Below are 56437 nucleotides of genomic sequence, written 5' to 3'. Positions count from 1 at the left end.
CCATCTCGGGATCGAGCGCGGAGGTCGGCTCGTCGAACAGCATCACCTTCGGATTCATCGTCAGCGCGCGGGCGATCGCGACGCGCTGCTGCTGTCCGCCTGAAATCTGGCCCGGATACTTGCTCGCCTTGTCGGGAATCCGCACGCGTTCGAGATATTTCATCGCCGCAGCTTCGGCATCCTTCTTCGGAATGTTACGCACCCAGATCGGCGCCAGCGTGCAATTTTCCAGTACGGTCAGGTGCGGAAACAGATTGAAGCTCTGGAACACCATGCCGACTTCACGGCGCACATCATCGACGCGGCGCAGGTTCGGCCCAAGCTCGATCCCGTCGACAACGATGCGGCCTTCCTGAAATTCCTCCAGCGCGTTGATGCAGCGGATCAGCGTGGACTTGCCCGAGCCGGACGGTCCGCAGATCACAATGCGCTCGCCACGCCCGACCGTCATGCCGATATCGCGCAGCACGTGAAAGTCGCCGAACCACTTGTTGAGGCCCGAGATGTTGACGATTGCGTCTGCGGTCATGGTTTCATCTCAGACATTCTTGTGAACATTCAGGCGCCGTTCCACGAACAGCGAATAGCGCGACATTCCGAAGCAGAACACGAAGTAAATGATGCCGGTGAAGGCGAATCCGGTGAACAGCGTCGTTGGTGACGCCCAGTTCGGATCGGCGAAGGACGCACGCAACTGCCCGAGTAGATCGAAGATCGCGACGATCAGCACCAGCGTCGTGTCCTTGAACAGCGCGATGAAACTGTTAACCAGCGCCGGAATGACGTTGCGCAGCGCTTGCGGCATCACGATCAGGCCCGTGGTCTTCCAGTAAGACAGGCCGAGCGCGCTTGCCGCTTCAGCCTGCCCGCGCGGAACCGCCTGCAGGCCGCCGCGAATGACTTCCGCGTTATAGGCGCCCGCGAACAACGCGATGCCGATCAGCACGCGCACCAGACCATCGACGGTGAAGTTTCCGGGCAGGAACAGCGGCAGCATGTAGGTCGCGAAGAACAGCACCGTAATCAGCGGGACACCGCGCCAGAATTCGATGAAGGCAATCGAAAACACCCGGATCAGCGGAATGGTCGAGCGCCGCCCGAGCGCCAGGATCATTCCGACCGGCATCGAGGCGACAATGCCGGTGACCGAGACGACGAGTGTCACCAGCAGACCGCCCCATGAGCGGGTGTCAACGATCGGCAGGCCACCCTTGTCGAGGCCCATCACGACAATGACGACGGCAATCCCGGCAAAGGTCGCGATGCTTTTGAACAGCGCACGCCAGCCGTTGCGAAATCCCCCGGTCAGGAAGAACATCAGCAACGAGACCATGATCGCGGTCGCGGCGAGATCGGCCCACAGCGGCGAATGGAATCGCTCGGTATAATCACGCAGCCATTGAACCGGCCACATCAGGATCGCGAGGCCATCGCCGATCCACCCGACGGCCCTGCCGATGAATGAAAGGCCCTGTCCCAAGACCCCCGCAATGGCCGTGGCCGCCAGCCGCGCGCCTGCGTCCTGGAAGCTGGAAGCCAGTCCCGATCCGAGATCCGCCAGCCAGTGAATGGCAAAGCCTTTCAGCCCGCCGCCCCGCAGCAGGAAGAAGCCGATCACAGGATAGGCCGCGAAGAACAGTCCGGAGTTCAGCGCCTTCGCGGGCGCGCGCGGGATCAGCAGCGGCAACAGCAGAAGTGCGCCAAGCGCAAAGGTCAGATTGACCCGCCAGCGCTGGTCCTCCGGATAGAAGCCATAGATAAACTGGTCGAACTTCGCGTGTACGAACGGCCAGCACGCACCGACCACGCGCCCGACATTGGCCTCAAGACAGGCATTGCGATCACTGCCCGTCCACACCGCATCGACGAACAGGAACCTGATGACCGGCACCAGAATGAGCCACAGCAGCGCCGCACCAATCAGCGTGATCATGATGTTCAGTGGCGAATTGAACAACCGCTCGCGCGCAAATCCGATCACGCCCGTGGTCCTGACCGGAGCGCGGCGCGCCTCAACAATGGTCTGCCGGACGAATGCGGTCTGTTCCGTCATGCGGCAAGGCTCCGGTTCAGACGCCAGCCGTAGAAGCTCATGATCGCGCTCGTCACCAGCGAGATCAAAAGATAGACGCCCATGGTGAGCGCGATGATTTCCACTGCCTGCCCGGTCTGGCTCAGCGTGGTGCCTGCGAACACGGAAAACAGATCGGGGTAGCCGATCGCAACCGCCAGCGATGAGTTCTTGGTGAGGTTGAGATACTGGTTGGTCAGCGGCGGCAGGATCACGCGCATCGCTTGCGGGATCACGACCAGCCGCAATGTCGCGCCGCGCGACAGCCCGAGCGACGCTCCCGCTTCCATTTGCCCCTTTGGCACGGACTGGATGCCCGCGCGCACGATCTCCGCGATGAAGGCTGCCGTATAGGTCGAGAGCGCGATGGTGAGCGCGGCAAATTCCGGCAGAACCTTTGCGCCACCTGCAAAGTTGAAGCCCTTCAACTGCGGCATGTCCAATGCGAACGGCGCGCCGAAGACCAGAACAGCCAGCGCCGGTAAACCAATCAGCATCGCCAGCACGAACGGCCAGATCGTCAGCTTCTCGCCGGCGGCAAACAGTTGCCTGCGGGCATAGACGTGCATCGCCAGCGACGCCAGGATACCGAGCACAATGGCGACAATGAATACGCCAAACCCCTGCTGCGGGACCGGGTCAGGCACGATCAGTCCACGATTGCTCAGGAAGATCGTTCCGAACAGGGATATGCTCTGACGCGGGCTTGGCAGCGTCGCCAGCACGGCAAGATACCAGAACAGAATCTGGAACAGCAGCGGGAGATTGCGGATCACCTCGACATAGCCGCCGGAAATCCGCGCCAACAGCCAGTTCGGCGACAGCCGCCCAAGCGCCACCAGCACGCCGATGATGGTCGCGATGATGATGCCGACGATGGAGACCAGCAGGGTGTTGAGCAGCCCGACAACAAACACCCGCGCATAGGTGTCGGTCTCGGAATATGGAATCAGCGCCTGGCTGACGGCGAAGCCCGCAGTGTTCGACAGGAAGCCGAAGCCGGACGCGATCCGCTGCGCCTGAAGGTTGGCCCGCGCGTTCTCGACGATCTCATACCCGATCCAGATAACGGCAGCGACGAACAGGATCTGGACGATCACACCGCCCCACCCCGCCTGCCCGCCGAGTGCGCGGCGGAGCCGTGCAACCAGTTGAAGCGGAGGCTTGCGGGGTTCAGCTGCCATTGCCGGTTCCGGCAATGCCGTCAACGGATCGGCGGCGCGTATTGAAGACCGCCCTGATTCCAGAGCTTGTTCAGGCCACGGGCGATACCGAGTTTCGATCCGGCGCCGACATTGCGATCGAACGACTCACCGTAGTTGCCGGTCGCCTTGATGATGCGCGTGACCCAGTCCTTGGTCAGGCCGAGCTGTTCGCCAAGATTGCCGTCGGTCCCGAAAATCCGCTTCAGTTCGGGCTTGCTGGACTTCGCCATCTCATCGACGTTCTTTTGCGTCACCGCGTATTCCTCGGCGTTGATCATCGCGAACAGCGTCCACTTCACGATGTCGAACCACTGGTCGTCACCGTGACGCACGACCGGTCCGAGCGGCTCCTTGGAAATCACTTCCGGCAGCACGGCGTGGTCGCCCGGCGCTGCGAGCTTGAGGCGTTCGGCGTAAAGCTGCGAGACGTCCGAGGTAAATACATCGCAGCGTCCCGATTCGTAGGCCTTCACCGTCTCGTCTGCGGTGCCGAACGCGATCAGCTCGTACTTCATGTTGTTACCCTTGAAGTAGTCCGAGACGTTCTGCTCGTTCGTGGTGCCGGTCTGGACGCAGATCGATGCGCTGTTCAGCTCCAGCGCCGAGTTGACCTTCAGGGACTTGCGGACCATGAAGCCCTGCCCGTCGTAATAGGAAATGCCGGTGTAGTTCAGGCCCAGCGAGGTATCGCGCGACAGGGTCCAGGTCGAGTTGCGCGAGAGCACATCGATCTCGCCCGACTGCAGGGCCGTGAAACGATCCTTTGCCGACAGCGGCACGAACTTCACCTTGGTCGGGTCATTGAAGATCGCCGCCGACAGCGCGCGGCAGAGGTCGACGTCGAGGCCCGCCCAGTTGCCCTTGTCGTCAGGGGCCGAGAAGCCCGGCAGGCCCTGGCTGACACCGCAAGACAAGCTGCCGCGGTCCTTGATGCTCTGAAGCGTTCCGCGGTCCTTCGGCTTGTCCTGCGACTGCGCATGGGCAGCCTGCATGGCGAATGCTGCGAGAACAGGAATAAGAGCGAGCGATACCCGTTTCATAGAACGACCTTTCCCGAGTGTCCGGCGCTGGCGACGAACAACGTCGCTAGAAGCAAAATGATCCTGCTGAAGCGCGCGATACCTAGCTAAATATCTGGTCTGCATAACAGAACGCCGAACGCGACGGGTCAAGGGGTTGACGTCCGCCATTGCGGTCAGCTTATTGACCCATAGGCAGCACATTGCCTTTTGTCGAGCAGCCCCCGTCGCGGCTGCGGCAAGATGTCTTGTACAAGTGACCGTCATATGAACTCCCCAAAAGACAATCGCCCTTCCAAACCGCTTGATCCGCAGACCGAATTGGTCACGTCCGGACGCGACACCGTTGCGCAAAAAGGCTTCATCAACCCGCCGATCGTGCGCGGTTCGACGGTGCTTTATCCGACGGCGGAAGATCTCCATGCCCATCGCGGAGAATTTCAGTACGGACGGCACGGCACGCCGACCACAAAGGCGCTCCAGCAGGCCCTGATGGCGCTCGAGGGACCGAACTGCGCCGGCGTGGGACTGGCACCGTCCGGCGTGGCCGCGATTTCCACAGCTCTTCTGGCGATTCTCAAGGCAGGCGATCACTTACTCGTCATCGACAGCGTCTATCGCCCCACCCGGAATTTCTGCGACAGCCTGCTCAAGCGTTACGGAATCGAGACCACCTATTTCGATCCGCTGATTGGCGCGGGCATCGAGAAGCTGTTCCGGCCGAACACCAAAGCCGTCCTCGTGGAGGCGCCTGGATCGCAGTCATTCGAGATGCCAGACATTCCGGCCATCGCGGCCATCGCCCACGCCAAGGGCGCGCTTGTCGTCGATGACAACACCTGGGCGACGCCGCTGTTTCACCGCTCGCTCGATCAGGGCGTCGACATCAGCATTCAGGCCGGCACGAAATACATCGGCGGTCACTCCGACATCATGTTCGGCACCATTTCCGCCAACGCGAAAACCTGGCCGCTCATCACGGAGGCGATTCGGCTGCTTGGCGTCTGCGCCGGGCCGGACGATGTCTTTCTGGCTCTCCGCGGACTCCGAACGCTGGCTGTACGACTCGCGCATCACCAACAAGCGGGTCTCGAGATGGCGCGCTGGTTTGCCTCGCGCCCGGAAGTGCAGCGGGTCATTCACCCGGCGCTGGAGACCGATCCGGGTCATGCGATCTGGAAACGCGACTTCACCGGCGCAACCGGTCTGTTCAGCATCGTGCTGAAGCCGGCGCCGAAGCAGGCGGTCGACGCCTTCCTCGACACCCTCACACTGTTCGGCATGGGTTATTCGTGGGGCGGCTTCGAGAGCCTTGTGATTCCGTTCGACTGTTCGTCCTACCGCACGGCGACGACATGGAATCCGGGCGGGCCGACGCTGCGTTTCCACATCGGGCTGGAAAATCTCGATGACCTGAAGGCCGATCTTGAGCGAGGTTTCGCAGCGCTGAAGGCGGCGGCGTAGTAACCGACAAGAAATCGATCACTTAGCCCAAGTTCGTCATGGCCGGCCTTGTGCCGGGCATCCACGTCTTCTGAAAAGCAAGGGTCAAGCAAGACGTGGCTGGCCGGGACGAAGCCCGGCCATGACACCAGAGAAATCTTCGGGTGACGGCGCTCCTCGCAATGACGAGTTGCTGACTTTTCAGCTCTTCTCGACCTTGGAGCCTGAACCGCGGTTCTTCACGATCAGCATGATGTTGCGGATGTAGATAAGGGTCGCCAGTCCCTGCCCCAGGATGATCACCGGCTCGCGCTTGGCGATGCCGTAGACCAGCGTCATCAGTCCACCGCCCATCGAAAAGAACCAGAACGCCATCGGCACAACGCTCTGGCCCGCACGCTCACTCGATATCCACTGCACGAGGAAGCGTGCCGTGAACAGCAACTGCGCGATCAGGCCGAACGCGAGCCAGAAATCGAACTTCGCGACGAAGACGTCGTAAAGATAGTCGCCGAGTTGCTGACCGAACTGAATCAGCATCACGTCACCTCCGTCGCAACCGGCGTGGATTTCTTGCGGCGGATCAGCCACCACACGCCTGCAAGATCCATGATGCCGATCCAGAGCCGGTCGAAGAATCCGTAGTTCGATACACCGGAATGGCGCGGCCGATCGATCACATCGACATAGACGATGTCGTATCCCTCCCGCCGCACCAGCGCCGGAAGAAAGCGATGCAGACCATCGAAATATGGCAAAGCAAGGAACACATCACGGCGCAGCGCCTTCAATCCGCAGCCGGTATCGCGGGTGCCGTCATGAAGGATCGCGTTGCGCACGCCGTTGGCCGCGCGCGACTGAAACCGCTTGAAGCCGGTGTCCTTGCGGCCGACGCGCTGTCCCGCGGCGAGGCCGACCTTGTCGCCGCCCTTCTCGATCGCCTCGATCAAGGCCGGGAGAAACGCCGGGTTGTTCTGACCGTCGCCGTCGAGCGTCGCGACGATCTTTCCGCGCGCGGCGCGAACGCCGGTTCGTACCGCAGCGGATTGCCCGCTGGAGGCCGCGTGCCGAATCTGGCGCACGTTGCTTCGCGCCTTCATCTCGGCGGCGAGCCGCTCGCCGGTCGCGTCGGTCGATCCGTCGTTGACGTAGATGATCTCGTAGGCCCAGCGGCCATCCAGCGCGGAAGCGATCTCGGCGATCAGCGGCGCGACGTTGTCCTGTTCATTGCGGACCGGAACCACAATCGATACGTCGGGGGCCGGCAGGCCGGATTTTGGTGATTGATCGCTCATATATGCCGATTGGGGTCCAAACGCCCGCAAAAGCAGTCAAAACCGCGGCGGGCGACCGCTTATTATGGTGCCTAAGCCCCGCGAGCAACCTTTTTCAGGGCAGGCCATGACGGTCCTGCGAGGGTTTCAATGGCCCCGCCGCTTACGATCTTGAACCCGAGGCGGCGGGCCGCGAACCAGTACTGGACGATCATCGCGCCGATGATCCCGGTCAGCGCCCCCGCGACCACGTCGCTCGGGTGATGGGCCAGCAGCACCACCCTGCTGACGCAGATCAGCACCGCATACACGAACATGAAAAGCGTCATCCGCCGCCACACGGCGGAGACCGCGAAGGCCAGCGCAAACGCCGTGGTCGCGTGACCGGACGGCAGACTCTCGAACGCCGGATTGCCGGCAAAATGCTGGTAGAAAAACGCGTTGGCATCGCCGCCGACAAAGGGCCGGCTCCGGCCGATGATGTATTTCAGAAGCTCGCCGCACAGCACCGCGAACAGCACCGCGAAAAACAGATACTGAATGCGCACGCCGAACGCGATCAGGATCGATCGCAAGACGCCGCTGAGCAACGGCTGGACCAGCAGAACGACGAAGAGCAGTCCCGCCAGCGTCCACAGCACATAGGTCGACTTGCCGAAATCGGTGAAGATCCGCAGCCACCACAGGCTGGCCGTGCCCCGTGCCGGCATCTGCTTGATGGCCGCGACATCGACTGCGAACATCAGAATGCCGATGGCGATCGCCGTCAGTGCGGCAACGCCAATCCATCGCCTTGCGAGGGCGCGGCGCGCCTCGGCACGCCGCGAGTGCGACGGCGCACGCACCAGCCGCGCCACCGACTGCCACGCAACTTGCCCGACCCGCGTCACATAATTTGCCGGTCGCGCGCCGGGTCCAGTCGCCATTTACTCCGTACCTTCGGAGCGGAAGATGGCGACCGAAATCGCGCGGCCTTGCGAGAAATTATAACCATCGATGCGCGTGCCGGCGTTGTAACGCAACCCGATTGCTTCGGCCCGCTGCGCGAATGCGCGCTCCTCGCGCCATTCCACGAGCGCAAACCGGCAGCTTCCCTGCAACAGGAAGTCCGCCGCGCCCGAGCCGTTGGTCAGGACGGTCGACGTGCCCACCATGAAGACGAGGCTCGGCTCCTGGAAACCAGCGGCCGCGGCCGCCGGTCCGACGCATTCGACGCTGCGCAGCGCACGCGCGATCTGGACGCTCGGGAACAACGGCGCAAGCGACGGCACTACAACGCCGTAAATACAAGCCGCCATGAACCACGACGCGCCGATCGCATTCAGCAGAGAACGCTCGGCGTGAGTGTCGTCATACATCCACCAGGCGAAGAGCCCGAAGATCAGCGCACCGGCCGCGAACGGCCAGGCCAGAAACTCCGGCTGCCGCAGCAGCGCGATCGCGCCGATGATGGATGCGACGGTGATGATCAGCGGCAACACGAACCACCATGCCGCCCCGCGCACGATCCATGCGGAACGCGACAGCACTTTGCGCTCCAGCGCGCCGACGATCAGGATGGCGATGGCCGGATAAAGCGGCAGCACATAGTGCGGCAGCTTGGTGATGACGAGTTCGAAGACGATCCAGGCCGGCAACAGCCATGCCAGCAGGAACTGTGCACCGGGCTCACGGCGCGCGCGCCAGACCGCAGGCACCGCAAGACCCGCCAGCGTTGCTCCCGGCCAGAACGTCACCCAGAACAGGATGAAGTAGAGTCCCGGAGGCGCGCCGTGCGACTCCTGTGGACTGGCGACCTTGCTCAGCATGTCTGCGCCAAGCGAGTTCGCGAAAAAGCTATCGCCCGCCTTGAGGAAGATCGCGACGAACCAGGGCAGCACCAGCACCAGCGTCCACATCAATCCCCAGACTGGACGCAGACGCCACAGCCACGCTGACGAACGATCGAGAACCGCGAGGGTCACGACGGTCGTCGCGACGAACATCAGGATCAGCGGGCCCTTCAGCAGAATGCCGCCTGCAATCGCCGTCCAGAACGCAAACGCGAGCGTCCACGACGGATGAGGATTGTCGTCGCCGCGCTGCCACGACAGATAGGCGCGCGCCATCGCGCCCATGACCGCCGTGGTGGTCAGCAGCAGCATCGCGTCGGTCTTCGCCAGACGCGCTTCGACACCCAGCAGGATCGAACTGCACATGATCAGCCCGGCGAGCAGCGCGCCGCGGCGCGTGACGAATGCCAGCGCCGTCCAGTAGGTCAGCAGCACCGCGCCGATGGCGCCGATCAGTGAGGGAATGCGATACAGCCAGATGCGGACCTGCGCGCGCGGCAGGCCGAGCTTGGATGCAGTCTCGACGACTGCGGCCTGCGCCCAGTAGATGCCGACGGGCTTCTTGTAGCGCACCTCGTCCTGGAAACGGATGTCGACGAAATCGCCGCTCTCGACCATTTGCTTGGTCGCCTGCGCGAAGCGGGCTTCGTCGCGGTCGACCGGCGGAATGTTGAAGAAACCGGGCAGGAAAAACAGCAGGCCGGCCAGCACAAGCAACGCGACGGCGCGGGCATGGCTTCCGACCGCAAAATCGACCACGCGCACGAGTCCGCTGCCGGGATTCTTCTGCTCAACCGGTTCGCGCGGCGCGCCAAATCTGGGTCTTGGGTAGGTCTCAGCCATCGGTTCCGCATACGCTGAAACCGATAGCCGGACAACAGGTTGAGCCCGCCCTACTGAATTCTCACGACGACTGTGTCCGCCGCGCCAGTCGCATCCATCACTGTCAGCCGGACAAAGCCCGGCCCCGGCGGGTCGACCAGTTTCTGGCGCCGGCTGTCGATGTTTCCGACCGCCACGCCGTTAACCATCATGGTCATGGGCAGCACCCCGCCCGCGACCTTCACCGGCATGGCCGACTGACCGGCTTCTCCGCCTCCAAAGGCGTCGATCCGTGAGCCGTTCAGCGGGAACTGGATACGCAGAGCCTGTTCGCTGCCGGTCCGAACGAAGTCGCCTGACGGACGGAAACGCCGCAACGGCAGCGGCAACCTGGCGTTGCTCGCTATCAGGGTCCCCTTTGGGGCCTTCGGGAGCGCCATCGGCAGCCTGCCGGTACGCGCAAAAGCATCGAACAGGATCGGAGCCGCGGCCGTCCGGCCGGTCAGGCCCGGAACCGGCGCGCCATCAGGCCGCCCAACCCAGACCCCGATGGTCATCCGGCCGTCGAAACCGACCGACCAGGCATCGCGGTAGCCGTAGCTGGTGCCCGTTTTGAACGCGAGCCGGTTATGCGGCGCGTTGTCCGGTGGCGGCGTGCCCATCAGCACATTGCCGACCAGCCATGCGGCCGATGGATCGAGCAGACGCCGCGTCTCGGGCTCGGCTGCGTCGTCCGGCCGCACGATTTCCCGCAGCGCCATCGTCTCGCCAAGCCGGGGAAATCCCGAATAGAGCCGGACGAGATCGTTCAGTGTGACGCCGACGCCGCCGAGGCCCATGGCGAGGCCCGGCGTTTCGTCCTTCGGCAGGATCAGGTTCGCACCCGCCTGCTTGATCCGCGCCGTCAGCCGGTTGGAGCCGATGCGGTCGAGCAGCGCGATGGCGGGGACGTTGAGCGACATCTGCAACGCCTTGCGCACAGTGACGGTGCCCTGAAACGTCATGTCGAAGTTTTCCGGCGCGTAAGAGCCGTAGCGGATCGGACGGTCCTCGATCAGGCTTTCGGGATGCACAAAACCATCCTCGAACGCGAGACCGTAGATGAACGGCTTGAGCGTCGAGCCCGGCGAGCGCACAGCGCGAGTCATGTCCACCTGCCCCGCGCGCCTTGTGTCGAAGTAATCGGACGATCCGACATGCGCCAGCACATCGCCGCTCTCGTTGTCGACCGCGAGAATGCCGACCGAGACGTCAGGCCCGAGTGCAATCGCGCGATCTCGCGCCAGCGACTCCAGCGCTTTCTGGATCGTTGAATCCAGCGTGAGCTGGATCAGCGGCGTGTCCTTCATGATCGCCAGCGACTGGTCGGTCGAATGCGGAGCCAGCAGCGGCATCGGCTTGCGCAGGCGTGGCACGGCTTCGCGCTTCGCCTGAGCCGCATCGTCGGCAGACACACGTCCATCCGCAACCATGAGCGATAGGACATGATCGCGCGCGGCGCGCGCGGCTTCCGGATGACGGTCGAGCCGCCGCGTTTCCGGCGACTGTGGCAATGCGACCAGCAGCGCGGACTCCGCCAGCGACAACCGCTTCGGCTCCTTGCCGAAGTAAGCGAACGACGCGGCGCGCACGCCCTCGAGGTTTCCGCCGAACGGCGCGAGGGTGAGATAGAGATCGAGGATCTCGTTCTTGCCGAGTTTGTGCTCAAGCTGGATCGCGCGGACCATCTGCCGCATCTTGGCCGAGACCGAGCGCTCCTGCCGTGGCTCCATCAGCCGCGCCACTTGCATGGTGATGGTCGAACCGCCGGACACGATATGCCCGCGCGTCACGAGTTGAAACGCGGCACGTCCGATCGCCAGCGGATCGACGCCGATGTGCGAGCGGAAGCGCTTGTCCTCGTAGCTCAGCAGCAGATTGAGATAGCCGGGATCGACGTCCTTTGCGTGAGAGGGCAAGCGCCAGCGGCCATCCGCCATCGCGAAGGCGCGCAGCAGCTTGCCGTTGCGGTCGAGGATGGTGGTGGAGGCCTTCTTTGCATCAGCGAAAGGCAGCGGCGGGAGTGAGGCGATCCAGATGGAGGCGGCGGTGACCAGGAAAGCAAACACAGCCATGGTCGATAGTGCGAAGCTGCGAAGTATGTCTCTCCGCGGTGCCGACCTTGCAGCGAGCGAAATCGGCACCCTCTCCCCGGTGGGGAGAGGGTTGGGGTGAGGGGCTCTCGATCCATCGATAGATTCTACGCCCTCACCCGGATCGCTTCGCGATCCAACCTCTCCCCACGGGAGAGGTGAAGCAAGAGCATGCATCCGCTGCGCCGGGACGACCGGAAAAGTTTCGCCGGTGACCTGAGAGTTATGGTCGCCCTTCCCGTTCATTTCGCTTTCGTCACCTCGACAGCGCCCGTACCCGTGCGGCCGTAGCGCGAGGGATTGTACATGTCCTCCACATAGGCCTGCGGCAGCACGTACTTGCCGGGCGAGACCGCGCGCACGATGTAGGCGACCGTGAACACGGCTTCGTCCTTGGCTTCGCGTTCGATCGCCGCGCTAAAGCGGTCATCGCGGAACTCGGTGTTCTCCGGCTCCTCGCCGTCCTCGATCCAGTCGAGCGTTCCCGAGTCGCCGGACGACACCAGCTTCGGATTGTCGATCTCGAGGCCCGCCGGGAGATAATCGACCACCATGATGCGGCCGAACTCCGGCTTGGCTTCGGTGACCTTCAGCACGACGGCGAAGCGGTCGTTCTGCTTGGCCTTGCTGACATCGGCGGGCTTGCCGTCGAGCGTGAAGAAATTGCGCTCGATCTTGAAGCCGTTCGAGGCCGCAGGTTCCGGCGTGATCGGCGCGCCGGTGACCGAGACCACCGCCTGCACCGGCGTCTCGCCGCTATTGGTGATAGTGATCGGCTTTGCCGCGACGTCTGCACTGCGATAATTGCGATAGACCGCGTTCTTCGCGGTCTCACCGTTGACCGTTACCGCAAGGCTGTTCGCCTCCTTCGCGAGCGCCCGCGAGGCCAGCACCAGCCACGCGTTTTCCTGCGTCGAGGTGTAGGGCGTGAGACCGCGTGCGGCCTCGACGCGTTCGACCGCGAGGCTGATCGTCGCCTTCGGCGCATTGCCTTCGCTGGACAGTGAGACCAGGGCCGCCGCATCGCGCAGCGACGAGCCGTAGTCCATGCGGCCGAATTCAAGCGCGGGTTTCGGTGCAAGGCTATTCACCGCCGCCGCGTACACGCGCTCGGCGCGTGCGCGGTCACCGACCAGCGCCAGCGCCGCGGCCAACTGTGCCTTGGCGATGGGAGTGGCGATGTTGTTCAGCTTGGTGTCGGCCAGATAGCGCAGGTCGCCGATCGGCGCGGTGCCATTCTTCGCCAGCACATAGAGGCCATAGGCGAGATCGCGGCCGCCGTCCTTCTCTGGCTCGTCGGCATTGACCACCGAGTTGCGGATGCGGTCCAGCGCAGTCTTGAACAGCACGTCCGGCACGGCAAAGCCCTTCTCGCGTGCCCGCGTCAGGAAATCGGTGACATAGGCGTCGAGCCAGGCATCGTCGCCGCCCGCCGACCACAGGCCGAACGAACCGTTGGAGCCTTGCCGCGCAAGCAGACGATCGATGGCGTCCTTGATGCGTTGATCGACACCCGTATCCAGCGCCAGGTGGTTCTCCGCCGCGAGATCGTTGACATACAGCAGCGGCATCGCACGGCTGGTGATCTGCTCGGAGCATCCGAACGGATAACGGTCCAGCGCTTTCAGGATCGTGGCGGCATCGAGCGCGGTAGACAGGCCGACCGACAGTTGCACCCCGCCGGTGCCCTGCACGAGATCGGAGAACATGTCCGACGTCAGTGTCAGGCTCTCGCCCTTCGCCAGCGTGCGAACCGAGCGGCGCGCGAGGATCTGCGTCGCCGGCTTGACGTTGAGGTCGTAGTGCCGCGCGAGCGTCAGCCCGTTCGGTCCCGTGATGTTCACGTCGAGCGCGGCAGCGCCTGCTCCACCTGTCGCATCGATGGCGAGCGCAACGGTGCTGCGCTGCTTGGCAGCCAGCCGCATCGTGGTCGCCGGGTTGCCGGTGAGTTTCACCGGACCCGAGGGCTTAACGGAGATGATGTAATCGCCCGCAGCGCCTTCTACGTTGTCGAGATCGAGGTTCATGGTGCCGCGATCGCCGCTGAGCAGGAAGCGCGGCAACGTCGCCGTCAGCACCACAGGATCGCGAACCGTCACGTCGGTGTTGGCGCGCCCCACTTTCGTGGCGGTCCAGGCCACGGCCATGACGCGCGCGGTGCCGGCAAACTCCGGAATGTCGAAGGAGATGTTTGCCGTACCATCGGCGCCGACTGTGACGATGCCGGAATAAAGCGCGAGCGGCTTCTGGGTCGGAGGGCTACCCTGCAACTCAGCAGCAGCGCCGTCACCGCCGGTGCGGATCTGGCCGCGTGTGCCCTGCATGCCGTCGATCAGTTGCCCATAGAGATCGCGGATTTCGGACGTCATGCGGCGCTGGCCGAGATAGTAATCGTCCGGCGCGGGCGGCTTGTAGTTGGTCAGATTGAGAATGCCGACATCGACGGCCGCCACCACGATCTTGGCGTCTTCGCCGCGGCTGAGGCCTTCAATCTTGACGGGCAGCTTGAGCGCCGTTCCCGGACGCACCAGCGCCGGCGGCGTCAGCGAGACCTTGAGCGTGCGCTCTGCCTTGTCGATCCCGAACCACTTGAGACCGATGGCGCGGCCCGGCATGCGCTGGGCAGCGGCATCGAGCGGACGGCGCAGCGTGGCGACCACATAGGCGCCCGTGCCCCAGTCCTTGCCGACTGTGAGGTTGATCTTGTTCTGGCCTTCCTTGATGTCAGCGGACTGCGTGGTCAGCAGACGGTCGCCCAGCACATTGATGGTGAGTTTGCCTGCGGTGCGCGCATTCACGGACACGACCATGGTGTCGCCGGACTTGTATTCCGGCTTGTCGATGGAGGTTTCCAAGAGGTCCGGCGTGTCGGCGCTGCCGTCGGAATACCAGCCGACATCGAACTGCACCGAGGTGATCGGGCCATCGTTGTCGCCGGTCTTCACGTCGAGGCGATAACGGCCCGGCTGCGGCGAGACCGTGATGCGCGCGGGCTTGTCGGCCGTCAGCGCGACGGCGCCGTCAGCCACGCGCTTGGTGGATTTTACCGGCTCGTAATCCCAGGACGAGCCCTGCCGGTACCATTGATACCGGGATTCAAGCTTGAGCAGTTCGTAGCGCAGGTCGCTGCGCGCGAGTGACTTGCCGTCAGGGGCTGCGAACACAACGTCGAAGCTGGCTGGGTCGCCCTCGGCCACGCTCTTGTCGGCGAACAGCGGCTTGACGCCGATCATGGCCTCATTGGGCGCGACCGGAATCGTCAGCTTGCGCTCGACCGCGCGGCCGCCGGTTTCCACCATGCGGACGAAGATCTGCGCTTCCTGCGGACGCGTCGAGGACGGCGGTTTCGGCAGGCTGACCTTGAAGGTCGCCTTGCCGTTGGCATCGGCCTCCGGCAGGTTTTCCAGCGGCGTGCGCTCGTTGCTCGCCGTTTCCTCGTCGGCGACGCCGAACTTGTAGCCGGCATAGCCCGGACGGTCCGTCGCGGTCGTCACCAGCATGTCGCCTTCGAGAGCGAGGCCGGATGCCGGTGCGCCGTAGAGGAAGCGGCCATCGACCTCAAGTTCTGCAGGAAGTTCAGCCGTGATCTGCTTCGCCTTGGAAATTAAGGTGAATTCGATCCGGTCGGCGACATAATCCTCGACCATGAAGGTGGTTTCGCCCACCGACGGCGCCTTCGGATCGGTGAAGGCGCGGACCCGCCAGGTGCCGGTCGGCACCGCCGAATTGAGCGGCAGCGTCAGGCTGCGGCCACCCGCGCCCTGATCCGGCACGACGGACCGGCGGAATTCCACGCCGTCGGGGCGCTCGACCACCAGCGTCATCGGCGTGCCGGTGACACCGTTGCCCTTGCCGTCGCGCAGCAGCGCCGTGAGGTATACCGTCTCGCCGGAGCGGTAGACACCGCGTTCGGTGTAGACAAATGCGTCCGGGCCTGCAGGCACTGTGCGACCCGAGACGCCGCGATCGGTCAGGTCGAACGCATTGGACTTGAGGCTGAGGAAGGCATAGTCGCCCTTGTCGCCGGACACCGAGAGCAGCGCGGGCGACAGGCCGCCCTCACCGCGCGCCAGCCCGGCTTCAAACAACACGTGACCCGCGCTGTCGGTCTTGCGTGTCGCGAGCACTTCGTTGCTGCGCGACACCAGACGAACCTCGGCATTCGCCGTCGGCTCGGTTGACGCGAGCGAGTTGACGAACACATGGACGCCGTCGTTGCCCGAATAGGCCGTCAGGCCGAGGTCGGAGACGATGAACCACTGGGTCGCCAGCGAACTTGAATCATCGTCACCCGAAGACGATCCCGGCCCCTTGGCGGCCGCGGTCATCACATAGACGCCGGGCTGCATGTCGCCGACGGCCTGATCGATCGGGAATGCAGTGACGACATCGGCGTTGAGCGTGGCAGCGGTTGCGACCTCACCGGTCCAGACCTTGACGCCCTTCTCGTTGCCGAGGTCGGACAGTTCATAGCTCGACAGGCTGCGCTGGAAGTCGCTGCCCAGCACCGAGTTGATCAGGTTGCGGTCGCCGATCCGGAAGATGTTTACCGAGACGGCCGGCGTGTTGACGCTGACCAGGGGGATGCCCTTCTGGCCGGTGCGCGGAAGCACATAGGCGCGGCCGGTGAAGCGCACGAACGGCTTGCGGTCGCGGACATAGATGTTGAACTCGGCGGACTTCGGCAGGGTCTCCTTCACGGTCGACGGCAGACCGGCGCGCAGGTTGATGGTGTAGCGCTCGCCGTGCTTGAGTCCCTCGACGCAAAGCTGCTTTTCTTCAGATGTCAGCGCCGGGCTATCCGTGCCGCCGAGCGCCACGAAGGGATTGAAGTCGGCCCGCTTGGCGAGGTCTTCGGAGAACTGGAAACAGGCGCGTGGGGAAGCGGAATCCGAGTCCACGCTGTAATCCAGCAGCCGGAAGCCCTTCTCGTCGCGCAACTTTTCGTACTGGCCGCGCACGTCCGCGACCTCTTTCTGATCGAGCGACAGGCGCAGCGCATCGAGCGCCGGACGCCAGAGCTTGCGCTCCGCCAGCGCGCTGCCGAGCACCGCCAGCGCATCGGCTTCCTCGCCCGCATTCGCCGCGCGCTGATAGGCAATATAAGCGGCGGTGGACGCGCGCTCATGGAAGAAGGTCCGCTCACGGTTATCCGCCGGACGTATCTGGAAAACCGTTTTGGCCAGCCGCAGCCAGTTGCCGCTGTCCTCGGGGGCGACGGCTGCCGTCTGCCCCAGCAGGACCAGCGCACCGCGCAGGTCGCTGCGCTTGAAAGCGGCATCGGTATCCGACTTCAGCGTCGCCGCGGTCTTGTTGATGATCCCGGCCTCGGTCTTGATCTGGGCCTCGAGCCGGATCGCCGAGTCCGCCAGATCGTCCCGCTTGAACGCCTTGTCGGCGGCGTTGGCTGAAACCAGACCGAGCGCCAGTGTGGCGCAAACCGAGATGGCGCGGACCAGACCGATCATGACGAAAACTCCCTGCCGGCGACACGGAGAATGACGGTCGCCCTGAAAAATAAGACAATGCGCGAATCGTGACGGACTCATGGTCGTACCGATATCGGGTCAAAAGATTCCGCGCGACCGCCGCCTACATGCGGCGCGAGATAGCGCACCAAACCATTGACCCGGCAAATACAGGACCTTAGGTCGGGAGAACCGAAAGGCAATCCAGGCCCTTGGGCATACCCTGCCGATTTGTCAGCCGAGCCTATGGAAAGGTTCAGAAAATTTCACTGCCGGTGGCGGTTTTTTCACACGCGGGGTGATATGAAGGCCCCAACGGTCCCGTAGCTCAACTGGATAGAGTAGCGGATTTCTACTCCGCGGGTTACAGGTTCGAATCCTGTCGGGATCGCCAACTCGTGCCAGATCCATCCGGAGAAAATCGAGCGCAGCTCAGCGCCGCCGCCCGATTGCAATGCCGAGCACGAAGGCCGCGAGCAGCGACCCGAGTGGGGCTTCGCGCGCAATATTGCTCAGGATGCTGAGTGGCATGCCGGGCTTCTTGGCGCCCTCCACAAGATCACTGAGAGATTTTACCGCGGCCGACAGCTTGCCAATGCCGAAACGATCCTCGTCTTCGACAAGGTCCAGCCCTTCATAGATGAATGGCTGCGGGGGAATTTGGTCTGTCATGGCCGGCTCCTGGATACGCCATTGTTTAAGAGATCAATGGGGAATCCGTTCCCGGCGATCGCGGGAAGTGCCGTGCAGGCGCAGACTGTTGAACCAGCAGTTGTGGTCTGCCGGAAGCATCCAAGACTAAAGGATGACGGGGATTTGGAGCGAAACGCCTTATGTAATGCTGCAACGCATCATAAGGAATTTGCCCGATGACGGACGCCGCGAAAATCCCGCCAAGTGCAAAGCCGCAGCCTCCCCGGCCACAACCCTCACCCGCTTCGCGCGAGGATGGCCTGGAAAGTCCGCGGAGCGTTCATTGCTAAAAACCCGCCGGGATGAACCGGCGGGCCTTTATGCATTCAGGCAGTCGTCGTTCAGACCGCATCCTTGGCGGCCTTGACCGGCCGTGCCCGGACGATCTTGCGGGCCGGCTTGGCCTTGAAGGTCATCGGCTCGCCGGTGAAGGGGTTGGTACCCTTGCGCGCCTTGGTGGCCGGCTTCTTGATCACAACGAACTTCGCGAAACCCGGCAGCAGGAATACGCCGTTTTTCTTGAGTTCCTTGTAGCCGATGGAGGCCAGCGTCTCGAGGACGCCCTTGACGTCCTTCTTTGCGATTTCATTTTCCGAAGCGATCTTCTCGATCAGCTGCGACTTGGTCAGTTGCGTTGCCATGTTGGCTCCCAGTGATTCGTGCCAGCAGACTTTACGTCGTTTGCGGCCGATAAAGCTGGAATTAGCGCGAAACCACGCCAGCAATGCACTGGATTCGCGGAGAATCCCCAGCTTTTCTGCTCCGCAGGCCGATGATTGGAGCTTTTGGTCAGATCGCCAACTATGCGCGGATCGAGAATCCAAGCGCCTTGCAGGCGACTTTGCGGTCAGTTAAACGGCGCTTCACTGGCTCTGGCGACCGCGGTTTCCGGCACTGCCTGATCATAGTGAAGAAAAACAAACGGCAATTTCCGCCGCACAACTCGCGCGAATGCGATGAATCCGGCGATATCGACATATCTGGACGCACTGCGCATTATCGCTGCGGGAGTTGTCCTGTTTGGACACGCACTGGCGTGGCGCTCCCTCGCTCATGACGCGGTCATTCTGTTCTTCGTGCTGTCCGGCTATCTGATCGCATACACCGCAACCGAGAGGGATCTCACGGGGGCTCAATACGCGATCAACCGGATCGCACGGATCGCGACAGTCGCCATTCCGGCTGTTGTTATCACTGTCCTCATTGACAGCTACGTGCGCCCTCTCTGGCCTCAAGGCACGCCGGCATTTGCGCCACTCGACGAGATGGCAAAGTCTCTGGCTGTGTGCCTGACAATGACGAGCTACATCTGGGACAACAGTTACCCGTGTTTTTCAAACGGTCCTTATTGGTCGCTCACCTATGAGGTCTGGTACTACGTGTTCTTTGCCGCCGTGTTCTATCCGAGGGACAGGCGAACAAAGATCATAGCCGGCAGCGCGGTGCTTTTTATCATGGGCCCCAAGATCGCCGCGCTCATGCCGTGCTGGCTCGCCGGAGTCGCGGCCTACCACATTCAAAAGCGCTGGCGGCCGCAACCCACTCTCGGACTCCTGTTTGCGGGAGTCCCACTCGTGATCTACGTGGTGATGCTGCGTTTTCCGCTTTACGAATTCACCGCAATCCAGGTTCTCGGCCCCCTGAGCGTCGCGACGGGCTATATGTTCTATTTTTCGAACGCCTTTCTTCTGGACTGGCTGATATCCCTGCTGATCGCGATCCACGTCATCGGCATGATCGGAGTTTGCGGCAGCATCACCCGCCCGCAAGCGACCGTCTCCGCGATCATAAAAGCCGCCGCAGGAACGACATTCAGCGTCTATATCTACACGACACCGCTCATCAAGCTTGTCGCGGCTTTGTTGCCTGCCTGGGCTTATGTGTCCGGTTACAACAATATCCAGGTTCAGATTTCCCTCATCGCTGCCGGAATTGCCGTGGCGCTCTCAATCGTCACCGAAAAGCAAAAAGACAAGGCGCGCACATTCCTGACCTGGCTGACGGGCCGAGGCCGCTATGGGGCCGTTGCGCGACCGTCCACGCAAGATTTTTGATGCTGAGTTGGATTTTCTGTGGCCATATCAAACGATTACGGATCTGTTTTCGATGCCTTCGGCCACAATCTCAGGGGTCCTCGTGTGATCAACGGATCGAGAAAGCGGGTAGCGCTTCTCTCCACGTGGAATGAGCGCTGCGGGATCGCGCATTACAGCAGCTTTTTGAAGCTGGCTCTCGATCCCTATCTGGACATTACGGTCGTCCCTCTTCCGCGCGAAACGCTGCGTGATGAAAAGGATCAAAGGAAGGGCGATGAATATATTGCCGGCATCGCTCCCGGACTGCGGAATTTCGACATCGTCTGTATTCAGCTTGAACCCAGTCTTTTCGGTCTAACTCCGTCCCAGATCCGGCGCCGCTTCCAGGCCGTGCTGGACAACTCAAAAGAGCTGATCGTTACGTTTCATTCGATCCTCCCGCACGAGTATCGGGGGCTCTTCAAGGACACAGCGCGAAATCTGTCCGTGCGCGGGCTCGCAAGACTTGTCCGTAACGTGCACTCGATTTTCACCTGGCGGCTGATGCTTGGTGGCATTATCGCGTCTGCCCGAAAGCATAAAGTGAGCGCCATTGCCCACAGCAAGGCGGATGAACGGGTCCTCAAGCGAATCCTTCCGGGCGTCGAGATCCGGGATAATCCGCTGTCATACATGTCGGAGAGTTTTATTGACGCGATAGATGACAAGGCTCACGTGTCGAGCCTGCCATCGGTTCTCCCGGATGTTTCCGAGAACGTGCGCTTCATCGGAGTGTTCGGCTTTCTGGGTCCGCAAAAGGGCTTCGACACTGCGATCCTCACGCTGAATCATCTGCCCGAGAACTATCACCTCCTGATGTTCTCCGGCGTCCATGAAGCAACTCTGAGGATCGGCGACGGCCTTCAGCCGTATCTCGCCCGGTTGATCAAGCTTGTCGAGAAACACAAGCTGACGAAGAGAGTTCATTTCATCAGCAATGTCAGCGACGACGATCTCCTTCTTGCGATGAAGGTGTGCGATGCGGCCGTCATGCCCTATCTCAACACCGGCCAATCCGCGTCCGGTCCAGCAAATCAGGCCGTCGAACTGAGCAGGATCTGTTACTTCACGCGATCGCTACAGTTTCTCGAGATGGAAAAGTATCTTCCGAACACGTTTCAGTACTTCGACATCGGGAATTACATCGAACTCGCTCAAAAGATTTTGTTGGGGCCAAAGGGTACGGACCGCATGGTCGGGCGCCTGCGCATTGTGGATTTTCCAAAGCTGGATCGAAAGCACAGCATCAACGACACCATTCAAAACTACCTCGACGCAGCCGGTGTGAAGGCCGAGCATCGGGGTGAGATTGTTCAGCTCCCCGCCTCCGTTAAATCAGCGCGCAATGCCTGATATGTCCTCGGACATTCGGCATTGACCGGTTGATGCGGTTGCATCTCTCAGCCGCGCCTGGCCCGAAATCAGGCTCAAGCTGCGTCTCCTGTCGTCTCAAATCTCGTGTTAGTCTCGCTCCATCACCACCTGGAGGTGCGTGACATGTGCAAACCTGCAAAGACCTCGACAGATCTCCTTGCCCTCCTCAAGGAAGAAATGAATCACTACGCTGATTGTCCCGAGGGCATCAGCGTCTCTGTGATCCCGGCTGGTGCTTCCTGGAAGTTTCGGACAACCGCTGACGACGCCACCCAGTCCTCCGTGGGTTACGGCGAGTGCGTCGCGCGCATCGTCCAGATAGGCGACCATCTCGGCAAGCAGTTCGATTTGAAGGACTGATCGGCAGCCTCCCGCGTCGGCGCCGTTGAGGAAGGCTTCAGCCATGATGCCGCACGCGCTTGTGCGGGGCCGGCCAGCCGCCATTTGTAAGGATCGCAGATACCCGAGGAGCAAGCCAATGGCTGTCGTTGTCGGCGACTGCGTGCATTTCCTTGTTGAATTCGGCGGCAAAATGCAAAAATGCCGAGTGTCTGATATCGCCCTTACGAACAAGGAGGGCGTTCGAAAGAAAGACACCAACCACGACCAGCTTCTGGCGATATTTGAAAAACACAGGGCTGAAATTGAACGTATTGCGGTTGTGAAGCTGGAGAGCGGCCATGATTCTCTGCTCGGTATTATCCTGACCACTGAGGACCTGAACCGGTGAAACACCTTACCGGAACCTAACAGCCGGCTGTCGGTTAAGACTGGAGGTAGCGGAGGGTCACCCTCATGGCTGTCGTTAGCGGCGACTACGTCGACTTCGTTGTGCGGTACGAGGGAAATACCGAGAGGTGCCGGATAACTGAGGCTGCCCTCTTGAACCGCGAGCGTGTGATCGACGAGCACCTCAACCACGGTCAACTCATTGCAATTTTTGTGAAGCACCGGGCCGAGATCGAATATCTCGCTATCGCGAAGATGCAGCGCGAAAAGCATTCCGACCACGGCTTCGTCTTGACCACGGACGACCTGAACCCCTGAGAACCATCGCGATTCGAAGCGCCGGTGGTGGCCGTCATCACTCCGGCGGGAGGTCATCGCTGGTCGTAACCCGCCACAGAGAGCAAAAAAGCCCGGCGCAAGGCCGGGCTTAAGTTTGAAACTGGAGAAAGTAAGAAAGTACGGGTCGTCCGTTGTCTTCAGTTCGTCATGGATCAGGAACGATGGTCAGTACTTTGCGACAACCGGGCCGCCGAACTTGTAGCTGATGCGAGCCCTGACATCATTGGTGCGATAGTCCGCGCTGCCAAACCCGTCGCCATGTCCCACCGGAAATGCACCAGCAGGAACGACCACGCTGGCGCGGCCGAGATCGGTGTAACGATATTCGACGCCCAGGATCCAGTTCGGCATCATCATGTATTCGACGCCTGCACCGACGGTCCAGCCGACCCGGGTGTCCGAACTGGTACGCGTGTCCGCACCGACGCCATTACGTACGATACTCAGGGTGGTGTCCGTCTGGCCAAACGCGACGCCGCCGACCGCGTAAAGCAGCCACGCATTCGAGGTCCAACCCAGGCGTCCACGGATCGCGCCCTGCGTCCGCAAACGGGCATTGCCGTCAATGTGGTCCGTTGGAATTGCGGTCTGAAGGATCAGCGCCCCCGTATCGTGGTCGGCATAGCTGATGTCGCCTTCAATGCCGAGCAGCCAGTTTGGCGAGAATTGCCAGTTGTAGCCGATCTGGCCGCCGCCGATGACGCTCGTGTCGCGAAGGCCGCGCGAGCCAATCAGGGCCAGGGTTGGATAGCTTGCATCATAGCTGGAATCCAGCCACTGCCCGCCGACGTTGCCGCCGATGTAGAAGCCGGTCCAGTTGTAGACGTCCACGATTGGTGGCGCCTTGACATACGGCCGGGGGGCCATGTCCGCGGCGGAGGCAGCGCCCGCTGAAAGTGCTGTAACGGCTGCCGCCGCGATCAGAAAATTGCGCATGGTAGACTCCAAAAAAATTATGTGGCTCAAAATGCTGGCGAACCGCGCCGTGCGTGAATACCATCACGGCTGACGACCAAAGTCTGTCACCCGAAGGCCACAGCCAGCATTTATCCTCACCCCAGTACCGTTTTGGACAACCATGCTGTCCTATTCGTACCTCGCGTCAAATTCCGGACATGGGCTCAAAATCTGATACAAGCCTGCCCAGCGAAACGCTGAACACAGAAAGACATCGACTGTATGGGTTTCAAGGAACCAAGCTTCGCGGACCGTGCAGCGGCCGCGCAGAACGCCAGAAAGAACATCCTCGAGAAATTCAAGGCCAAGCCAGGCCCTAACGATCCTGAGGTGCTGAAGAAAGCTGCCGAGCGGCAGGCACAGGCCGCCGCGCGCGCGGAAGCGCAGAAACTGCGGGAAGCCGCCCGTGTTGAAAAGCTGGCGCGCGAAGCTGAGCTTGCGGCTCAGGCTGAAGCAGAGGCGCGCCGTCTCCAGGCGGAAAAGGAAGCGGCCGAAGCTGAACTCAAGGCACAGCAGAAGGCCGCGCGCGATGCGCGCTACGCCGCACGCAAGGCAAGGAAGTAACACGGCGAACAGCGCCTCGCGGCGCGTCCGGAATACTGCAGGCCCGCCGTGAGAGCGAGCCTGCAGAAAACAAAGACGAGATGAAGATTACTTCTTCATCTCGTCTTTTTTCATGCCGTCCTTGGCCATGCTGTCTTTCTTCATGCCATCCTTGGACATGGTGTCTTTCTTCATGCTGTCCTTCGACATCGCATCTTCCTTCTTCATGCCGTCCTTGGACATCTTGTCCTGAGCGAAGGCTGCCGGCGCGAATGCCAGGCCAAGCGAAAGAATTGCAGCGGTGGCGCCGAGCGTGAAACGTGTGGTGCGTGCCATTTAAGTCCGTCCTCTCGATTCATTTTCTGATGCGACGCAGGTCGCTTCAGGGTCTTCGATGAGAAGCCGGCTTCGTTACCTGCGGACGGAAGATAAATTTCAGACCTGAAACGTTCACGGAACTTTTCCGCCGTCACGGTGGCACGCGCCGAAAGTATAGGCTCGTTTGCACATCAGTGCGGTGCAGCAACGGTAGCATTGCGCGGGCGACTGGGTCAGAATGACGCACGCCTCTAATCAGCGCAAAGCGCTGACTGAAAAGCAAAAAGACGCCAGGGAGAGACTTCATGCTTACGCGACGCCACCTTCTCGCGACCACGCTTGCCGCCCCCGCCATCCTCCGCTTCGGCCCTGCGCAAGCCGCAACCACCCTCAAGATCTCGCATCAGTTTCCCGGCGGCACCATCGACAAGGGCGACTTCCGCGACCGGCTGACTCGTGTCTTCGCCGCCGAGATATCCAAACGCAGCGGCGGCGAAATCGTCGCGGAGGTCTATCCCGGCTCGTCGCTCATCAAGACCAACGCCCAGTTCTCGGCGATGCGCAAAGGCGCGCTCGACATGAGCCTCTATCCCCTGCCCTACGCCGGCGGCGAACTGCCTGAGACCAACATCGGCCTGATGCCCGGTCTGGTGTCGAGCTACGATCAGGGACTGGCATGGAAGACCAAGCCCGTGGGCAAGGCGCTCACCGATTTCCTCGCCGACAAGGGCATCATGCTCATCACATGGGTGTGGCAAGCGGGCGGCGTCGCCAGCCGGACGCGGCCGCTTGTTGCTCCGGAAGATGCCAAGGGCCTGAAGGTGCGCGGCGGATCGCGCGAAATGGACATGGTGCTCCAGACCGCCGGCGCGGCGGTGCTCTCGGTGCCGTCGAACGAAATCTACGCGGCGATGCAGACCGGCGCCTGCGACGCCGGAATCACATCATCGACCAGTCTGATCTCGTTCCGGCTTGAGGAAGTGGCCAAGCATCTGACATCCGGCGCGGGCCAGTCGTACTGGTTCATGCTCGAACCTCTGATGATGTCGAAAGCGATCTTCGACAAGCTGCCGAAAAACCAGCAGGACATCATCCTGACAGTCGGGGCCGAGATGGAAGCGTTCGGCCGCAAGGGCGCCGAGGCTGACGATATCGAGGTGGCGAAGGTCTACGAGAAGGCTGGCGCCAAGGTCAGCACAATGGACGCCGCGATCGTCGGCAAATGGCGCGACATCGCCCGGGACACCGCGTGGAAGGACTATTCGGGCAAGACCGCGACCTCCGCCAACCTGATGAAGCTCGCGGCCGACGCATGATGCACGGCTCGGTTGAAGACCAGCGCGAGCTGGTCACCCCGGCCTCGAGCAACCCGCTCCTGGCCGGGCTTGAGCGTGCTTTGGCGCTGTGCAATCGCGTCATCGTCGTGCTGGCGTCCGTCGCGCTCATTCTGGCGTGCCTGATCCTGAGCTACAGCGTCCTGACGCGCAGCATCTTCCACAGCGCGACCTATTGGCAGGACGAAGCCGCCGTTTTCCTGCTGGTCGGCGCGACGTTCATGACCGCCGCTTTCGTGCAAAGCCAGCGCGGGCATATCGGCATCGAAGCCTTTGTCGGCATCCTGTCGCCGACCGCCAACTGGATACGTCTGATCCTCGTCGATATCGCAAGCCTCGCGTTCTGCGCGTTCTTCGCGTGGAAATCCTGGACGCTGGCTCATGAAGCGTGGGTGGATGGTCAGGTCTCCAACTCGATGTGGAGCCCGCCGCTCGCGATTCCGTATGTCCTGATGGCGGCAGGCATGACGCTGCTGTGCGTCCAGATCCTGCTCCAGATCATCGCGTCTTTCGGCAAGGCACCGCGGTCATGACTGTTCTTGGTATTGGCATCAGCTACGGGATTGCCACCCTCGCCGCGATGTTCTCCGGCATGCCGATCGCATTTGCGCTGGGCGCCGTCGCCGTCGTGTTCATGGCGATCTACATGCCGTCCGCATCGCTCGATACGGTGACGCAGAACGTCTACGAGGAGATGGCCTCCATTACCCTGCTCTCGATCCCGCTGTTCATCCTCAAGGGCGCGGCGATTGGCAAGTCTCGTGCAGGACAGGATCTATACTCCGCTCTGCACGCGTGGCTGCACAAGGTGCCAGGCGGCCTGGGCGTGGCCAATGTCTTCGCCTGCGCGCTGTTTGCTGCCATGGCCGGATCGTCACCCGCGACCTGTTCGGCCATCGGTTCGGCCGGCATTCCCGAAATGCGCAAGCGCGGCTATTCCGGCGGCTTCGCAGCCGGCATCATCGCAGCGGGCGGCACGCTCGGCATTCTGCTGCCGCCATCGATCACCATGATCCTGTTCGCAGTCGCCGCGGAAAAATCGCTCGGCCGTCTGTTCCTTGCCGGAATCGGCCCCGGACTGCTGCTGGTCTCGCTTTTCGGCTTCTACGCCGTGTACCGCTTCCGCAAGGAATACGCCGCCGCCAAGGTTGCGTATGAAGCGACCGGCGCGAATTCGCCGATCCTCGCCCACGACGATTTCACCATGGCGGAGCGCTTCAACGCGTTGCCGCGCGTGCTGCCGTTCATCATCCTGCTGACCGGGGTGATGATCGCGCTCTATGGCGGCTATGCCACGCCATCTGAAACGGCCGGGCTCGGCGGGCTGCTGGCGCTGCTGCTGATCGCGGTCATCTACAATGTCTGGAAACCGTCGGACCTGTCGCCGATCCTGACCTCGACGATCCGCGAGTCCACCATGCTGATGATGATCATCGGCATGTCGCTGCTCTACTCGTATGTCATGAGCTATCTGACGATTTCGCAATCAGCCGCCAGCGCCATCGTGGCGATGCAACTGCCGAAGTGGGAACTGCTCGCAGCCATCCTCGGCATGGTGATCGTGCTCGGCTTCTTCCTGCCGCCGGTGTCGATCATCCTGATGACCGCGCCGATCATTCTGCCGCCGCTGCGCGCCGCCGGATTCGACATCATCTGGTTCGGTGTCGTCATGACCATCGTCATGGAGATGGGGCTGATTCATCCCCCGGTGGGGCTGAACATTTTCGTCATCCGGAATGTCGCGCCCGACATCCCGCTGAGCGAAGTCATCTGGGGCACGCTGCCGTTCGTGCTGCTGATGTTCTTCGCCGTGGTACTGCTGTGCGTCTTCCCCGGCATCTCGACATGGCTGCCGGATCTGGTGATGGGGCCGGAGTCGGTTCGTTAGGCGCGGGCGCGGCCGCCTGCTGTCGCGCGCTTTGAAGGCTGGGAGATTTTCCGGTTCACGGCACCCGTCTTCGCTCGGGCAGACTTGGCTTTGGCAGGCTTGGCTTTGACGGCCTTGACCGGCGTGGCCGGTTTTTTCGCAAACCGCGCCAGAACCGCGCGGACATCCGCCTGCATCTGCGCAATGGCATCCGCATCGCCAGCCAGATGCTTGAGCAGGCATTGCTGGAACAGGCCGTCGAAAACGGCGTACAGCACCGCCGGCGTCATCTGCTGGGGTTCACCGGTCAGTTCCGCAAACCGGCTCATGATCCGCCAGATCATGGCCTCCAGACTCTTGTCGATTTCCAGAACGTCGGCCCGGAATTCTTCCTCGAACAGTGACTGCGAGCGCAGATCGTACCAGAGCCGGTGCATCTGCGCGTCATTGCGCACGGTCTCGCTCAATGCGGCCAGAAATCCCTCAAGCAGTTCGTCGTAGGTTGCCGCGCCCGCGACAACCTCGTCATAACGCGTGACGCATACCGCCTTGTAATGGCGGACGCAGCACATCATGAGGTCGACCTTGTCCTTGAAATAGTAGTGCAGCACGCCATGCGAGAAGATCGAGTTTTGCGCGATCTCGCGCAGACTGGTCTTCGCATATCCGAGCTCTGACAGCGTCTGCAATGCAGCCTGCGCCAGTTCCGCGCGTCGTTCGGCAAACTTGTCGACGCGCTGCCCGTTGATGCGGTCAACTTTTTCGATCGTGGCCGGAGCCATTGTTTCTCAGCCTTTCAAATCCCCGCCTCAGGGATAACACCGGATCGCATCAGATCAAGGTCTGTTGTTCATCCGTCAAAAATCTTCGCGAGCCCGGAACTGCGGACGGTGCAGCACAAGAAAGATGCACTGGACATCTGACCAGCATTTTCTTGACGACTGTATAAATTTTCTTGACAACTGTCAAAGACGAGCCTCTGATCGCATTGTTCCCCACCAAGAGGGACGCGAGGACAACATCAGGGAGGATAAAATGCGGCTTGCAGGCATCTGCAAACGGTCCGTCGGTCCTGTCGCCAGCCAGGCCTTCGGCACCCTCCTGCTCCCGAAAACATTGCCGGATATCACCGCGACAATGCGGAACGCCTGACCACGACGGTAGCAATCGCTGCCGTCACGACAGCGCTTTTCTCACTTCAGAACGACTGAACGGCAGCGACCCCGCTGACGAATGGCGGCGGCTTGCCTGCTCAACAAACAACCCGGAGGAAACCACATGAGCGTATTCAATCTGACCGGACGCAAGGCGCTGGTGACCGGCGGCGCGCGCGGTCTCGGCGCCGGCATGGCCGAAGCCCTGACCAAGGCTGGAGCCTCTGTCGTGATCGGCGACGTGCTGATCGACCTCGGCCAGCAGACAGCAAAGGCACTCTCCACTGCCGGCGCCAAGGCCGACTTTGTCGCCCTCGATGTCACCGGCGATGCAAGCTGGGCCGCGGCCGTGGCGGCGACGATCTCCAAGCTCGGCGGATTCGATATCCTCGTGAACAACGCAGGCATCGAAATCACCTCGCTGCTGGTGGACGCCAAGGCCGACGATCTGCAACGCATGTGCAACGTCAACATTGTCGGTACCGCGCTCGGCATGAAGCACGCATTCCGCGCCATGCGCCCGGGTGGCGCGGCAGGCAAAGGCGGCGCGATCGTCAACATCGCATCGGTCGCGGCCACCATCGCGTTCCCCGGCATCGCCGGTTACTCCGCCACCAAATCCGCGGTCGATCGCATGACTCGTGTCGGCGCGATGGAATCCGGCAAGCTGGGTTACGGCGTGCGGGTGAATTGCATTTATCCCGGCCTGGTGCCGACCGACATGGGCATGCAACTCGCAGGCGACGTCGTCGCGGCGGGACTTTACCCCAGCGGCGAAGCAGCCATCGGCGACGTCGTCGGTCAGACGCCGCTCGGCCGTCTCGGCGAAATTCCTGACATGGCGGACGCAACCGTCTTCCTGTGCTCCGACGCCGCCCGCTTCATCACCGGCGCGGGACTGCCGGTCGATGGCGGAATGGGCATGTGACGGCACGCGCTGTTGAACTTCACAAAGGACAAATTGAGGAAACATCCATCATGACAACGAAAAGACCTGTCGTCGTATATGGCGTCTCCGGATACACCGGGCGCCTAGTGTGTGAGTATTTGCGGGAATACAATATTCCCTTTATCGCCGCCGGGCGCGACAAGGCGAGAGTTCAGGCAGTCGTCGAGAAGATTCCCGGAATCGAGACTGCGGACTATGAGGTCGTCGAGGTCGCGCACACTGTCGAAGCGCTGACCAGCCTCTTTGAAGGCGCCAAATTCGTCAGCAACATCGTTGGCCCCTTTATCAAATACGCTCCTGAAGTCGTCGAAGCCTGCCTGGCCGCCGGCTGCCATTACAGCGATACGACAGGCGAACAGGACTGGGTCATGCTGGCGCAGGACCGTTGGGGCGCGAAGTTCGCCGAGAAAGGCCTGCTGCTCGCGCCGAATATCGCGCAGATGTACACGACCGGCGAGATCGCGGCGAACATCTGTCTCGAAACGCCCGGTCTCGACACCCTCGACATCCAGGTCTTCTGGAAGGGTTTTCCAACCTACGCCTCGACGCAGACCATCTTCACCATCCTCAAGGCGCAGTGGTATTACCTGGAGCAAAACAAGTATGTCGAATGGGATGTCACTGCCCGCGCGGACGTGGTGGTGCCCGGCCAGCACGAGACGGCGATCGCGGTACCTTGGGGAGGCACCGCGCATCCGGTCTGGTTCAAGAACGATCCGCGTGTCTCGAACTGCCGTGTGCTCGGCGGCGTTCTTGCCCGTCCGGTGATGGAAGGCGTCGTGCAAACGACGCAAATGGTGAAGGAAAAGATCAAGCCTTTGCCGCCCGCCGAGCAGGAGAAGGCGCTGGCCGAAATCGCTGGGAGCCTGCAAGCCAGCATGCCGCCGCGCGAAAATCCGCGCATCAACACCTCGATCGATTCCGTTTACGCATCCGGTCCGCTAGGCCGCGCGCATTGCGTGATCCACGGAAACTGCAACTACAAGCAAACCGGCATGTTGCAGGCCTATGCCGCGTTCTCGTTGCTGCAGATGCCGCCGAAGAGGGTTGGATTTGCTTCGGGCTGCCAGGCCTTCGGTCATCGCGAATTGCTTGGCCAGTTGCGCAGCTTCGGCCTTGTGATGAATCCGATCCTGACCGTTCATCAATAAAACGAGCACACCGGGGCGGCTTTGCCGCCTCGGTTTCTAACCGCGAGCCTTGGCGTTGAGCGCCGACGCAACGCGGCTCACTGGCTTTTTGCCCAGCACCTGCGCGATGTCGTTGGTCGCGGCCACGAGCTGCTTCATGTCCACGCCGGTCGCAACGCCCATGCCTTCCAGCATGTAGACCACATCCTCGGTCGCGACATTACCCGTCGCACCGGGCGCATAGGGGCAACCGCCGAGACCGCCGGCTGCGGAATCGATCACACGTGCGCCTTCTTCAAGGCCCGCGTAGAGATTGGCGAGCGCCTGCCCATAGGTGTCGTGGAAGTGCATGCCGAGATTCTTCATCGGCACTTCTGTCGCGACCGCGCGCAGCAACTGCCGCGCCTTTGACGGCGTGCCGACGCCGATGGTGTCGCCGAGCGAAACCTCGTAGCAGCCGAGATCCCACAGCTTCTTCGTCACGTCGACAACCGCCGAAGGGCTGACTTCGCCGTCATAGGGACAGCCGAGCACGCAGGAGACATAGCCACGCACCTTGATGCCGTCCGCCTTGGCACGCTCGATCACCGGGACAAAGCGCTGGATCGATTCCGCAACGGTGCAGTTGATGTTGGCTTTGGAAAATCCTTCCGAGGCCGATGCGAACACGGCGATCACCTTGGCACCTGCCGCCTTCGCAGCCTCGTAACCCTTCTCATTGGGAACGAGGACATGGAATTCGTGGCCGGGATGGTGGTCGACGGCGCGCAGCACCTGATCCGAATTGACCATCTGCGGAATGGCTTTGGGCGACACGAAGCTGCCGACCTCGATGGTGTGAAGCCCCGCCTTGACCAGATTTTCAATGAACGCGATCCGTGCCTCGGCCGAGACCGGCGTCTTTTCGTTTTGCAGCCCGTCGCGCGGGCCGACTTCGACAATACGGACCTGATCGCTCATGAAACCTGTCTATGCCTTCGGTTCGATCTCGGCGAGCTCGACGCCTTCGGCGACGATGTCACCAACCTTGCACTTGAGCGCCTTGACGGTGCCCGCGAACGGCGCGCGCAGGGTCTGCTCCATCTTCATCACTTCCAGCGTCAGGATCGCGGCGCCCTTCTCGACCTCTGCGCCTTCTTCGACCAGCAACGCCACGACCGTGCCGGGCAGCGGCGCCACGACACGGTCGGCACCCGCCTGCTCCTCATCCTCAGTGCCGAACGGATCGACCCAGTGAACTTCAAAGCGTCCATTACGGGTGCGGACATAGACCTCGTGGCCGTCGAGCAGGCCAGTCACATGATGTTTCACGCCGTCGAGCACAAGATGGATGCCGCCGCGCGGCGATGCAGAACTTGCGAAGGCGACGACCCGTCCGTCGATGGCCAGCGTCGATGGGCCCTGACCATAACGCATCGACACCTTGCGCTCGGTGCCATCCGCCTGCCGGAACATAAACCGGCGTCGGCGCGCAGCGACAGCGGCCCAGCCCGCTCCCGCCCGCCATGGCGAGGTCACGTCATTCCCTGCGGCAGCCGTTTCGCTTTGCAGGATCGCGGCGACGGCAGCGCCAAGTTCGAGATCAGTCAGTTCGGCTTCCGCCGGGGTCAACTTCGCCAGTTCGCGCTCGATGAAGCTGGTGTCGATGGCGTTGGCGCGCACATCCGGATGCGTGATCAGCGCAGACAGAAACGGGATGTTCGTGACGATGCCGCGGACGTCGGTTTCCTGCAGGCCGCGATTGAGTCGCGAAATCGCCAGATCTCGCGTCGGCGCCCAGGCGATGACCTTGGCCAGCATCGCGTCGTAATTCGGTGAGACCGTCTTGCCTTCGGCATAGCCCGCATCGATGCGAAGGCCGTCGACTTCCTCCGGCGTATTCCAGGTGCGGATGCGGCCCACCGACGGCATGAAGTTCTTGTTCGGGTTCTCTGCGTAGACGCGCGCCTCAATGGCATGACCGTTCAGCCTGATCTGGTCCTGCGCCAGCGGCAGCTTTTCACCGAAAGCGACGCGCAACTGCAGTTCGACCAGATCGACGCCGGTGATCAGTTCGGTCACCGGATGCTCCACCTGAAGGCGCGTATTCATTTCAATGAAGAACGTCTCCTTTCCATCGGAGACGAACTCGATGGTGCCCGCGCCGACATAGTTCACCGCACCCGCGGCCTTGCGCGCGGCTGCACAAACCGCGTCACGCTGCGCTGCATTCAGCGTCGGCGACGGAGCTTCCTCGATCACCTTCTGATGGCGGCGCTGCAGGGTGCATTCGCGCTCGAACAGCGAGATCAGATTGCCGTGGCTGTCGCCAATGATCTGCACTTCGATATGGCGCGGATTCTGGACGAACTTCTCGATCAGCATCCGGTCGTCGCCGAAGGCCGCCAGCGCTTCGCGTTTGGCGCTGACGATCGCCGACGCCAGTTCATCCGCGCTGCGGACGATGCGCATGCCGCGTCCGCCGCCGCCTGCTGATGCCTTCGCCAGAACCGGATAACCGATCTTCGCAGCGGCATCGGACAGCGTTTTCTCGTCCTGCGCTTCGCCGTGATAGCCGGGCACCAGCGGCACGCCCGCCTTTTCCATCAGCGCCTTGGAGCCGGACTTCGACCCCATCGCTTCCATCATTTCGGCGGTCGGGCCGACGAACACGATGCCCTCGGCGGCACAGCGGCGCGCGAAGTCGGCGTTCTCAGAGAGGAAACCGTAACCCGGATGGACCGCTTCGGCGCCGGTCTTCTTCGCCGCCTCGATAATGCGATCGACATTCAGATAGCTGTCGCGCGCCCGTGCCGGGCCGAGCAGCACGGCATCGTCGGCCATGGCGACATGCACGGCGTCGGCGTCGGCTTCCGAATAGACCGCGACGGTGCGCAGTCCCATGGCTCGCGCGGTGCGGATCACACGGCAGGCGATCTCGCCGCGATTGGCGATCAGCAATGTGTTGAAGCGGCGGTAAAGCGCAGCGGGAGTTTTTGCGTTCATCAGATCAACTCCACGATGCCTTGCGCTTTTCAAGAAATGCCGAAAGGCCCTCACGAGCCTCGGGTTTGGCGCGCACATCGGCGATCAACTGCGCCGTCTCATTCATCAGCGCGTCGTCGATAGCGCGGCCCGCGATGTCACCTGCGAGCTTTTTCGCGATGGCGCGCGCGCCGGGTGCGGCAGACTTCAACTGCTTGAGCAGCTTGCCGATGCGCTCGTCCAGCGCGTCGGGTTCGACGACCTCATGCAGGAGGCCGATCCGCATTGCTTCCTTCGCATCGAATACTTCGGCGGTCTGGAAATAACGCCGCGCGGTGCGTTCGCCGATGGCGCGCAGCACATAAGGACTGATCATGCCCGGCACGATCCCGAGACGAACCTCGGACAGGCAGAATGTTGCGCTCGACGTCCCGACGGCAATGTCGCAAGCGGACACAACGCCGACGCCGCCGCCATAGATCGGTCCCTGCACCCGGCCGATGGTGGTCTGGGGCATCCTGTCGAGCGCGGACAACATTCGCACCAGCGGCATGGCGTCCGCGATATTTTCTTCGCGCGTATAGGTGCCGGCCTCGCGCATCGCGCTGATATCGGCACCGGCGCAAAGGCTCTTGCCCTCGCCTGCGAGCACCATCGTCGCAATCGAGCGATCGGAAGCGATGCTCTCAAACGCAGTGCGCAGCGCCTCGATCAGGGTTCGATTGAGGGCATTGTTCAGTTCGGGACGATTCAGCGTGACGCGTGCCACGTCCTGATCGCGCTCGATGCGGACAAGATCGGTCATTGTTTTGCGCCCCGCATCACATTCTGAACACGCCGAACTTCGGCGGCTCGATCGGAGCGTTGGCGGCGGCGGACAGTCCGAGCCCGAGTACAAGCCGCGTATCGGCAGGATCGATCACGCCGTCGTCCCACAGCCGCGCCGTGGCGTAATACGGATGGCCCTGCGTTTCGTACTGTTCGCGGATCGGCGCACGGAACGCATCTTCTTCCTTGGCCGACCATGAGCCGCCCTTGGCCTCGATGTTATCGCGCCGGAGCTGGCTCAGCACCATCGACGCCTGCTCGCCGCCCATCACCGAGATGCGGGCATTCGGCCACATCCAAAGGAAACGTGGGCTATAAGCGCGGCCGCACATGCCGTAGTTGCCCGCGCCGTAAGAGCCACCGATCACCACGGTGAACTTCGGCACCGAGGCGGTTGCGACGGCAGTTACAAGCTTCGCGCCGTCGCGGGCGATACCGCCCGCCTCGTATTTCTTGCCGACCATGAAGCCGGTGATGTTCTGCAGGAACAGCAGCGGGATGCCGCGCTGGCAGCACAGTTCGATGAAATGCGCACCCTTCAGCGAACTCTCGCTGAACAGAATGCCGTTGTTGGCGATGATGCCGACCGGATAGCCCCAGATGTGAGCGAAGCCGCACACCAGCGTGGTGCCGTAGAGTTTCTTGAATTCCTCGAACTCCGAACCATCGACGATCCGCGCGATGATCTCGCGCACGTCGAACGGCTTGCGGGCATCCGCGGGAACGACACCGTAAATATCCTCGCGCTCGAACAATGGCTCGCGCGGTTCGCGCAGGCCAGCTGCTGAGGATTTCGCCGGATTGAGATTGCCGACGATGCGGCGTGCGATGCCGATGGCATGGCTGTCGTTCTGCGCATAGTGGTCGGTCACACCGGAGTGGCGGCTGTGAACGTCAGCGCCGCCGAGTTCTTCCGCCGTGACGACCTCGCCGGTCGCGGCCTTCACCAGCGGAGGACCTCCAAGGAAGATCGTGCCCTGATTGCGCACGATGATGCTCTCGTCCGACATCGCAGGAACGTAAGCGCCGCCGGCGGTGCACGATCCCATCACAATGGCGATCTGCGGAATGCCCTGCGCGGACATGTTGGCCTGATTGTAGAAGATCCGGCCGAAGTGCTTCTCGTCGGGGAATATCTCGTCCTGCTGCGGCAAGAACGCGCCGCCGGAATCGACCATGTAGATGCACGGCAGATTGTTCTGGCGCGCGATGTCCTGCGCGCGCAGATGCTTTTTCACGGTCATCGGATAATAAGTGCCGCCGCTGATGGTCGCATCGTTGGCGACGATCACGCATTCACGGCCCGAGACCCGGCCAATGCCGGTCACGATGCTGGCCGAATGCACACCGCCGCCATAGAGGCCGTAGGCGGCCATCGGCGAGAATTCGAGGAACGCCGTGCCCGGATCGATCAGGAGGTCGACGCGGTCACGCGCCAGCATCTTGCCGCGCGCGGTATGCTTGGCGCGCGAAGCCTCCCCGCCACCGCCCGCAACTTGCGAGAGCTTGTCCCGAAGGTCCGCGACCAGAGTGCGCATGACTTCCGCATTGCGGGTGAAATCGGACGATTTGGGATCGAGTCCGGAACGAAGTGCCATTTGTTTCCCGCCGCGTAACGTTTTGATCTTGCTTGCTTCCGTCCATTCCGGACGGCTTCGACCCGCAAGGTGTCACTGCTTGGCGGCTGAATGCAACCACAACTTTCGCGGAGTACTTGCAGAGGTCAGGCGCCCTCAATAAGGCAAAGCGACATCAGGAAATGTCATGTCCCCGACATTTGCCGGGGCAATTTCGGAGGGCCGGATCAGGCGATTCCCAAGCCGACGCGTGCGGTCAAAGGTCCGCTGAAGCGCTCACAGTTTGCCGAGATTTAATGCGTCCAGGGCTCGACGCGGCGGAACGCGAAATTGTCCGCGTAGGCCTTCACGCGCGGCTGCAATTCCTTCGGCTCCAGCACCTGATAGGGAATGCCTTCCCGCTCGCAATAGGCGACGGCCTCTTCCTTGGTGTGGAAATGCAGCGTCACCTGCTGCTTCATGTCCCCGGAGCTCGTCCAGCCCATCAGCGGCTCGACCACGCGCGGCTGCTCGGGCTCATAGTCCAGTTGCCATGCCTTGGTCTTGGCAAACCCGGACTGCATCGCATTTTTAGCAGGTTTGAAGATTCTTGCTGTCATGGAGCTAACGGGTCCCTGCGCCTGATCACTAGTGGCATCGGATAGGTAAAAAGCATGAGATTCGGATGCCGGCCAACATCAAGATCCTGAGCATGACTGCCCAGAACAAGACTTTTTTCGGCGGGTTCTGGTATAGTCGGTCCGAAACGCGGTGACAATGTCGGACCGCTTGGGTCCGGGTAGGCGTTCCGCTGGCGTTATTTGGTTCTATCGCATCACGAAACGGTACTCATGGAAATCCAGGCAACACTCCCCGAGAAGGGCCGCGACCTCCGGCTCGATTTCTTCCGCGGCATCGCCAACTGGTGGATCTTTCTCGACCACATTCCGAACAACGTCATCAACTGGGCGACCCCGCGCAATTACGGGTTCAGCGACGCCGCCGACTTGTTCGTCTTCATATCGGGCTACACGGCGTCGTTCGTGTACGCGAAGATGATGCTCGATCGCGGCTTTATCGTCGGCTCGACCCGGCTGTGGAAACGCGTCTGGCAACTCTACGTCGCGCACGTCATTCTGTTCGTGATCTATATCGCGGCAATCGGCTGGGTCGCGCTGCGTTACGCCGATCCGGACATCCTCAACGAGTTCAACGTCGCCGGTCTGGTCGAAAATCCGATCCAGACGCTGACGCAGGGTCTGATCCTGCGGTTCAAGCCGGTCAATCTGGACGTGCTGCCGCTCTACATCATCCTGATGGGCTTCTTCCCGCCGGTGCTGTGGCTGATGCTGCGCAAGCCCGACCTGGTGATGATCGCTTCGCTGGTGTTGTATTTCGCGGCACGCCAGTTCGGCTGGAATTTCTCGGCTTATCCGGTCGGCTCGTGGTACTTCAATCCGTATACCTGGCAACTGCTGTTCGTCTTCGGCGCATGGTTCGCACTGGGCGGGGCCAACGAATCCCGCTCGGTGATCAAGTCGCAATGGCTGCTGATCGCCGGGACCCTCTATCTGATCTTTGCACTGATCATGACGATGGCCGGGCGCTTCGAATCCTTCGGCGCGCTGTTTCCGAAGTGGCTCTATGACGCCTTCAATCCGAACGACAAGACGTTCCTGGCGCCGTATCGCGTCATCCATTTCGTGGTCATCGCGTTCTTTATCACGCGCTTTATTCCGAAAAACTGGGGGCCGCTCGAGACGAAATGGGCCGAGCCGGTGATCAAGTGCGGCCAGCAATCGCTGCAGGTGTTCTGCGTCGGCATCTTCCTCTCCTTTGTTGGGCACTTCGTGCTGATGCTGAGCTGGGGCACGGTCTGGGCGCAACTCGGCGTCAGCATCGTGGGTGTCGCGATCCTGACCGCCGTCGCCTACTACGGAAGCTGGTCAAAGAAACAGGACAAGCCATCGGCGCGGTCGGCACCTGCGAAAGCGCCTGGGGTCCAGACTTCGGCAGCACCGGGGGCCTGATTTGACCATACGGCGGGCAAATTGGCCGGGGGCGGTTTAACCGCCCGCGAAATGCCGTTCTGCCTTGCTGGAGCCATGCGAAGCGTGTATCGACTGCCCTCTCGGGGTATAGCGTAGCCTGGTAGCGCGGCGGTTTTGGGTACCGCAGGTCGGAGGTTCGAATCCTCCTGCCCCGACCAAATAACAAATTGATTTTATTACGCTTCTTGGTCGCGCGATTTCGCGCCGACAGCCTAGCCTCAGCGGGTTCCGAACAACGGATGCGCCACACGGTCGCCGGGCTGAATTCCGTATTTCCGGGCTGTCCCTCCGATCACCTCCAGCACGCCCTTCGCCAGCCCTCCGGACGAAATAATCTTCTCGGAATGCGGTTCGGTATTCTCGGCGATCCGCAGAATCCGGCCGTCGCTGCGGATGAAGATCATATCGAGCGGAATGAAGGTGTTCTTCATCCACATCGAGACCGGCTGTTCAGGGGAAAAGTCGAACAGCATTCCCCGCCCCTCGGGCAACTCCTTGCGATACATCAGCCCCGTGGCGCGCTCCTGCTCGGTCTTGGCCATTTCGACGGTGAACACGTGCACGCCCGACTTGGTGACGATCTCCAGCGGCTGCATTTCGGCGGCGGACGCAGTGGCGGCCGCGAGGGCAAACCATGTCACGGCTGCGGCGATGACCGCCCGGATATTCAGCTTGATGTGGGGGAGTTTCGGCGAACGAACGAACAGCATGCGCGGCAGTATCCAGAACCAGATGTGCAGGTACCCTAGCCCGCCAAACATGGCAAAGGCCAGACACAGGTCTGGCCTCACTGGAAGATCACGCGGATGTGGTTGCGTCAGCTCAGTGCGACGACAGTCCGGGTGCGCCGGTTTCCGGCTGGATCTCAGCCGCCATCATGCCCTTGGAACCAGGCCCGAACCTGACCAGCACATACTGGCCGGGGCGCAGTTCGGTCATCCCGTAGCGGCGCAGCGTTTCCATATGCACGAAGATATCCGGCGTCCCTTCGCCGCAGGTCAGGAAGCCGAAGCCCCGAAGCCGGTTGAACCATTTGACCTGCGCCCGCTCCAGCCCGCTGGTCGGAGTGACGCTGACGTGTGTCCGCGCCGGGAGCATCTGCGCCGGATGGATGGCGGTCGACTCGTCCATCGAGACGATGCGGAAGGCCTGATAACCCTTCTGACGCTGCACGCATTCGACGACAAGACGCGCGCCTTCATAGGCGGTCTGATAGCCGTCGCGGCGCAGGACGGTGACGTGCAGCAGCACGTCGGGCCAGCCGTTATCGGGAACGATGAAGCCGTAGCCCTTCGAGGCATCGAACCATTTGATGACGCCGGAAATCTCGACGAGATTGACGGCCGCGCCATCCGCAGCCGCGAAGGAGTCGGCGGCGAAATTCCGCTCGGCTGAGGCAGCCAGCTCGCTGGGAGCAAACCTGTCGGGCCCCGTCCCGATCGGTTGACCGCCTGCCTTCTTGGACTCAAATCCGTCCGAACCCATGACCCCCGGACCTCAAACAAATCTTAGGTCAGTCAACGACATGACCAAGTACGATATGCAAGGACGTTTCGCGTTACCCCATCGTGACGAATCAAAATGAACCAAGGCGAATCCTTGATTTAACGATAACACTCCGGAACAGGGCTGAAAGACAAAAAACAAATCAGCAGTGACCTATGAACAGCCTTGAAGGGCAGCGAATCACTGATGGGGTCAATGGCCGACGAACGGCCCAAGGGTCTCGCCGATATCGTGACGGATCACCAGATCGGCAACGTCATCCTGATCCGTCGGCTCGTTGTTGATGATCACGAGTTTGGCCCCGCAATTGCGGGCCATCAGCGGGAAACCGGCGGCAGGCCACACCACCAGCGACGATCCGATTGCAAGGAACAGGTCGCAATGCTGCGCCAGTTCCGTCGCGCGGCGCATTTCATCTTCCGGCATCGACTGGCCGAACGAAATCGTCGCCGATTTCACGGGCTCACCGCACGTCGTGCATGAAGGCGCAATGCCTTCTTCCTCGAAACGTTCCTTGACCCAGGGAATCTCGAACCGCTGTCCACATCCGATGCAGCGCGCGTAGGTGGTGTTGCCATGCAGCTCGACGACATGCTCGGCGGAAAATCCCGACACCTGATGCAGGTTATCGATGTTCTGCGTAACGATCGCCGGAACCTTTCCGGCCTTGTACAGCGACGCCAGCGCACGGTGCCCGCGGCTGGGCTTGGCCGCAGCGAAGCTCGGCTCCATCGCGAATCGGCGGCGCCAGGCCTCGTCCCTTGCGTCCTGGCTGGCAACGAACTCGCCGAACGGGATCGGACGATTGCGTGTCCAAAGCCCGCCCGGCGAGCGGAAATCGGGAATGCCGCTTTCGGTGGAGATACCCGCGCCGGTGAACGGCACAATCGTCCGGGCTTCGGCGATCATGTCGCCGAGCATGTCGATTCCACTGCGAAGATCGGATGCAATCATCGTATCAGTATAACCCAACAAAAATGGGGGCGCGAAGCCCCCATTCCTTTTCAAACTATCGCGAAATTCAGGCTGCCTTGTCCGCCTTCGGCGCCTGCGGCTTCGGTGCTTCCTGCGGCCTGGAAGCTTCCTGAGGCCTGGAAGCTTCCTGAGGCTTCAGGGCTTCCTTGATTTCCCGCATATCCTTTTTGGGCGCGCCGGCCTTGGCGGTCTTGCCCAGGGCAGCGAGCTTTTCCATCTCTGCAGCGAGTTCACGCTGGCGCACCGCGATCTTGTCGGCGAGCTTTTCGCTCGCCTGATCGCGCAGCGCCGCCAGATCGTCGATCGACATCGAATCCAAATCTACCTTTTGCATGGTCTTCCCCGATTGATTGACTCACGGAGGTACCAAGAAGGTCTGCACCTCGCCAGATGACGCGGTTTCTTATCCACTGTCATACCGCAGCGAGGTGTCAGCACTCAGCAGCCGGTAAATTTTGCAGATGGTTCTTCATGGCGATTGCGGAGAAATGTCAGACCACACACCGTCAGACGCTGCGGATCGGTCTCTCCGGCAGAAGAAAGCGTTTCAATATAGCTGTCGACGCTTTCGCGGGCTTCCTTCAATTCTTCTTCGTCGAGGTTACGCATCATACCGAACGTATGGATAATCCGATCGACCACTTCTTCCAAGAACGCCTCCCTCTTCCGATCAATTCCGAGAGATAACGGCGACGCGGCAAAAAGGTTCCCGCAACAACACCTGCCCTCCAGCCCGTTTTGCTGCTATCTGATCGTCGCGATTTAAACGACTCTGGCGATGCCCGAAGAAGGATAGGAAACATGCGTTATCTGCACACCATGCTGCGCGTCCGCAATCTCGATGTCGCTCTCAAGTTCTACAGAGACGCGCTGGGCCTCAAGGAAGTCCGCCGGACGGAAAGCGAAAAAGGCCGATTTACGCTGGTCTTCCTGTGCGCGAGCGAAGACGAGAACCTGCTGAAGCAGGTCAAGGGACGCGGCGCGCCGCTTGTCGAACTGACCTACAACTGGGACGAGGAGACCTACGGCGAGGATCGCTATTTCGGCCATCTCGCCTATGAAGTCGACGACATCTACGCGACCTGCGAGCGGCTGATGAAACTCGGCATTACCATCAATCGTCCCCCGCGTGACGGTCAGATGGCCTTCATTCGCTCACCCGATCTTCACTCCATCGAGCTTTTGCAGAAGGGCGACGCCCTCGCGCCAAAGGAGCCGTGGACTTCAATGCCCAACACCGGGCATTGGTAGGCACTGGTTTATTTTCGGAACAAGAGCATCGCAGTCACGTTCTCCATGACATTGATTAATGCATGGAGGAAAAAATGGGACGCGGAATCTTGTTGTGGCTGCTGGGCGTGCCAATCCCTGTGATCATCCTGCTCTGGCTTTTCTTCGGCAGATAGACTGATCTGACTTCGACAGAAAGTCCCTGCGCAAAGCAGGGCTTTCACGTCACGGACTCTTTGGGTCCGCGCCTGCGGTTCAGGGCTTTCTGCAATCGCCCGTCGCCTCGACAAGCTTGACGAGCTTGTTGCCCGCAGCTTTCAGAATACACATCTCGATTTGCTTGCCGGCAGGCACTGGCTTTGCGCAAATGATCTGCGGGTTGTCGTCATAGACGGCCGTCGAGAATTTGCAGTTCGCCTGGCACGACGCGGTGTAGTTGAACGGGTTGGTCAGCAACACGCTGGCCGACTGCTCTCCCGGCAGGATCGTACAGGCGATCGGGACCGGCTCAGCATAGACCGCTGACGACAGACTCCCTGCCATAATCGTCATAAAAATCAGGATCTGTTTGCGCATGACTCGGCCGTTGTTAATTCTCGCAAGACGGTAGCAAGGCCGGCTACCCGAGACGAGCATTTCATGAGCAATCCTGCCCGTCCGGTCCCCAGCCAAGCGACGTCTTGAGTTGCAAGAATCCGCGATCTCTGTTCGAAATCGCTGACCGGGTACTGTCAGGACGGGCATCTTGCAAAACGTCGTCAACGCATTCCTGCTGGTTTATGCCGCGCTTTTTCCGATCGTCAATCCCGTCGGCAGCGCTCCCCTGTTCCTGCGCATGACGCGCGGGCGGACCACGGCCGAACGCAGCGTCCTTGCGCTGAACGTCGCGCGAAACAGTTTCTTTCTTCTGCTCGGGTCGCTGTTCATAGGATCGCATGTTCTCGAGTTCTTCGGGATCACCCTGCCCGTGGTCCGTATCGCCGGCGGGCTGGTGGTGGCGGCGTTCGGCTGGCAGATGCTGCATGCGCCGGAAGATGCCGATCCGGATCGCGCAAAGGTCGACACGGGTCCCGCGATCGACGCGTTCTATCCGCTGACCATGCCGCTGACGGTCGGCCCCGGATCGATCTCCGTTGCGGTCACGCTCGGGAGTCAGCGTCCGACACCGACGGCGGATTTCACCCAACTGGCGATCCTCGGCGGCGCTGCGGTGGCAGGCCTTGCCGCCATCGCTCTCACGATCTTTGTTTGCTACCGGTTTGCCGATCGCATCATCATGTTTCTGGGCACGCGCGGCACGAACGTCGTGATGCGGCTTTCAGCTTTCATCCTGCTCTGCATCGGCATCCAGATCATCTGGAATGGGGTGAGCGCGTTGCTCAGCAGGGTCGTCTGATCCGCCCGCCCAGCGCGTTCTTCACGCGCTCACGCATTTGTGCAACGCAGCAAGCAGAAATCGCGCCCAAAGACCAATTTCGCGAGAGATTTCAATTAAGCATGAGTTCCCTCCCTGCGAACGGTGCATTGAATATGACGGTAATTTTCGCTAGGTCTTAAGCGATGCAGGCCCTCGGATGGCCGCCACGCCAGGGTCTGTCATTGATGCCTCGCCTTATTCACGGTCGTAAAACCGCCTCAACAATCGCGGCGATGGTCAGCGCGTTTGCGCTTGGCCTGTCTGCTCTTGCGGTGTCCCCTGTCGCATCTCATGCCGAACAGGCGACGACTGGCGCCAGCGTGCCCATCTCCGACGATCTCAACAGCGTCTTCAAGACCCAGCCCTGTGTGCAGTCCAAATCGCTTGCACAGCTCGACGCGCCCATCGCCCGCCTGGCGAAGAAGCTGGATGCCCATGAGCCTGTGACCATTATCGCCGTCGGCTCGTCATCGACCGGTGGCGCGGGCGCAAGTTCAGCCGCGTTTTCCTATCCGAGCCGTCTCGAGCGCGAACTGCGTCAACGGTTTCCGGATACGCCCATCACCGTCATCAATCAGGGCGTCAATGGCGAGGACACCGCCTCGATGATGGGGCGGATGGATGCGGTCCTCGCACCCAAGCCGGATCTTGTGATCTGGCAACTCGGCACCAATACCGTTCTTCGTGACGGCAACATCCCCGAGACGGGCAATCTGTTGCAGGCCGGCATTACCCGGATCAAGAAAACCGGCGCAGATGTGCTGCTGATCGATCCGCAGTTTGCGCCGCGCGTGAATGCAAAGCCCGCCGTCAGCGAGATGGTCGGACTTATCGCGTATGTCGCCAAGCAGACGCACGTTCCGGTGTTCAGGCGTTTCGTGGCGATGCGCCACTGGCATGAAGATCAGGCCATTGCGTTCGACCGGTTCATTTCCGCCGACGGCCTGCATATGAACGATTGGGGCTATTCCTGCCTCGCCCGCCTGCTTGCCGAGAATATCACGGCCACGGTCGCGCGATCCCGCTCCGTCGCCGGTGTGCGGCCTTTTCAATAACGGCTGAGAGCCACCTTATAATTTCTCGAATGTGATAGTATCCGGTTTCCGGATGACGCATATCGCATGCAGCAACTGAACCTTTCAAGGTTCAGCCTGTATGAGAACCGCATGACGCATTCGCACGATGCCGCGCACGACCATGCTGATCATCAGCATCAGGGGCATGACCACGGACGTGGTCATGGGCATGGCGGGCACGTCCACGCGCCCGCGAATTTCGGACCGGCCTTTGCGATCGGAATTACGCTCAACACCATCTTCATTATCGTCGAAGCGGTCTACGGCTACGCCAGCAACTCGACGGCACTGATCGCCGACGCCGGACATAACCTGTCCGATGTACTGGGGCTGATCGTCGCCTGGATCGCGGTCATTCTCTCCAAGCGGCCGCCCTCAGAGCGTTACACTTACGGCCTGCGCGGGTCGTCGATCCTGGCGGCGCTGTTCAATGCCGTCTTCCTGCTGATCGCCGTCGGCGCGATCGGCTGGCAGGCCGTGTTGCGCCTGTTCAATCCCGAACCCGTGGCCGAGATGACCGTGATGATTGTCGCGGCCATCGGAATCGGCATCAACGGATTTACCGCTCTGCTGTTCGCCTCCGGCCGCAAGAGCGATCTGAATATTCAAGGCGCCTATCTGCACATGGCCGCAGACGCCGCCGTATCGGCCGGCGTTGTCGTCGCTGCACTGATCATCATGATCACGGGCTGGCAGTGGATCGACGCGGTAACGAGCCTTGCGATCGTTGCCGTCATCATCTGGGGCACGTGGGGCCTGCTGCGCGACAGCACGGCAATGTCACTCGGCGCAGTCCCGTCAGGGATCGATCCCCTCGCGGTTCGTCAGTACCTCGAACAGCGTCCGGGCGTGACCGAGGTTTGCGACCTGCACATCTGGCCGATGAGCACGACCGAGTCTGCATTGACCTGTCATCTGGTGATGCCCTCGGGATATCCGGGCGATGCTTTTCTGATTCAGGCCTCAGCCCATCTGAAAGAGACCTTCGGTATCCAGCACACCACGATCCAGATCGTGACCAGCGCGGTCACGGCATGCACACTCGCCCCGGAAAGCGCCATTTAACCGGCCTTGAAAAGGCCCGACAGAGAATCTACTGATACGACATGACAAGCGGTGCCAGCATCGACGCAGGATTCAACAGCGGACAGCGGCGCCGTCTTTCCCTTGTTGTTGCGCTCGTATTGGGCCTGCTCGCGTCATTGTTTCATTGCACGGGCGAATTGAGCGCAGGTGACCTTGCGATTGCCGGTTCGAATGCAACCGTCCTCGCGATGGATTTCGACGGCACGACCCCGACCGATGGGCCGGACCACAAATTGCCCGCTCACTGCGGCCATTGCCTGAGCCATGTAACGGCGCAACCCGCCTTTGCCGTGCTGCTTCCGTCTGACATAGACCATCAGGCACCGCCTGCCGGCCAGGAACAAATGCTGGCGTCCCTCGCTGGCCTGCCCCTTTTCAAACCACCCCGCGCCTGAGCACCAACGCGGCCACCAAGGCCCGTTCGGCATGACCGCAGCCTCATAGCTGCGCGACGGCCTGCTCACATCATTTCTCGGAAATGACGACGGCACGAGTCAATCGTGCGCGGGAACATACCAATGACCAGTCTGAAACTACTTGCTGCGGCAAGCGCGACATGCGTGATCGCGGCGCTTTGCCCGGCGCTGACCTACGCACACGAGAAGCCGGAGAAACCGGCTGCTCAGGAACAGGCCGTCGAACACGACGATGCCGGTATAAAGCTCACCGAGCGTCAGGTCGCAGCGGGAAACTTTGGTGTTCAGGAAGCGCGCAGCGGACTCCTGAGCAAGCGCATCGTCGTGCCGGGTGCGATCGTGCCGAGCGGCGACCGCATCGCCAAGGTCGCGGTCCGATTGCTCGGCACCGTCGCCGAGGTGCGCAAGCGGCTCGGTGACACCGTGCGCGAGGGCGATGTTCTCGCCATCATCGAAAGCCGGGAGGTGGCCGACGCCAAGAGCCAATACCTTGCGGCGCGCGTTGCCTTCGACCTTCAGGACACCCTGTTCACTCGCTCGAAGAGCCTGTTCGAGTCCAAGGTCAGCAGCGAAAACGACTTCCTGCGCGCGAAGACCGCGTTTGAGGATGTCCGGATCAGGTACGACGTTGCCCGCCAGAAGCTGTTCGCGCTGGGTCTGACCAGTGACCAGATCGCGGCGTTGCCCCAGCAGCCTGTCGAAAACCTCAGACTGCAGGAACTGCGCGCACCGATGAGCGGCCGGATCGCCGAACGCCGCGTCGACCTCGGATCTCTGGTCGGCCGTGAAGGCCAGGAAAGCGAACTGTTTGTGATCGTGGATTCGAGCGTGGTGTGGGCCGAGCTTGCACTTGCATCCGCCGATCTTGCGGCAGTCAGCGAGGGCCAGAAAATCACCATCGGGATCGGCCCTGAGACTGATCCTTTGCCCGCGAACATCATGTTCGTGAGCCCGCTGCTGGACAAGGACACGCGTCTGGCGCGCGTGGTGGCGTCGGTCGATAACCCTGCGCACGTCCTGCGGCCGGGGATGTTTGTGACCGCGGAAATTCCGTTTCAGCAGGTGAAGGCCGACGTGGTGGTGCCGAAAACCGCTGTACAGAGCGTGGACGGCCAGAGCGCCGTGTTTGTCCGCACATCAACCGGCTTCGAGCCACGCAAGATCGTCATAGGGCGGGAAGACAGCCGTTCGTTCGAAGTGACGTCCGGCCTCGCCGCCCGAGACCCCATCGCCACCTCCAACACCTTCGTCCTGAAGGCCGATCTCGGCCGCGGCGAAGCTTCGCACGCGCATTAGGCCGGACCGCACACATGATCAGTCGCATTCTCGGTCTGTCCATCCGGCATCGCTGGATCGTCGTCCTTATCAGCATCAGCTTTGTTGCATGGGGTGCCTGGTCGCTGCTGCATTTGCCCGTCGATGCCGTGCCGGACATCACCAACAAGCAGGTGCAGATCAACACGACCGCTCCCGCGCTTTCGCCGGTGGAAATCGAAAAGCAGGTCACATTCCGGATCGAGACCGCGCTGGCCGGGATTGCCGGGCTGGAAAGCACCCGTTCCCTGTCGCGTAACGGCTTTTCACAGGTCACCGCGATCTTCCGTGAGAAAACCGACATCTACTTCGCCCGGCAGCAGATCAACGAGCGGCTGATCGAACTACGAGCGAGCCTGCCGCCCGGCGCCGATCCAAAGATGGGCCCGATCTCGACCGGCCTCGGCGAAATCTACATGTGGACGGTTTCCCTCGCGCCAAATGCCGGCAGCAGCGGCAAGACCGGCTGGCAGAACGACGGCTCGTTCCTGACGGCGGAAGGCGAGCGTCTCAAAACCGATGTCGAACGCGGCGCATATCTGCGCACGGTACAGGACTGGATCATCCGGCCGCAGATCCGAAGCGTTCCGGGCGTCGCCGGTGTCGACGCCATCGGCGGATACATCAAGCAGTATCAGGTGAAGCCAGATCCCGCGAAGCTGATTTCGCTCGGGCTTTCGTTCGGCGATGTCGTTCGCGCCATCGAAGCCAACAACATCAGCCGCGGCGCCAGTACCATCGATCGCAACGGCGAAGGAATTGCGGTCCGCGCCGGCGGCCGTCTGGAGAGCCTTGCAGATATCGGCGATGTAACGATCATCACACGCGGCGCAGTGCCGGTGAAGGTCCGCGACGTCGCCCAGGTCGCAATCGGCGGCGAAATCCGGACCGGCAGCGCCAGCCGCAACGGAAACGAAGCCGTGATCGGAACTGCGCTGATGCTGATCGGCAGCAACAGCCGGACCGTCGCCGCCGCAGTCGACGCAAGAATGCAGGATATCCGCCGTAGCCTCCCGGCTGGCGTGACCGTCGAGACCGTGCTGAACCGGACCCAGCTGGTCGATGCAACCGTCACCACGGTCGCGAAGAACCTCGGCGAAGGCGCCCTGCTTGTTATCGCCGTGCTGTTCCTGCTTCTCGGCAACTTCCGCGCCGCGCTGATCGCTGCGCTGGTGATCCCGCTTGCCATGCTGATGACCGCGACCGGAATGCTGCAGGGCCGGATCAGCGCCAACCTGATGAGCCTCGGCGCCCTCGATTTCGGCCTGATCGTCGACGGCGCAGTCATCATCACCGAAAATACGCTGCGGCATCTGGCGGAAAAGCAAACCGAAACCGGCCGGACACTGACGCTGTCCAAGCGCCTCGCGACGGTGAAAGCCGCGGCAGGGGAAATGATCGGACCTACGGTCTACGGCCAGGCGATCATCATCCTGGTCTATGTTCCGCTGCTCACGTTCAGTGGAGTCGAAGGAAAGATGTTCGAGCCGATGGCGCTGACCGTCATCCTTGCGCTCGTGTCAGCTTTCGTTCTTTCCCTCACGTTCGTTCCGGCACTCATCGCCATCGCTGTTACAGGCCGGGTGAAGGAAGCCGATAACCTTGCAGTGCGCCGCCTCAAGTCCTCCTACGCGCCGCTCCTGAAACGCACCATCAACCGGCCCCTCGCCGCCATCGCGACCGGCGTAATTCTGTTTCTGGGCGCGCTGCTGTTGTTTTTCCGCCTCGGTCAGGAATTCATCCCGATCCTGGATGAAAAGAACCTCGCGATGCATGCGCTGCGCATTCCCAGCACCAGCCTCACGCAATCGCAGATAATGCAGTTCGACGTCGAGAAGGTGATCAGCCGGTTTCCGCAGGTGTCTCACGTCTTCTCAAAAACCGGAACGGCCGAGATTGCCTCCGATCCAATGCCGCCCAACGCGTCCGATACTTTCATCATCTTCAAGCCGAAGGAGCAGTGGCCCGATCCCTCGCTGAGCAAGGCTGCTCTGCTTGACCAGATCGAGGATGCGGTGCGCGAACTGCCCGGCAATAACTACGAATTCACCCAGCCGATCCAGATGCGGTTCAACGAATTGCTGGCGGGGGTGCGCGGCGATCTGGCGATCAAGGTGTTTGGCGATGAGTTCGAGCCGCTGCTGCGCAGCGCGGGGCAGATCGCAAGCATCCTGCAGAAAACCAGGGGCGCTACCGATATCAAGGTTGAGCAAGCCGGCGGCCTCTCCGTGCTGGATATCAGCGTCAACAAGGCAGAGATCGCCCGGCGCGGTCTCAGTCTCACCGCCGTTCAGGATGTGATCGGCACGGCCATCGGCGGACAAAGCGCCGGAGCTCTGTTTGAAGGCGACCGGAGCTTTGAGATCGTGGTCCGCCTGCCGGAATACATCCGCGGCGATCTCGATGCACTGAAGAACCTGCCGGTGTCGCTCCCGCCGACGGGCCTCACTCCATCGACTGTCCCTCTGGGCCAACTCGCGACGTTCAGGATCAGCGAAGGCCCGAACCAGATCAGCCGCGAAAACGGCAAGCGGCGGGTCGTCATCACCGCCAACGTGCGGGACCGCGATATTGCCGCGGTCGTGAACGACGCCCGGGCACAAATCGAGACTCAGGTGGCGTTGCCGCCCGGCTACTGGCTGTCCTGGGGCGGCCAATTCGAAAATCTTGCAGCCGCACGCCAGCGGCTCTCGTTCGTCGTGCCGGGATGCTTCGTCCTGATCTTCCTGCTGCTGATGGGTGCGCTCGGAACAGCGCGGGACGCTCTCATCGTCTTCAGCGCTGTCCCCCTCGCCCTGACAGGCGGTGTTGTTGCCCTTTGGCTGCGGGGGATTCCGTTCTCGGTCTCCGCGGCGGTCGGTTTCATTGCCCTGTCGGGCGTTGCCGTCCTCAACGGGCTGGTGATGCTTGGTCACATCAAGCAATTGATGGCCAAGGGGCAGGAGAAAGCCGAAGCGATCTTCGAGGGCGCCCTCACCCGCTTGCGGCCCGTCGCCATGACGGCGCTGGTGGCGTCGCTCGGCTTTGTGCCGATGGCGCTGGCCACCGGGACCGGCGCGGAAGTGCAAAGGCCGATAGCAACCGTCGTGATTGGCGGTCTTATCAGCGCGACGCTGCTGACGCTGTTCGTCCTGCCGGCACTCTATGTTTTGTTTGGACGTAAGCCAGCGGCTGCTGAGCTGGAGACAACATCAGCCCCAACGCAAACCGGAGTCGAACCATTGCGTGGCTAATACTGGCTCAGGCGGCACCGAGATACGCGGCCTTCACCTTCGGGTCCGACAGCAGCGTCGCGCCGTCACCTTCCAGCGCGACTTTGCCGGTCTCCAGCACATAGCCGCGGTCAGCGATCTCAAGCGCAGCGCTGGCATTCTGCTCAACAAGCAGAACGGTCACGCCCTCTTTCCGGAGTGACACGATCGCAGCGAGGATCTGATCCACAAGCGTCGGCGACAGACCGAGCGATGGTTCATCCAGCAGCAGCAGCTTCGGTTTGCCCATCAAGGCGCGGCCGATGGCCAGCATCTGCTGCTGACCGCCGGACAATCCGCCTGCGAGCTGACGGCGCTTTTCGGCGAGGATCGGAAACATGCCGAACACGCGGTCGCGGTCGCTTTCGATGTCCTTGTCCCGGCGCATGTAAGCGCCCAGGCGGAGATTGTCCTCTACGGTCAGCGGTCCGAAAATCTGGCGGCCTTCGGGCGACTGCGTCATGCCGCGCTCGACCCGCCGATGCGGTTTGAGACGATCGATACGCTCTCCCAGAAAACGGATCTCGCCCGCGGTGACCGGCTGAACGCCCGACAGCGCTCGGAGCAGCGTCGTCTTCCCCGCGCCGTTGGAGCCAATCAGCGCGACCACCTCCCCGGCCCGCACGGCAAGATTCACGCCGTGCAACACTTCGATCCGGCCATAGGCGCTGCGGAGATTGGCAACTTCAAGCACGTGCTGCCTCCCTTGCTCCGTGTTTGCCGAGATAGGCCTCAAGCACCGCCGGATTGTCACGTACCTCCTGCGGCTTCCCTTCCGCGATTGGTTTGCCACGGTTCAGGACGAGAATGTGGTTTGAAATCTTCATCACGAGCTTCATGTCGTGCTCGACAAGAACAACCGCGATGCCCTTGGCGGCGACGCGGCGGATAAGCTCCTCGATTTCTTCGGTCTCAACCGCGTTGCAGCCCGCTGCGGGTTCATCGAGCAGCAGCACGCGGGGTTCGGAGGCCAGTGCGCGGGCGATTTCAAGGCGCTTGCACGCGCCGTAGGACAGCGATCCAGCGGGCACATCGGCACTGCTTCGCAATCCCACATCGTCAAGGAAGGCCAGCGCAGCATCCCGCGTCTCGGCATTTTGCCGCGTCACTGACGGCAGCCGAAACAGATCCGCCAGCAGATTGCAGCGCTCCCGCAAATGACGGCCGACCATGACGTTCTCGGCAGCTGTCATGCGCTGGAATATCTGGAGGTTCTGGAAGGTCCGCGACAGGCCGCGCGTCGCAAGCTTGTCCGGCGTCAGACCCGTGACATCCTCCCCCGACAGTTCGACCTGCCCCTGATCGCGCTCGTAGACGCCGGAGACGATATTGAACAGCGTGGTCTTGCCCGCGCCGTTCGGCCCGATGATCGACAGAATCTGTCCCGGACTGACGGCAAAGCTGACATCGTCGATGGCTTTGACGCCGCCGAACGATATTCCGATATCCCTGGCCGCGAGGATCGTCATGCCTGCGTCCTCTTTGCCAGTATGCGCGACAGCGTCGGGACAATCCCGTCACGCATGAAGATCATCGACACAATGATGATGAAGCCGAGCAGCAGATGTTCGTATTCCTGAAACACGGTCAGAACTTGCGGCAATGTGATGAGCACCGCTGCTCCGACAATGCTGCCGACGACCGACCCTAGCCCCCCGAGCACCACCATGGTCACCATTTCCACGGAGTGGAGAAACCCGGCCTGATCGGGATTGATGAAACCGTTCATGAGCGCAAGGGCCGAGCCCGCGATCGATGCATAGGCGGCGGCAATGACAAAAGCCTGCAACTTGAAACGGGCCACATTGATGCCGGCGACGCGCGCCGCGACCTCGCTGTCATGCAATGCGCGGAAAGCACGCCCCGTCGGCGTATCGTTCAGGTTGAGCGCGATCCACGTTCCCAGAATGAGAAGCCCGCCCGTCACCCAATACCAGGTGTCCGATCCGCTGACGCGCCATCCAAACAGCACCAGTTTCGCCACAGGCATGCCATCCGGGCCGCCAGTCCAGCGGCTCTCCGTGGTGATCACGAGCGCTACTAGCACACCGAGACCAAGCGTTGCGATAGCGAGGTAATGTCCCTTCAGTTTCAGGATCGGGCGGCCGACAAGATAGGCCAGCAATGACGAGATGATGCAGCCGAGCAGAAGCGCCGCCCATGGCGGTATTCCGAAATGCGCGGGACCGATGGCGACGGCATAGGCACCAATTCCGAAGAACCCCGCATGACCGAGACTGACCTGCCCGGCCGATCCCATCAGGACGTTCAGGCCGATCGCCGCAAGCGCTGACACCCACACCAGCGACGCCACACGGAAATAGTAGCTCGACGGAAAAATCAGCGGCAGCACCGCGACGACGACCGCGAGTGCGATCAGGATCAGATAGCGATAACCGATCTTCTGCAGCACCGCTCAGACCCTTTCCACGGTCCGCCGGCCGAACAGGCCTTGCGGCATGGCGAACAGCACGAGCAGAATGACGATGAAGGCGAACGCGTCCTTGTAGGTCGAACTGATATAGCCGACGCCGAAAGCTTCCAGCAGGCCGAGCAACAGCCCGCCCGCGACCGCGCCGAGCGGATTGCCCATGCCCCCTAACATCGCCGCCGCAAATCCCTTCAGCGCGAGCATCGTGCCGACATCGTAGCTTGTGAGCGTGATCGGCGTGATGAGAATGCCGGCGACCGCTCCGATGGCCGCCGATCCGCCGAAAGCCAGCGCCATCACGGTTGCGGTGTTGATGCCGACGAGCCGCGCCGCCAGCCGGTTCGCGGCAGTCGCGAGCACGGCCTTGCCGAGGACGGTCCGCTCCAGAAACACGTACAGCAGGATCACAATTGCTGCCGTACCGCCGAGCACCCAGAAGCTCTGCGGCTGAACAGTCGCACCGAGCAGATGGACCGGCGTGTCGCCGGAGATGCTGGGAAGCTTGTGGAACTGTTTGTCGAACAGGATTTGCGCTGCGCCCCGCAGCAGGATCGACGCGCCGATGGTGATGATGATCAGCGTGACGGGCGAGGCATCGCGCGCAGGCTCGATCGCGAGCCAATACAGCAGCAGGCCGACGACGATGGAAACGACCACTGCAAGAAGTGCGGCAAGCGGAAGCGGAACACCGGCGGCGGTGGCGAACACCGTCACCATTCCGCCCAGCATCACGAACTCGCCCTGGGCAAAATTGACGACGTCGGAGGCGTTGTAGACCAGCGTGAAGCCGAGAGCGACCAGAGCGTAGACGGCGCCCACGGTCAGTCCGGAAATGAGAAACTGGACGAACTCCGGCATACCGGCTCCACGAGCATGATGGCAGCCGATGGCTGCCGTTCCCGGCGAAAACGAATAAATTCAGACAGAGAACAAGCTCCCGGATGGATCGGACCGAACCGTCCGGGAGCGTCTGTATCGGCTTGCTTATGCGCCGGGCTTGATCAGGGTCCAGTCGCCGCCCTTGATTTCCAGCATACGGAACGCCGAGAGATCGAGGCCGAGATGATCCGTCGGCGTCATGTTGACGATGCCGCCGGTGCCGACGAAGCCCTTGGTCTTTTCGATTTCATCGCGGATCTTCTTCGGATCGTTCGAACCCGCGCGCTTCATGGCTTCGACGAGGATGTACAGGCCGTCATAGGCATGGCCGCCGAAGGTCGAGACCGGGCTCTTCGCGGTGTCTTCGTACGTCTTCTTGTAGTCGACAACGACCTTCTTCTGCGGATCGCTGTCCGGCAACTTGTCGCCAACCAGCAACGCCGCCGCCGGCAGGCGGATGCCTTCAGCCGCAGCGCCTGCGAGCTCGATGAAGCTTTTGGAGGCCACACCATGGCTCTGATAGAGAGGCGTCGCGGTCATGCCGAGCTGCGCGTAGTTGCGGGTCACGATCGCCGGTCCCTGCCCGAAGCCAGGATTGACGATCGCCTGAACGCCGGGGGTGTTCTTGATCTTGGTGAGCTGGCCGGTCATGTCGCTGTCGCGCGGACCGTAGCTTTCCTCGGTGACGATCTTGATGTCGTAGTTCGGCGCAACCTTGGTGCACTGGGCCTTCATCGACGCGCCGAAGCCGTCGGTACCCGAGATCATCGCGATGTTGGTGAGCTTGCGCTGCTTCAGGTTTTCGAAAATCTTCTCGCACGCCATCTTGTCGGTGTGCGGCGTCTTGAAGACGTACTTGCGGACCGGATCGATAATTTCGACCGCGCCGCCAAATGAAATGAACGGAACCTGGGCTTCCTCGAACACAGGGATCATCGCCATGGTGGTGCCGGTGGTCGAACCGCCCGCCATTGCGACAACCTTGTCGTCCTCGATCAGGCGGGTTGCGAATGTGCGCGCCTTGTTGGCATCGCCGCCGTCATCATAAACGATGAGTTCGACCTTCTTGCCGTTGATGCCGCCGGCTGCGTTGATCTTGTCGACATACATTCGCAGCGTCTTATCCTCAGGCTCTCCGAGAAACGACGCCGGGCCCGTGACAGATAGAACGGAACCGATCTTCACGGTCTGCTGCGCATGCGCGGCGCCGCTGAACGTCAAACCGGCAACGCCGGCCGCCAACAAGAATCCCAATGCTGATGCTGGTTTCACAGTTCCCTCCCTGAATGATGGGCGCTCGATTTTTTGAGAGCTTACCCCGGCATGTTTCCAACCACAGAGCGACAATAGTTTCAAGTGCAACTATCATCGCTTCTAGCCATCAATATAATTGACCGAACGGTTGGTCAATAGTAATCTACCCTCCAATGGCTGACCAAGAAGCCAACGGGAGGACTGTGTGAACAACGATCTGGTCTTGACCGAGGTCTGCGACGGATATCGTGTCATCACGCTCAACAGGCCCGACAGCCTCAACTCGTTCAACCAGAGTGTACACACAGCGTTGAACGCGGCGTTGAATGATGCCGAGGCTGATACGAAATGTCGCGCGCTGATCCTGACCGGCTCCGGACGCGGATTTTGCGCGGGACAGGATTTGTCCGAAGTTGAATTCAAGCCCGGACAAAAGCCTGATCTCACGGTGACGCTGGACAAGAACTACAATCCCCTCATTCTCAGGTTGAGAAAGTTGCCGCTGCCGATCGTGTGTGCGGTGAACGGCGTTGCCGCAGGCGGCGGAGCCAATATTGCATTTGCTTGCGATATCGTTCTGGCGGCGCGCTCGGCCAAGTTCATCCAGGCATTCTCTAAGATCGCGCTGGTGCCGGATTGCGGCGGCACATGGTTTCTGCCGCGCCTTGCGGGCAACGCGCGTGCGCGAGCACTGGCCATGCTGGCTGAACCGGTAACCGCCGAGCAGGCCGAAGCCTGGGGCATGATCTGGAAGACCATCGACGATGCCAATCTGATGACAGAGGCGCATCGTCTCGCAGCCCATCTCGCCAAACAGCCCACGGGCGCCCTCGCCCTGACCAAACAGGCGCTCGACGCATCCGAAACCAACACGCTTGCGCAGCAGCTGGATCTCGAACGCGATCTTCAGGGTCGGGCCGGGCGCGGATCGGATTTCGCTGAAGGCGTTACCGCGTTTCTGGAAAAGCGTGCGCCTCATTTCACGGGAAGCTAATGATGGATGCACACGCCAACGCCTCAGACCCACATGCCATCGCCGAAGCCTGCGCAAAGGCCATGTGGCTCGATGATCGGGCGAGCAAGGGACTTGGGATGAACCTTCAACGGGTCGCCCCCGGCGAAGCAGTTATCTCGATGACGGTCCGCAAGGATATGACGAACGGCCACGGCATTTGTCACGGCGGCTTCATCTTCACCCTTGCGGATTCGACGTTCGCATTTGCCTGCAACACGTACGACCAGCGCACCGTCGCGCAGCAATGCGCGGTGACGTTTCTTCAGGCGGTTCATGAAGGCGAGACGCTGACGGCACACGCGGTTGAACGCAGCCGCGCCGGACGTGGCGGCATCTATGACGTGACGGTACGCGACAGCCGCAACGTGGTGGTTGCGGAATTTCGCGGGCATTCACGAACGATTTCAGGCCGCCTGCTCGCGGACGGCACTCAACAAGAAACCAGGCAAGACCAGGAGTG

Annotated in this window: 53 protein-coding genes and 2 tRNA genes (2 of these 55 only partly in view); 24 read left to right on the top strand and 31 right to left on the bottom strand. The window is 61.6% G+C overall.

The features are described from left to right. The 4 genes in view from AC1Q67_RS20390 to AC1Q67_RS20375 are tightly spaced (at most 20 nt apart) and all read right to left on the bottom strand, a layout consistent with a single transcriptional unit that may run on beyond the window. Positions 1-529 carry the 5' portion of an amino acid ABC transporter ATP-binding protein gene (locus tag AC1Q67_RS20390; protein ID WP_492236569.1) on the bottom strand. It extends 212 nt beyond the left edge of the window, so 529 of the gene's 741 nt are visible here — the first part of the coding sequence; the start codon lies at positions 527-529; its stop codon lies off the left edge, out of view. A 9-nt stretch (positions 530-538) separates the two neighbouring features. Further along, positions 539-2053: an amino acid ABC transporter permease gene (locus AC1Q67_RS20385; RefSeq protein ID WP_492236570.1), complete on the bottom strand. Its 1515-nt coding sequence runs from the start codon at positions 2051-2053 to the stop codon at positions 539-541. After that, positions 2050-3255, bottom strand: coding sequence for an amino acid ABC transporter permease (locus AC1Q67_RS20380; RefSeq protein ID WP_492236571.1), 1206 nt, complete (start codon positions 3253-3255; stop codon positions 2050-2052). Before AC1Q67_RS20380 ends, AC1Q67_RS20385 begins: the two co-directional genes overlap by 4 nt. Before the next feature lie 20 nt (positions 3256-3275). Further along, positions 3276-4316 carry an amino acid ABC transporter substrate-binding protein gene (locus AC1Q67_RS20375; protein WP_492236572.1) on the bottom strand — a complete coding sequence of 347 codons (1041 nt, stop codon included), beginning with the start codon at positions 4314-4316 and terminating at the stop codon, positions 3276-3278. A 246-nt stretch (positions 4317-4562) separates the two neighbouring features. Between AC1Q67_RS20375 and metC the strand changes: the two genes are divergently transcribed. Next, a complete protein-coding gene (gene metC, locus AC1Q67_RS20370; RefSeq protein WP_492236573.1) occupies positions 4563-5759 on the top strand; it encodes a cystathionine beta-lyase in 1197 nt (398 codons plus the stop codon). Between the two features lie 180 nt (positions 5760-5939). Here the strand turns inward: metC and AC1Q67_RS20365 are convergent, their stop codons facing one another. From AC1Q67_RS20365 to AC1Q67_RS20340, 6 genes are all read right to left on the bottom strand, one after another. Next, positions 5940-6278 carry a lipid-A-disaccharide synthase N-terminal domain-containing protein gene (locus AC1Q67_RS20365; RefSeq protein ID WP_024577895.1) on the bottom strand — a complete coding sequence of 113 codons (339 nt, stop codon included), beginning with the start codon at positions 6276-6278 and terminating at the stop codon, positions 5940-5942. After that, on the bottom strand, positions 6278-7033 hold the full coding sequence (locus tag AC1Q67_RS20360) for a glycosyltransferase family 2 protein (protein ID WP_492236574.1): 756 nt from the start codon (positions 7031-7033) through the stop codon (positions 6278-6280). Before AC1Q67_RS20360 ends, AC1Q67_RS20365 begins: the two co-directional genes overlap by 1 nt. 71 nt (positions 7034-7104) lie before the next feature. Next, on the bottom strand, positions 7105-7938 hold the full coding sequence (locus tag AC1Q67_RS20355) for a phosphatase PAP2 family protein (protein WP_492236575.1): 834 nt from the start codon (positions 7936-7938) through the stop codon (positions 7105-7107). Beyond that, positions 7939-9687 carry an ArnT family glycosyltransferase gene (locus tag AC1Q67_RS20350; RefSeq protein WP_492236576.1) on the bottom strand — a complete coding sequence of 583 codons (1749 nt, stop codon included), beginning with the start codon at positions 9685-9687 and terminating at the stop codon, positions 7939-7941. A 50-nt stretch (positions 9688-9737) separates the two neighbouring features. Further along, positions 9738-11780, bottom strand: a complete 2043-nt coding sequence (gene pbpC / locus AC1Q67_RS20345; RefSeq protein ID WP_492236577.1) for a penicillin-binding protein 1C — start codon at positions 11778-11780, stop codon at positions 9738-9740. Between the two features lie 260 nt (positions 11781-12040). Further along, positions 12041-17266 carry an alpha-2-macroglobulin family protein gene (locus AC1Q67_RS20340; protein WP_492236578.1) on the bottom strand — a complete coding sequence of 1742 codons (5226 nt, stop codon included), beginning with the start codon at positions 17264-17266 and terminating at the stop codon, positions 12041-12043. 317 nt (positions 17267-17583) lie between these two features. On the opposite strand from AC1Q67_RS20340, the gene AC1Q67_RS20335 reads away from it, so the two are divergent. Next, positions 17584-17660 (top strand) — tRNA-Arg (locus AC1Q67_RS20335). Positions 17661-17698: 38 nt separating this feature from the next. Here AC1Q67_RS20335 and AC1Q67_RS20330 read toward each other — a convergent pair. Together AC1Q67_RS20330 and AC1Q67_RS20325 are read right to left on the bottom strand one after the other, a co-directional pair. Next, entirely contained in the window at positions 17699-17938 is a 240-nt protein-coding gene (locus tag AC1Q67_RS20330) for a hypothetical protein (RefSeq protein ID WP_492236579.1), read from the bottom strand. Between the two features lie 362 nt (positions 17939-18300). Next, entirely contained in the window at positions 18301-18600 is a 300-nt protein-coding gene (locus tag AC1Q67_RS20325; protein WP_024577889.1) for an HU family DNA-binding protein, read from the bottom strand. Between the two features lie 315 nt (positions 18601-18915). Between AC1Q67_RS20325 and AC1Q67_RS20320 the strand changes: the two genes are divergently transcribed. The 5 genes from AC1Q67_RS20320 to AC1Q67_RS20300 all read left to right on the top strand — a co-directional run bounded on the left by AC1Q67_RS20320 (position 18916) and on the right by AC1Q67_RS20300 (position 22455). Then, the gene (locus AC1Q67_RS20320; protein ID WP_492236580.1) at positions 18916-20013 is read left to right on the top strand and encodes an acyltransferase family protein; all 1098 of its coding nucleotides are present in this window, start codon (positions 18916-18918) and stop codon (positions 20011-20013) included. Positions 20014-20097: 84 nt separating this feature from the next. Beyond that, the gene (locus AC1Q67_RS20315) at positions 20098-21387 is read left to right on the top strand and encodes a glycosyltransferase (protein ID WP_492236581.1); all 1290 of its coding nucleotides are present in this window, start codon (positions 20098-20100) and stop codon (positions 21385-21387) included. Between the two features lie 144 nt (positions 21388-21531). Next, a complete protein-coding gene (locus tag AC1Q67_RS20310) occupies positions 21532-21768 on the top strand; it encodes a hypothetical protein (RefSeq protein ID WP_492236582.1) in 237 nt (78 codons plus the stop codon). A gap of 118 nt (positions 21769-21886) precedes the next feature. Next, a complete protein-coding gene (locus AC1Q67_RS20305; protein WP_492236583.1) occupies positions 21887-22138 on the top strand; it encodes a DUF1488 family protein in 252 nt (83 codons plus the stop codon). Positions 22139-22203: 65 nt separating this feature from the next. Beyond that, positions 22204-22455 (top strand): DUF1488 family protein, encoded by a 252-nt coding sequence (locus tag AC1Q67_RS20300; protein WP_492236584.1) that lies wholly within the window; start codon positions 22204-22206, stop codon positions 22453-22455. Between the two features lie 186 nt (positions 22456-22641). Here AC1Q67_RS20300 and AC1Q67_RS20295 read toward each other — a convergent pair whose 3' ends face one another. Continuing rightward, positions 22642-23412, bottom strand: a complete 771-nt coding sequence (locus tag AC1Q67_RS20295) for an outer membrane protein (protein WP_492236585.1) — start codon at positions 23410-23412, stop codon at positions 22642-22644. A gap of 243 nt (positions 23413-23655) precedes the next feature. Between AC1Q67_RS20295 and AC1Q67_RS20290 the strand changes: the two genes are divergently transcribed. Next, positions 23656-23997 carry a DUF6481 family protein gene (locus AC1Q67_RS20290; RefSeq protein WP_024577882.1) on the top strand — a complete coding sequence of 114 codons (342 nt, stop codon included), beginning with the start codon at positions 23656-23658 and terminating at the stop codon, positions 23995-23997. An 87-nt stretch (positions 23998-24084) separates the two neighbouring features. On the opposite strand, the gene AC1Q67_RS20285 is transcribed toward AC1Q67_RS20290, so the two are convergent. Next, on the bottom strand, positions 24085-24312 hold the full coding sequence (locus tag AC1Q67_RS20285) for a pentapeptide MXKDX repeat protein (protein WP_024577881.1): 228 nt from the start codon (positions 24310-24312) through the stop codon (positions 24085-24087). Between the two features lie 287 nt (positions 24313-24599). Between AC1Q67_RS20285 and dctP the strand changes: the two genes are divergently transcribed. The 3 genes from dctP to AC1Q67_RS20270 are packed head-to-tail and all read left to right on the top strand — an operon-like array spanning position 24600 to position 27516. Then, a complete protein-coding gene (gene dctP / locus AC1Q67_RS20280) occupies positions 24600-25610 on the top strand; it encodes a TRAP transporter substrate-binding protein DctP (protein ID WP_492236586.1) in 1011 nt (336 codons plus the stop codon). Beyond that, on the top strand, positions 25607-26161 hold the full coding sequence (locus AC1Q67_RS20275; protein ID WP_492236587.1) for a TRAP transporter small permease: 555 nt from the start codon (positions 25607-25609) through the stop codon (positions 26159-26161). Before dctP ends, AC1Q67_RS20275 begins: the two co-directional genes overlap by 4 nt. After that, positions 26158-27516: a TRAP transporter large permease gene (locus AC1Q67_RS20270; protein WP_492236588.1), complete on the top strand. Its 1359-nt coding sequence runs from the start codon at positions 26158-26160 to the stop codon at positions 27514-27516. Before AC1Q67_RS20275 ends, AC1Q67_RS20270 begins: the two co-directional genes overlap by 4 nt. Here the strand turns inward: AC1Q67_RS20270 and AC1Q67_RS20265 are convergent. Beyond that, positions 27513-28277, bottom strand: a complete 765-nt coding sequence (locus AC1Q67_RS20265; RefSeq protein ID WP_492236589.1) for a TetR/AcrR family transcriptional regulator — start codon at positions 28275-28277, stop codon at positions 27513-27515. The genes AC1Q67_RS20270 and AC1Q67_RS20265 overlap by 4 nt on opposite strands. Positions 28278-28773: 496 nt before the next feature. On the opposite strand from AC1Q67_RS20265, the gene AC1Q67_RS20260 reads away from it, so the two are divergent. Both AC1Q67_RS20260 and AC1Q67_RS20255 read left to right on the top strand, forming a co-directional pair. After that, positions 28774-29577, top strand: a complete 804-nt coding sequence (locus AC1Q67_RS20260) for an SDR family NAD(P)-dependent oxidoreductase (RefSeq protein ID WP_492236590.1) — start codon at positions 28774-28776, stop codon at positions 29575-29577. A 50-nt stretch (positions 29578-29627) separates the two neighbouring features. Continuing rightward, the gene (locus AC1Q67_RS20255; protein ID WP_492236591.1) at positions 29628-30749 is read left to right on the top strand and encodes a DUF5938 domain-containing protein; all 1122 of its coding nucleotides are present in this window, start codon (positions 29628-29630) and stop codon (positions 30747-30749) included. A gap of 36 nt (positions 30750-30785) precedes the next feature. Here AC1Q67_RS20255 and AC1Q67_RS20250 read toward each other — a convergent pair whose 3' ends face one another. The 5 genes from AC1Q67_RS20250 to AC1Q67_RS20230 all read right to left on the bottom strand — a co-directional run bounded on the left by AC1Q67_RS20250 (position 30786) and on the right by AC1Q67_RS20230 (position 36696). After that, positions 30786-31688 carry a hydroxymethylglutaryl-CoA lyase gene (locus tag AC1Q67_RS20250; protein ID WP_492236592.1) on the bottom strand — a complete coding sequence of 301 codons (903 nt, stop codon included), beginning with the start codon at positions 31686-31688 and terminating at the stop codon, positions 30786-30788. A gap of 9 nt (positions 31689-31697) precedes the next feature. Further along, positions 31698-33713: an acetyl/propionyl/methylcrotonyl-CoA carboxylase subunit alpha gene (locus tag AC1Q67_RS20245; RefSeq protein WP_492236593.1), complete on the bottom strand. Its 2016-nt coding sequence runs from the start codon at positions 33711-33713 to the stop codon at positions 31698-31700. Positions 33714-33717: 4 nt separating this feature from the next. Then, a complete protein-coding gene (locus tag AC1Q67_RS20240; RefSeq protein WP_492236594.1) occupies positions 33718-34497 on the bottom strand; it encodes an enoyl-CoA hydratase/isomerase family protein in 780 nt (259 codons plus the stop codon). Between the two features lie 16 nt (positions 34498-34513). After that, on the bottom strand, positions 34514-36118 hold the full coding sequence (locus tag AC1Q67_RS20235; RefSeq protein ID WP_492236595.1) for a carboxyl transferase domain-containing protein: 1605 nt from the start codon (positions 36116-36118) through the stop codon (positions 34514-34516). A gap of 272 nt (positions 36119-36390) precedes the next feature. Further along, positions 36391-36696 (bottom strand): ETC complex I subunit, encoded by a 306-nt coding sequence (locus tag AC1Q67_RS20230; protein WP_006020476.1) that lies wholly within the window; start codon positions 36694-36696, stop codon positions 36391-36393. Positions 36697-36927: 231 nt separating this feature from the next. Between AC1Q67_RS20230 and AC1Q67_RS20225 the strand changes: the two genes are divergently transcribed. Beyond that, the gene (locus tag AC1Q67_RS20225; RefSeq protein WP_492236596.1) at positions 36928-38106 is read left to right on the top strand and encodes an OpgC domain-containing protein; all 1179 of its coding nucleotides are present in this window, start codon (positions 36928-36930) and stop codon (positions 38104-38106) included. 102 nt (positions 38107-38208) lie between these two features. Next, positions 38209-38285 (top strand) — tRNA-Pro (locus tag AC1Q67_RS20220). 60 nt (positions 38286-38345) lie between these two features. Here AC1Q67_RS20220 and AC1Q67_RS20215 read toward each other — a convergent pair. From AC1Q67_RS20215 to AC1Q67_RS20195, 5 genes are all read right to left on the bottom strand, one after another. Next, positions 38346-38837, bottom strand: coding sequence for a DUF192 domain-containing protein (locus AC1Q67_RS20215; protein ID WP_492236597.1), 492 nt, complete (start codon positions 38835-38837; stop codon positions 38346-38348). A 112-nt stretch (positions 38838-38949) separates the two neighbouring features. Further along, the gene (locus AC1Q67_RS20210; RefSeq protein WP_024577867.1) at positions 38950-39612 is read right to left on the bottom strand and encodes a cold-shock protein; all 663 of its coding nucleotides are present in this window, start codon (positions 39610-39612) and stop codon (positions 38950-38952) included. 213 nt (positions 39613-39825) lie between these two features. After that, a complete protein-coding gene (locus tag AC1Q67_RS20205) occupies positions 39826-40587 on the bottom strand; it encodes an SIR2 family NAD-dependent protein deacylase (protein WP_492236598.1) in 762 nt (253 codons plus the stop codon). Positions 40588-40654: 67 nt separating this feature from the next. Then, positions 40655-40942 (bottom strand): hypothetical protein, encoded by a 288-nt coding sequence (locus tag AC1Q67_RS20200; protein WP_492236599.1) that lies wholly within the window; start codon positions 40940-40942, stop codon positions 40655-40657. A gap of 104 nt (positions 40943-41046) precedes the next feature. Next, complete coding sequence (locus AC1Q67_RS20195) at positions 41047-41250, bottom strand: hypothetical protein (RefSeq protein ID WP_492237151.1); 204 nt, start codon at positions 41248-41250, stop codon at positions 41047-41049. A gap of 159 nt (positions 41251-41409) precedes the next feature. Between AC1Q67_RS20195 and AC1Q67_RS20190 the strand changes: the two genes are divergently transcribed. After that, positions 41410-41859 (top strand): VOC family protein, encoded by a 450-nt coding sequence (locus AC1Q67_RS20190; RefSeq protein ID WP_492236601.1) that lies wholly within the window; start codon positions 41410-41412, stop codon positions 41857-41859. A gap of 234 nt (positions 41860-42093) precedes the next feature. Here the strand turns inward: AC1Q67_RS20190 and AC1Q67_RS20185 are convergent, their stop codons facing one another. Beyond that, positions 42094-42474, bottom strand: coding sequence for a hypothetical protein (locus tag AC1Q67_RS20185; RefSeq protein WP_492238165.1), 381 nt, complete (start codon positions 42472-42474; stop codon positions 42094-42096). A gap of 109 nt (positions 42475-42583) precedes the next feature. Here AC1Q67_RS20185 and AC1Q67_RS20180 point away from each other — a divergent pair, with 109 nt between their 5' ends. The 6 genes from AC1Q67_RS20180 to AC1Q67_RS20155 all read left to right on the top strand — a co-directional run bounded on the left by AC1Q67_RS20180 (position 42584) and on the right by AC1Q67_RS20155 (position 50380). Beyond that, positions 42584-43234 (top strand): MarC family protein, encoded by a 651-nt coding sequence (locus AC1Q67_RS20180; RefSeq protein WP_492236603.1) that lies wholly within the window; start codon positions 42584-42586, stop codon positions 43232-43234. A gap of 254 nt (positions 43235-43488) precedes the next feature. Beyond that, positions 43489-44310, top strand: coding sequence for an SGNH/GDSL hydrolase family protein (locus AC1Q67_RS20175; protein ID WP_492236604.1), 822 nt, complete (start codon positions 43489-43491; stop codon positions 44308-44310). Positions 44311-44421: 111 nt separating this feature from the next. Beyond that, positions 44422-45396 carry a cation diffusion facilitator family transporter gene (locus tag AC1Q67_RS20170; protein ID WP_492236605.1) on the top strand — a complete coding sequence of 325 codons (975 nt, stop codon included), beginning with the start codon at positions 44422-44424 and terminating at the stop codon, positions 45394-45396. A 41-nt stretch (positions 45397-45437) separates the two neighbouring features. Next, positions 45438-45812 (top strand): ferrichrome ABC transporter substrate-binding protein, encoded by a 375-nt coding sequence (locus AC1Q67_RS20165; protein ID WP_492236606.1) that lies wholly within the window; start codon positions 45438-45440, stop codon positions 45810-45812. A 123-nt stretch (positions 45813-45935) separates the two neighbouring features. Next, positions 45936-47129 (top strand): efflux RND transporter periplasmic adaptor subunit, encoded by a 1194-nt coding sequence (locus tag AC1Q67_RS20160; RefSeq protein ID WP_492236607.1) that lies wholly within the window; start codon positions 45936-45938, stop codon positions 47127-47129. 14 nt (positions 47130-47143) lie between these two features. After that, positions 47144-50380, top strand: a complete 3237-nt coding sequence (locus AC1Q67_RS20155) for an efflux RND transporter permease subunit (protein WP_492236608.1) — start codon at positions 47144-47146, stop codon at positions 50378-50380. Positions 50381-50387: 7 nt separating this feature from the next. Here AC1Q67_RS20155 and AC1Q67_RS20150 read toward each other — a convergent pair whose 3' ends face one another. From AC1Q67_RS20150 to AC1Q67_RS20130, 5 genes are all read right to left on the bottom strand, one after another. Further along, positions 50388-51092, bottom strand: a complete 705-nt coding sequence (locus tag AC1Q67_RS20150) for an ABC transporter ATP-binding protein (protein WP_024577855.1) — start codon at positions 51090-51092, stop codon at positions 50388-50390. Further along, positions 51085-51867, bottom strand: a complete 783-nt coding sequence (locus tag AC1Q67_RS20145; protein ID WP_492236610.1) for an ABC transporter ATP-binding protein — start codon at positions 51865-51867, stop codon at positions 51085-51087. The genes AC1Q67_RS20150 and AC1Q67_RS20145 overlap by 8 nt, the downstream gene beginning before the upstream one ends. After that, positions 51864-52811 (bottom strand): branched-chain amino acid ABC transporter permease, encoded by a 948-nt coding sequence (locus tag AC1Q67_RS20140; protein WP_492236611.1) that lies wholly within the window; start codon positions 52809-52811, stop codon positions 51864-51866. The genes AC1Q67_RS20145 and AC1Q67_RS20140 overlap by 4 nt, the downstream gene beginning before the upstream one ends. Before the next feature lie 3 nt (positions 52812-52814). Next, positions 52815-53687, bottom strand: a complete 873-nt coding sequence (locus AC1Q67_RS20135; protein ID WP_492236612.1) for a branched-chain amino acid ABC transporter permease — start codon at positions 53685-53687, stop codon at positions 52815-52817. Between the two features lie 126 nt (positions 53688-53813). Then, on the bottom strand, positions 53814-54980 hold the full coding sequence (locus tag AC1Q67_RS20130; protein ID WP_492236613.1) for an ABC transporter substrate-binding protein: 1167 nt from the start codon (positions 54978-54980) through the stop codon (positions 53814-53816). A 187-nt stretch (positions 54981-55167) separates the two neighbouring features. On the opposite strand from AC1Q67_RS20130, the gene paaG reads away from it, so the two are divergent. After that, the gene (gene paaG / locus AC1Q67_RS20125) at positions 55168-55956 is read left to right on the top strand and encodes a 2-(1,2-epoxy-1,2-dihydrophenyl)acetyl-CoA isomerase PaaG (RefSeq protein ID WP_492236614.1); all 789 of its coding nucleotides are present in this window, start codon (positions 55168-55170) and stop codon (positions 55954-55956) included. A 2-nt stretch (positions 55957-55958) separates the two neighbouring features. Beyond that, positions 55959-56437, top strand: the 5' portion of a protein-coding gene (gene paaI, locus AC1Q67_RS20120; protein ID WP_492237152.1) for a hydroxyphenylacetyl-CoA thioesterase PaaI. It continues 1 nt past the right edge of the window; only the first 479 of its 480 coding nucleotides appear in the window; it begins with the start codon at positions 55959-55961; its stop codon straddles the right edge of the window (only 2 of its three bases are visible, at positions 56436-56437).

Source organism: Afipia sp. GW823-FHT06G09 (genome assembly GCF_058794875.1).
Note: the sequence above shows the minus strand (reverse complement) of the source record. Positions and strands in the feature narration are given on the sequence as shown.

Coding starts and splice junctions, on each gene's coding strand:
- dctP (WP_492236586.1), top strand. CDS start 24,600: ATGCTTACGCGACGCCACCTTCTCGCGACCACGCTTGCCGCCCCCGCC.
- AC1Q67_RS20385 (WP_492236570.1), bottom strand. CDS start 2,053: ATGACGGAACAGACCGCATTCGTCCGGCAGACCATTGTTGAGGCGCGC.
- AC1Q67_RS20235 (WP_492236595.1), bottom strand. CDS start 36,118: ATGGCACTTCGTTCCGGACTCGATCCCAAATCGTCCGATTTCACCCGC.
- pbpC (WP_492236577.1), bottom strand. CDS start 11,780: ATGGCTGTGTTTGCTTTCCTGGTCACCGCCGCCTCCATCTGGATCGCC.
- AC1Q67_RS20240 (WP_492236594.1), bottom strand. CDS start 34,497: ATGACCGATCTTGTCCGCATCGAGCGCGATCAGGACGTGGCACGCGTC.
- AC1Q67_RS20340 (WP_492236578.1), bottom strand. CDS start 17,266: ATGATCGGTCTGGTCCGCGCCATCTCGGTTTGCGCCACACTGGCGCTC.
- AC1Q67_RS20290 (WP_024577882.1), top strand. CDS start 23,656: ATGGGTTTCAAGGAACCAAGCTTCGCGGACCGTGCAGCGGCCGCGCAG.
- AC1Q67_RS20300 (WP_492236584.1), top strand. CDS start 22,204: ATGGCTGTCGTTAGCGGCGACTACGTCGACTTCGTTGTGCGGTACGAG.
- AC1Q67_RS20350 (WP_492236576.1), bottom strand. CDS start 9,687: ATGGCTGAGACCTACCCAAGACCCAGATTTGGCGCGCCGCGCGAACCG.
- AC1Q67_RS20305 (WP_492236583.1), top strand. CDS start 21,887: ATGGCTGTCGTTGTCGGCGACTGCGTGCATTTCCTTGTTGAATTCGGC.
- AC1Q67_RS20375 (WP_492236572.1), bottom strand. CDS start 4,316: ATGAAACGGGTATCGCTCGCTCTTATTCCTGTTCTCGCAGCATTCGCC.
- AC1Q67_RS20160 (WP_492236607.1), top strand. CDS start 45,936: ATGACCAGTCTGAAACTACTTGCTGCGGCAAGCGCGACATGCGTGATC.
- AC1Q67_RS20360 (WP_492236574.1), bottom strand. CDS start 7,033: ATGAGCGATCAATCACCAAAATCCGGCCTGCCGGCCCCCGACGTATCG.
- AC1Q67_RS20185 (WP_492238165.1), bottom strand. CDS start 42,474: ATGCTCGTCTCGGGTAGCCGGCCTTGCTACCGTCTTGCGAGAATTAAC.
- AC1Q67_RS20190 (WP_492236601.1), top strand. CDS start 41,410: ATGCGTTATCTGCACACCATGCTGCGCGTCCGCAATCTCGATGTCGCT.
- AC1Q67_RS20320 (WP_492236580.1), top strand. CDS start 18,916: ATGAATCCGGCGATATCGACATATCTGGACGCACTGCGCATTATCGCT.
- AC1Q67_RS20270 (WP_492236588.1), top strand. CDS start 26,158: ATGACTGTTCTTGGTATTGGCATCAGCTACGGGATTGCCACCCTCGCC.
- AC1Q67_RS20380 (WP_492236571.1), bottom strand. CDS start 3,255: ATGGCAGCTGAACCCCGCAAGCCTCCGCTTCAACTGGTTGCACGGCTC.
- AC1Q67_RS20170 (WP_492236605.1), top strand. CDS start 44,422: ATGACGCATTCGCACGATGCCGCGCACGACCATGCTGATCATCAGCAT.
- AC1Q67_RS20230 (WP_006020476.1), bottom strand. CDS start 36,696: ATGACAGCAAGAATCTTCAAACCTGCTAAAAATGCGATGCAGTCCGGG.
- AC1Q67_RS20250 (WP_492236592.1), bottom strand. CDS start 31,688: ATGAGCGATCAGGTCCGTATTGTCGAAGTCGGCCCGCGCGACGGGCTG.
- AC1Q67_RS20210 (WP_024577867.1), bottom strand. CDS start 39,612: ATGGGTTCGGACGGATTTGAGTCCAAGAAGGCAGGCGGTCAACCGATC.
- AC1Q67_RS20135 (WP_492236612.1), bottom strand. CDS start 53,687: ATGCCGGAGTTCGTCCAGTTTCTCATTTCCGGACTGACCGTGGGCGCC.
- AC1Q67_RS20295 (WP_492236585.1), bottom strand. CDS start 23,412: ATGCGCAATTTTCTGATCGCGGCGGCAGCCGTTACAGCACTTTCAGCG.
- AC1Q67_RS20215 (WP_492236597.1), bottom strand. CDS start 38,837: ATGCTGTTCGTTCGTTCGCCGAAACTCCCCCACATCAAGCTGAATATC.
- AC1Q67_RS20225 (WP_492236596.1), top strand. CDS start 36,928: ATGGAAATCCAGGCAACACTCCCCGAGAAGGGCCGCGACCTCCGGCTC.
- AC1Q67_RS20355 (WP_492236575.1), bottom strand. CDS start 7,938: ATGGCGACTGGACCCGGCGCGCGACCGGCAAATTATGTGACGCGGGTC.
- AC1Q67_RS20265 (WP_492236589.1), bottom strand. CDS start 28,277: ATGGCTCCGGCCACGATCGAAAAAGTTGACCGCATCAACGGGCAGCGC.
- AC1Q67_RS20165 (WP_492236606.1), top strand. CDS start 45,438: ATGACAAGCGGTGCCAGCATCGACGCAGGATTCAACAGCGGACAGCGG.
- AC1Q67_RS20145 (WP_492236610.1), bottom strand. CDS start 51,867: ATGACGATCCTCGCGGCCAGGGATATCGGAATATCGTTCGGCGGCGTC.
- AC1Q67_RS20275 (WP_492236587.1), top strand. CDS start 25,607: ATGATGCACGGCTCGGTTGAAGACCAGCGCGAGCTGGTCACCCCGGCC.
- metC (WP_492236573.1), top strand. CDS start 4,563: ATGAACTCCCCAAAAGACAATCGCCCTTCCAAACCGCTTGATCCGCAG.
- AC1Q67_RS20325 (WP_024577889.1), bottom strand. CDS start 18,600: ATGGCAACGCAACTGACCAAGTCGCAGCTGATCGAGAAGATCGCTTCG.
- AC1Q67_RS20330 (WP_492236579.1), bottom strand. CDS start 17,938: ATGACAGACCAAATTCCCCCGCAGCCATTCATCTATGAAGGGCTGGAC.
- AC1Q67_RS20200 (WP_492236599.1), bottom strand. CDS start 40,942: ATGCAAAAGGTAGATTTGGATTCGATGTCGATCGACGATCTGGCGGCG.
- AC1Q67_RS20285 (WP_024577881.1), bottom strand. CDS start 24,312: ATGGCACGCACCACACGTTTCACGCTCGGCGCCACCGCTGCAATTCTT.
- AC1Q67_RS20245 (WP_492236593.1), bottom strand. CDS start 33,713: ATGAACGCAAAAACTCCCGCTGCGCTTTACCGCCGCTTCAACACATTG.
- AC1Q67_RS20365 (WP_024577895.1), bottom strand. CDS start 6,278: ATGCTGATTCAGTTCGGTCAGCAACTCGGCGACTATCTTTACGACGTC.
- AC1Q67_RS20260 (WP_492236590.1), top strand. CDS start 28,774: ATGAGCGTATTCAATCTGACCGGACGCAAGGCGCTGGTGACCGGCGGC.
- AC1Q67_RS20205 (WP_492236598.1), bottom strand. CDS start 40,587: ATGATTGCATCCGATCTTCGCAGTGGAATCGACATGCTCGGCGACATG.
- AC1Q67_RS20310 (WP_492236582.1), top strand. CDS start 21,532: ATGTGCAAACCTGCAAAGACCTCGACAGATCTCCTTGCCCTCCTCAAG.
- AC1Q67_RS20255 (WP_492236591.1), top strand. CDS start 29,628: ATGACAACGAAAAGACCTGTCGTCGTATATGGCGTCTCCGGATACACC.
- AC1Q67_RS20155 (WP_492236608.1), top strand. CDS start 47,144: ATGATCAGTCGCATTCTCGGTCTGTCCATCCGGCATCGCTGGATCGTC.
- AC1Q67_RS20175 (WP_492236604.1), top strand. CDS start 43,489: ATGGTCAGCGCGTTTGCGCTTGGCCTGTCTGCTCTTGCGGTGTCCCCT.